General features: G+C 43.2%; 45 protein-coding genes and 1 tRNA gene (2 of these 46 cut by a window edge). 16 read left to right on the top strand and 30 right to left on the bottom strand.

Annotated features, from left to right (window positions below):
- Both ABD960_RS07300 and ABD960_RS07295 read right to left on the bottom strand, forming a co-directional pair.
- Positions 1-1,120, bottom strand: partial view of a RagB/SusD family nutrient uptake outer membrane protein gene (locus ABD960_RS07300; RefSeq protein ID WP_345330336.1) — the 5' portion only. The gene continues 575 nt to the left of window position 1, outside the view; only the first 1,120 of its 1,695 coding nucleotides appear in the window; it begins with the start codon at positions 1,118-1,120; its stop codon lies beyond the left edge, outside the window.
- Positions 1,121-1,164: 44 nt separating this feature from the next.
- The gene (locus ABD960_RS07295; RefSeq protein ID WP_345330334.1) at positions 1,165-4,152 is read right to left on the bottom strand and encodes a SusC/RagA family TonB-linked outer membrane protein; all 2,988 of its coding nucleotides are present in this window, start codon (positions 4,150-4,152) and stop codon (positions 1,165-1,167) included.
- Between the two features lie 403 nt (positions 4,153-4,555).
- Between ABD960_RS07295 and ABD960_RS07290 the strand changes: the two genes are divergently transcribed.
- Positions 4,556-6,136 carry a DUF6377 domain-containing protein gene (locus ABD960_RS07290; protein WP_345330332.1) on the top strand — a complete coding sequence of 527 codons (1,581 nt, stop codon included), beginning with the start codon at positions 4,556-4,558 and terminating at the stop codon, positions 6,134-6,136.
- A gap of 24 nt (positions 6,137-6,160) precedes the next feature.
- On the opposite strand, the gene ABD960_RS07285 is transcribed toward ABD960_RS07290, so the two are convergent.
- The 4 genes from ABD960_RS07285 to ABD960_RS07270 form a co-directional block, all read right to left on the bottom strand.
- The gene (locus tag ABD960_RS07285) at positions 6,161-9,199 is read right to left on the bottom strand and encodes a beta-L-arabinofuranosidase domain-containing protein (RefSeq protein ID WP_345330330.1); all 3,039 of its coding nucleotides are present in this window, start codon (positions 9,197-9,199) and stop codon (positions 6,161-6,163) included.
- A 154-nt stretch (positions 9,200-9,353) separates the two neighbouring features.
- Positions 9,354-11,645 carry a family 78 glycoside hydrolase catalytic domain gene (locus tag ABD960_RS07280; protein ID WP_345330329.1) on the bottom strand — a complete coding sequence of 764 codons (2,292 nt, stop codon included), beginning with the start codon at positions 11,643-11,645 and terminating at the stop codon, positions 9,354-9,356.
- 3 nt (positions 11,646-11,648) lie between these two features.
- Complete coding sequence (locus ABD960_RS07275; protein ID WP_345330327.1) at positions 11,649-11,963, bottom strand: glycoside hydrolase family 78 protein; 315 nt, start codon at positions 11,961-11,963, stop codon at positions 11,649-11,651.
- Positions 11,964-12,204: 241 nt separating this feature from the next.
- Positions 12,205-13,074 (bottom strand): AraC family transcriptional regulator, encoded by an 870-nt coding sequence (locus ABD960_RS07270; RefSeq protein ID WP_345330324.1) that lies wholly within the window; start codon positions 13,072-13,074, stop codon positions 12,205-12,207.
- A gap of 121 nt (positions 13,075-13,195) precedes the next feature.
- Between ABD960_RS07270 and ABD960_RS07265 the strand changes: the two genes are divergently transcribed.
- The 10 genes from ABD960_RS07265 to ABD960_RS07220 all read left to right on the top strand — a co-directional run bounded on the left by ABD960_RS07265 (position 13,196) and on the right by ABD960_RS07220 (position 22,325).
- The gene (locus ABD960_RS07265; protein ID WP_345330322.1) at positions 13,196-16,117 is read left to right on the top strand and encodes a PVC-type heme-binding CxxCH protein; all 2,922 of its coding nucleotides are present in this window, start codon (positions 13,196-13,198) and stop codon (positions 16,115-16,117) included.
- Between the two features lie 19 nt (positions 16,118-16,136).
- On the top strand, positions 16,137-16,997 hold the full coding sequence (locus ABD960_RS07260) for a sugar phosphate isomerase/epimerase family protein (protein WP_345330320.1): 861 nt from the start codon (positions 16,137-16,139) through the stop codon (positions 16,995-16,997).
- 1 nt (position 16,998) lies between these two features.
- Positions 16,999-18,111, top strand: coding sequence for a Gfo/Idh/MocA family protein (locus ABD960_RS07255; protein WP_345330318.1), 1,113 nt, complete (start codon positions 16,999-17,001; stop codon positions 18,109-18,111).
- 342 nt (positions 18,112-18,453) lie between these two features.
- On the top strand, positions 18,454-18,666 hold the full coding sequence (locus ABD960_RS07250) for a hypothetical protein (RefSeq protein WP_345330316.1): 213 nt from the start codon (positions 18,454-18,456) through the stop codon (positions 18,664-18,666).
- Between the two features lie 48 nt (positions 18,667-18,714).
- Positions 18,715-19,380, top strand: a complete 666-nt coding sequence (locus tag ABD960_RS07245; RefSeq protein WP_345330314.1) for a peroxiredoxin-like family protein — start codon at positions 18,715-18,717, stop codon at positions 19,378-19,380.
- An 80-nt stretch (positions 19,381-19,460) separates the two neighbouring features.
- On the top strand, positions 19,461-20,069 hold the full coding sequence (locus ABD960_RS07240) for a sigma-70 family RNA polymerase sigma factor (protein WP_345330312.1): 609 nt from the start codon (positions 19,461-19,463) through the stop codon (positions 20,067-20,069).
- A gap of 1 nt (position 20,070) precedes the next feature.
- Complete coding sequence (locus ABD960_RS07235) at positions 20,071-20,361, top strand: zf-HC2 domain-containing protein (protein ID WP_345330310.1); 291 nt, start codon at positions 20,071-20,073, stop codon at positions 20,359-20,361.
- Between the two features lie 18 nt (positions 20,362-20,379).
- Positions 20,380-21,069, top strand: coding sequence for a cytochrome b/b6 domain-containing protein (locus tag ABD960_RS07230; RefSeq protein ID WP_345330308.1), 690 nt, complete (start codon positions 20,380-20,382; stop codon positions 21,067-21,069).
- Positions 21,050-21,829: a molybdopterin-dependent oxidoreductase gene (locus ABD960_RS07225; RefSeq protein ID WP_345330306.1), complete on the top strand. Its 780-nt coding sequence runs from the start codon at positions 21,050-21,052 to the stop codon at positions 21,827-21,829. Before ABD960_RS07230 ends, ABD960_RS07225 begins: the two co-directional genes overlap by 20 nt.
- Positions 21,830-21,896: 67 nt before the next feature.
- A complete protein-coding gene (locus tag ABD960_RS07220; protein WP_345330304.1) occupies positions 21,897-22,325 on the top strand; it encodes a DUF417 family protein in 429 nt (142 codons plus the stop codon).
- Positions 22,326-22,447: 122 nt separating this feature from the next.
- On the opposite strand, the gene ABD960_RS07215 is transcribed toward ABD960_RS07220, so the two are convergent.
- The 16 genes from ABD960_RS07215 to ABD960_RS07140 form a co-directional block, all read right to left on the bottom strand.
- Positions 22,448-22,810, bottom strand: a complete 363-nt coding sequence (locus tag ABD960_RS07215) for a hypothetical protein (protein WP_345330302.1) — start codon at positions 22,808-22,810, stop codon at positions 22,448-22,450.
- Between the two features lie 15 nt (positions 22,811-22,825).
- Positions 22,826-23,866, bottom strand: coding sequence for a hypothetical protein (locus tag ABD960_RS07210; protein ID WP_345330300.1), 1,041 nt, complete (start codon positions 23,864-23,866; stop codon positions 22,826-22,828).
- A 19-nt stretch (positions 23,867-23,885) separates the two neighbouring features.
- Positions 23,886-25,850 (bottom strand): polysaccharide biosynthesis protein, encoded by a 1,965-nt coding sequence (locus ABD960_RS07205; RefSeq protein WP_345330298.1) that lies wholly within the window; start codon positions 25,848-25,850, stop codon positions 23,886-23,888.
- 174 nt (positions 25,851-26,024) lie between these two features.
- The gene (locus ABD960_RS07200) at positions 26,025-26,984 is read right to left on the bottom strand and encodes an MraY family glycosyltransferase (RefSeq protein ID WP_345330296.1); all 960 of its coding nucleotides are present in this window, start codon (positions 26,982-26,984) and stop codon (positions 26,025-26,027) included.
- Positions 26,981-27,913: an NAD-dependent epimerase/dehydratase family protein gene (locus tag ABD960_RS07195; RefSeq protein WP_345330294.1), complete on the bottom strand. Its 933-nt coding sequence runs from the start codon at positions 27,911-27,913 to the stop codon at positions 26,981-26,983. Before ABD960_RS07195 ends, ABD960_RS07200 begins: the two co-directional genes overlap by 4 nt.
- Entirely contained in the window at positions 27,910-28,653 is a 744-nt protein-coding gene (locus ABD960_RS07190; RefSeq protein WP_345330292.1) for a glycosyltransferase family 2 protein, read from the bottom strand. The genes ABD960_RS07195 and ABD960_RS07190 overlap by 4 nt, the downstream gene beginning before the upstream one ends.
- Positions 28,654-28,711: 58 nt before the next feature.
- Positions 28,712-29,827: a right-handed parallel beta-helix repeat-containing protein gene (locus ABD960_RS07185; RefSeq protein WP_345330290.1), complete on the bottom strand. Its 1,116-nt coding sequence runs from the start codon at positions 29,825-29,827 to the stop codon at positions 28,712-28,714.
- Complete coding sequence (locus ABD960_RS07180) at positions 29,817-30,338, bottom strand: acyltransferase (protein WP_345330287.1); 522 nt, start codon at positions 30,336-30,338, stop codon at positions 29,817-29,819. Before ABD960_RS07180 ends, ABD960_RS07185 begins: the two co-directional genes overlap by 11 nt.
- Entirely contained in the window at positions 30,335-31,477 is a 1,143-nt protein-coding gene (locus tag ABD960_RS07175; protein ID WP_345330285.1) for a glycosyltransferase, read from the bottom strand. The genes ABD960_RS07180 and ABD960_RS07175 overlap by 4 nt, the downstream gene beginning before the upstream one ends.
- Positions 31,467-32,903 carry a hypothetical protein gene (locus tag ABD960_RS07170; RefSeq protein ID WP_345330283.1) on the bottom strand — a complete coding sequence of 479 codons (1,437 nt, stop codon included), beginning with the start codon at positions 32,901-32,903 and terminating at the stop codon, positions 31,467-31,469. The genes ABD960_RS07175 and ABD960_RS07170 overlap by 11 nt, the downstream gene beginning before the upstream one ends.
- 28 nt (positions 32,904-32,931) lie before the next feature.
- Positions 32,932-33,507 carry an acyltransferase gene (locus tag ABD960_RS07165; RefSeq protein ID WP_345330281.1) on the bottom strand — a complete coding sequence of 192 codons (576 nt, stop codon included), beginning with the start codon at positions 33,505-33,507 and terminating at the stop codon, positions 32,932-32,934.
- Positions 33,501-34,769: a lipopolysaccharide biosynthesis protein gene (locus ABD960_RS07160; protein ID WP_345330279.1), complete on the bottom strand. Its 1,269-nt coding sequence runs from the start codon at positions 34,767-34,769 to the stop codon at positions 33,501-33,503. The genes ABD960_RS07165 and ABD960_RS07160 overlap by 7 nt, the downstream gene beginning before the upstream one ends.
- Before the next feature lie 11 nt (positions 34,770-34,780).
- Positions 34,781-35,782, bottom strand: coding sequence for an SDR family oxidoreductase (locus ABD960_RS07155; RefSeq protein WP_345330277.1), 1,002 nt, complete (start codon positions 35,780-35,782; stop codon positions 34,781-34,783).
- A 4-nt stretch (positions 35,783-35,786) separates the two neighbouring features.
- A complete protein-coding gene (locus ABD960_RS07150; protein WP_345330275.1) occupies positions 35,787-37,088 on the bottom strand; it encodes a nucleotide sugar dehydrogenase in 1,302 nt (433 codons plus the stop codon).
- Between the two features lie 88 nt (positions 37,089-37,176).
- Positions 37,177-39,537 carry a GumC family protein gene (locus tag ABD960_RS07145; RefSeq protein WP_345330273.1) on the bottom strand — a complete coding sequence of 787 codons (2,361 nt, stop codon included), beginning with the start codon at positions 39,535-39,537 and terminating at the stop codon, positions 37,177-37,179.
- A 14-nt stretch (positions 39,538-39,551) separates the two neighbouring features.
- Positions 39,552-40,310, bottom strand: coding sequence for a polysaccharide biosynthesis/export family protein (locus ABD960_RS07140; protein WP_345330271.1), 759 nt, complete (start codon positions 40,308-40,310; stop codon positions 39,552-39,554).
- Positions 40,311-40,631: 321 nt separating this feature from the next.
- On the opposite strand from ABD960_RS07140, the gene ABD960_RS07135 reads away from it, so the two are divergent.
- Positions 40,632-42,002, top strand: a complete 1,371-nt coding sequence (locus ABD960_RS07135) for a S41 family peptidase (protein ID WP_345330269.1) — start codon at positions 40,632-40,634, stop codon at positions 42,000-42,002.
- A 3-nt stretch (positions 42,003-42,005) separates the two neighbouring features.
- Here ABD960_RS07135 and ABD960_RS07130 read toward each other — a convergent pair whose 3' ends face one another.
- The 5 genes from ABD960_RS07130 to ABD960_RS07110 form a co-directional block, all read right to left on the bottom strand.
- Positions 42,006-42,824: a hypothetical protein gene (locus tag ABD960_RS07130; protein WP_345330267.1), complete on the bottom strand. Its 819-nt coding sequence runs from the start codon at positions 42,822-42,824 to the stop codon at positions 42,006-42,008.
- Positions 42,825-42,927: 103 nt separating this feature from the next.
- Complete coding sequence (locus ABD960_RS07125; RefSeq protein WP_345330265.1) at positions 42,928-44,316, bottom strand: hypothetical protein; 1,389 nt, start codon at positions 44,314-44,316, stop codon at positions 42,928-42,930.
- Between the two features lie 52 nt (positions 44,317-44,368).
- Positions 44,369-47,416, bottom strand: a complete 3,048-nt coding sequence (locus ABD960_RS07120) for a TonB-dependent receptor domain-containing protein (RefSeq protein ID WP_345330263.1) — start codon at positions 47,414-47,416, stop codon at positions 44,369-44,371.
- Positions 47,417-48,140: 724 nt separating this feature from the next.
- Complete coding sequence (locus ABD960_RS07115) at positions 48,141-49,442, bottom strand: PepSY-associated TM helix domain-containing protein (RefSeq protein ID WP_345330261.1); 1,302 nt, start codon at positions 49,440-49,442, stop codon at positions 48,141-48,143.
- A gap of 29 nt (positions 49,443-49,471) precedes the next feature.
- Positions 49,472-51,967, bottom strand: a complete 2,496-nt coding sequence (locus ABD960_RS07110; protein ID WP_345330259.1) for a TonB-dependent siderophore receptor — start codon at positions 51,965-51,967, stop codon at positions 49,472-49,474.
- Positions 51,968-52,313: 346 nt separating this feature from the next.
- On the opposite strand from ABD960_RS07110, the gene ABD960_RS07105 reads away from it, so the two are divergent.
- The 4 genes from ABD960_RS07105 to ABD960_RS07090 all read left to right on the top strand — a co-directional run bounded on the left by ABD960_RS07105 (position 52,314) and on the right by ABD960_RS07090 (position 54,992).
- Positions 52,314-53,273: a manganese catalase family protein gene (locus ABD960_RS07105; RefSeq protein ID WP_345330257.1), complete on the top strand. Its 960-nt coding sequence runs from the start codon at positions 52,314-52,316 to the stop codon at positions 53,271-53,273.
- Between the two features lie 115 nt (positions 53,274-53,388).
- A complete protein-coding gene (locus tag ABD960_RS07100) occupies positions 53,389-54,240 on the top strand; it encodes an endo alpha-1,4 polygalactosaminidase (RefSeq protein WP_345330255.1) in 852 nt (283 codons plus the stop codon).
- Between the two features lie 193 nt (positions 54,241-54,433).
- Positions 54,434-54,509: transfer RNA gene (locus ABD960_RS07095), tRNA-Gly, on the top strand.
- Positions 54,510-54,653: 144 nt separating this feature from the next.
- A complete protein-coding gene (locus ABD960_RS07090; protein ID WP_345330253.1) occupies positions 54,654-54,992 on the top strand; it encodes a hypothetical protein in 339 nt (112 codons plus the stop codon).
- A 94-nt stretch (positions 54,993-55,086) separates the two neighbouring features.
- Here the strand turns inward: ABD960_RS07090 and ABD960_RS07085 are convergent, their stop codons facing one another.
- The 3 genes in view from ABD960_RS07085 to ABD960_RS07075 are tightly spaced (at most 25 nt apart) and all read right to left on the bottom strand, a layout consistent with a single transcriptional unit that may run on beyond the window.
- Complete coding sequence (locus tag ABD960_RS07085; RefSeq protein ID WP_345330251.1) at positions 55,087-56,304, bottom strand: DUF4998 domain-containing protein; 1,218 nt, start codon at positions 56,302-56,304, stop codon at positions 55,087-55,089.
- A gap of 19 nt (positions 56,305-56,323) precedes the next feature.
- The gene (locus ABD960_RS07080) at positions 56,324-57,529 is read right to left on the bottom strand and encodes a DUF4959 domain-containing protein (RefSeq protein ID WP_345330249.1); all 1,206 of its coding nucleotides are present in this window, start codon (positions 57,527-57,529) and stop codon (positions 56,324-56,326) included.
- 25 nt (positions 57,530-57,554) lie between these two features.
- Positions 57,555-57,671, bottom strand: the final stretch of a protein-coding gene (locus ABD960_RS07075) for a RagB/SusD family nutrient uptake outer membrane protein (protein WP_345330247.1). 1,902 nt of this gene lie beyond the right edge of the window; only the last 117 of its 2,019 coding nucleotides appear in the window; the start codon falls outside the window, past its right edge — the gene reads right to left on this strand; its stop codon occupies positions 57,555-57,557.

The following is a 57,671-nucleotide window of genomic DNA, read 5'->3' as shown; positions in this document are numbered from 1 at the left end:
TAACTGTACGGGTAAAAGGCAAATAACCATATAAAAACATACCTTCACGTTTGCTGTCTCCCAAATTTTTATACTTTTTTAGCCGCACATCGTCAGGATATTTTTGAAATTTTATAAATGGTTTGCCTAATTTATGCGTGTACTCAACACTGTCAACATCGCGCCCCGGCTGCAGCGCAAACCGCGGGTTGGCCTGTCCAAAATCGGTAAACCCAAAATACAGCGATGCATCGTAGGTAACTCCCCACCAAAACATGCCGCCATCGTATTGCCAATGTGTACGGGCCAAAGTACCCGGGAAGCCATATATTACCTCTGAATTAAGTGACGTATTGGTATAATCAAAAGGCGCGTCCCAACGAGTATCTAACTGATAACTGCCGTATTTGCCGGAAATTATATCCCTGCAGACAGCTTCGCATTCTGCAAACTTATCAACTCCGATGTAAACGCTGGCATTCAGATACAACCTCATTAATAAAGCTGCTGCGCCCGCTTTGGTCCACCTACCGATGCCTCTTGCTCCTAAATCGCCCCTGGTAGGTAAGTTTGGTATAGATTCAAGCAGCTCCTTTTCAATAAAATTAAAAGTTTCCTGTGGTGTTGCCTGCGGAAGCGTTTCGGTGCTATTCTTAACATCAACAACCAAAGGTATGTTGCGGTAAAAATCAAACGCTCTTAAGTTGAACCACGCTCTTAGGGTACGCAGTTCTGCTTTAAAATCTGCTAATTCTTCAGGCGTAACACTTAATTTAGCCGGATCTGTAATGCCCTCTAAGTCTTGTAGCGAATTTGTGGATAGTACAACACCCTGAAACAAGTTATTCCAAACCCCGTCAGCAAAGCCGTCTTGAAATGTCCAGGTATGATAATGCATGCGCTGATAATAACCGCCATCCTGCCAATCGCCTTGCCGGTTATAAGTACCTATTTCATCGGTACTATTTTCAATAACTGCGTAATAATCATTTCCTTGTATACTCCAGTAGCCATGTTCAAATGGTCGCAAAAAATCTCTTATCACGTCGTCTCTACGAGTTAGGAAACCATCAGCGTTTACCTTGTCATAAACTGTTTCGTCAAGATTTGTACACCCCCCCGTTACTAGCGCTCCTAACATCAGGCTTGTTATATAAAGTTTGTATTTTTTCATGTTTATAATTGTTAAAAAGTTGCCTGTAAACCTAAAATCACCTGCAATGTGGCCGGGTAATAATTTAGTGATGTATTTACCCCTGGCGTAAGCCCATTAATTTGTACCAAATCCGGGTCGCCGCCAGTATAACTAGTGAATGTCTTCAGGTTACGGCCTGCAGCGTAAAAACGTACTGATTTTAAATATTTAGTTCTTAATGGCTGGGTATAACCCATAGCGACATTGTCTATCTTAACAAAGGATCCTGGTTCTAAAAAATAATCAGAAGCTCTATACTGCGTTGTCGGACTGGTTAATTTTGAATATTTACTACTTGGATCATAGGCTGACTTCAGCACGTTAGCATCGGTTTGGCTTGCCGCCGTACCTAAATAAAATGCCGGGGTATTAAATATTTTATAACCAAAAGCGCCACGTAAAAATACGTTCAAGTCAAACCGTTTATAACGGAAAGCATGATTCATGGATGCGGTAAACTTAGGCAAACCATTACCAACATATTGCTTATCATCTTCAGCTGCCTGGTTAGCAGGAATTATAGTTCCATCCTTTTTATAAACAAGTAATGCGCCCTGTTCATTTACACCCGCTGATTTCCATGTGTAAAACTCACCTATGGTGCGGCCTTCCTCTAAACGCTGTATTGGACCCGGCGAGCCAGGTGCCGGTAAACCGGCAACAGGCTGGAAGGTTCCGCCTTTATACAAGCTATTTGAAAATGAAATAAACTTATTTCTATTATAAGCGATCGCTAATGATGTATTATAACTAAAATCAGTTTGTTTAATAATGGCGCCATTCAATGTTGCCTCAATACCATAGTTCTTCATGGTACCCACATTAGCAAAAGTAGTTGATTGGAAATTAGAGGGTAGAGGCACATCATAACCGCCTAAGAGGTCAACATTTCTTCTTATATAATAGTCAATCGATCCGCTTAGCCTATTTTTAAGTATTGAAAAATCGACACCTGCGTTAAAGTTCATCGCCTTTTCCCATTTTAAATCGCGGTTTACATTTTGCGAAGGACCGTAAACTTGATATTGTGTGCCGTTAAAAGGGAAATAACCAGCGCTGCCGTATAAGATCAGTGAGATGTAATTACCAAAGTCCTGGTTACCGGTTATACCGTAATCAGCACGTATCTTCAGTTCATCTACCCAAGGCAAAGCGTCCTTAAAGAAGCCTTCCTCCGATATTCTCCAGGCACCTGATACCGCAGGGAAGTTACCCCACTTGTTGTTTGCTCCAAATTTTGACGAACCCTCATGCCTCAAGCTGGCTGTCAAAATGTAGCGGTTATCAAAATCATAATTTACCCTGCCAAAGAATGCGATTAGTGTAGAACCATTTTGTGTTGAGCCTACGGCTGATTGCCCCTGCCCTGCTGCGCCACCGTTATATAAGCCCGAGCCCAGATTATTCCATAAAAACACATCGAACGGAAAATCATAGTTTTGCGCGTAAAACTGCTTGTAGTTGTACAATGTATAACCGTAACCACCCAAAGCTTTTATATGATGTTTATTAAAATCGAGCGAGTAATTACCTGTCCACTCCACGTTTTTCTGGTCATTTTCCTGTTGCTCCTGCGATGCAAAATTGGTTTGATTTACACGACCAGAGTGCACAATACTTGATAATGTTGATGGCCTGAAATTCATATTTCTTGCCGAGCGGCTAATCTGAGAAATGGTAATCATGGTACTCAGATTTTTTAGGATATTGAACTTTAACGAGCCGTTAATATCCATCTCCTTAATATCTGCGTCGGACTTGATCATTTTACCATTCTCAACAGGGTTATTTGAGAAGAAACCGGTGTTGATGTAATTGTATCTGCCCGTCGTATCAAAAATCGGGTAGGTTGGGTTCAGGGTTAATGCGTTATTGAAGTTGCCCTGGTCAGCATTACTTACGTTCATGTAACGCGGCGCTACGCTCAGCGTGGCAACAAATGTGTTATCTTCAGTAGCATGGCTGATGTTAATACGCGCACCATACTCTTTTTTATGTGCACGCAAGTCGATACCATCAGCATTTCGATAATCGGCTGAAGCGAAATAGCTGGTGCGTGAACTACCGCCTGATAACTGCACCGTATGCTTTTGGCTGAATGCCGGCGAGTTGGTAACCTCATCAAGCCAATTGGTGCGGGCACCGTAATCCTGGCCTTGATTGCCTTTTACCCGCTTCTCCACAAATTCTTCAGGCGAAAGGTTTTCCAGGCGATTGGTTACATAATCAAAGCTGGCATAACCATCGTAAAATAAGCGCGATTGTGAGCTGCCTTTCTTTGTAGTGATGATGATTACACCATTGCCACCACGCGTACCGTATATGGCCGCAGCTGCGCCGCCTTTCAGCACGTCAATACTTTCAATGTCGTTTTGATTGATATTGTCAATATTGCCACCCGGCACGCCGTTGATTACATACAGCGGACCCAAGCCAGCGCTGCGTGATGATGCACCACGTAACTGTACGTTTGGTGATGAATTTGGGTCGCCGCTGGCGGTATTGGTGATGGTTAAACCCGCAACTTTGCCTTGTAATGACATGAGGGGGTTGTTGGCTGAAACAGGTAACAGATCTTTACCCGAAACGTGGGTTATAGCGCTCGATACTTCTTTCTTATCCAGCGTGCCGTAACCTACGCTTACTACTACCACTTCTTCAAGCGTACTGTTTGATTGAGAAAGTGTAGTATTGATAGTTGTTGCCCCCGTCAGATCAACCTTTTTTGATTGGTAACCAATAAAGCTGAAAGTAAGGCTTTGGGCTGTTTCGGGCACATTCAGTTTGTAATTACCCTCAACATCAGATGTGGTGCCTACGGTTGTACCGGTTGCTGAAATGCTTACACCAGGCAATGGTGAGCCGCTGGTTGCATCGGTTACCTTTCCGCTAATTACCTTGTTTTGGGCAAAGGCGGACGAACCGACGATGAGCATCAAAAAGCAGACGCCCAGAAATCGTAAAAGTTTTCCTCGCATAAATAGTGTTTTAAAATTGGTTTACTGGCTGGCTAACACCGCTGCAGTCGGCATTAACTGATGGTTGATGTATTGGAGTAGTGCGCCCCTTACGTCACGACAAATTAAGTGAGTTATACAGGCGGTTTGTATAGCGGCAATAAGCCCTAACTATAAAATCCAGATTTTCAAAATTACAATAAATTAATAATCAATATTTTAAGCTGGAGTAAATAGTAAAAAATCTAACTCTTCTAGACATAAAAGTCTTTGCAGAAAGGTAAAACGATTTTACTTTGACGTTGATAAAAGCACTTTAACTGAAAATTAATTTGTGACAAAAATCATATATAGTATATCGCTCGCTTTTATAGATTTGAATTATCCAGTTATGACTAAATTCCGATATCATTTATTAATTCTGTTGGTACTACTGACTGCCAACGGTGCTGCCCAACACGTAAACGCAGATAGTATGCTAACCGTACTAAAAAAAGAACTTGCGCGAAAATGCCTTTACGATACCAAAAAAGAAAAAATGATTGAGCGCCTGAAATCGCAATTTCAGAACAAGCAAAATCATAGTCCTGCTGTCCGCTATAATTTATGTAATCGAATTTTTGATTGTTACCGTGCTTATAAGTTTGACTCGGCATTTGTATATGCGAACAAGATGATCGACATTGCCCGTCAATCAAACAACCAGGATAACGAAATAAAGAGCCAGATTTTGCTAGGAACGATTTTACTCAATTCCGGGCTTTATAAAGAGGCATTTGATGTGGTAGAAAAACTTGATCCGGAAAAATTATCCGTTCCCTTGAGATCTGATTATTTAATACTCCGCGGCAGGCTTTATTCAGGTATTGCCGAATATAATAATGATGGTTATTTTACCAGGAGGTATCAAATACAATCAAAACAGGATTTGAACCATGCTGAAATAACGGTAGCTTCCACAGAATTTGAACAAACCCTAACAGATGCTTATCTACCTGATTTAAAACGCGATAAAAAACTCACACCACAATTTTACTACAGATATTTAACAGGCCACAAGTTAAGCGAGCACGGTATTGCTATGTCCTCAACACGTTTAAGTTTTGCCTACCATGGCGATAACAAGGTTTTCTTTTTATCGCTTGCCGCTATAAATGATATACGATCAGCTACAAAGGAGACCTTGGCTATATTTTTACTTGGGAAGGAGTTGTATCGGCAAAACCGCACAAATGAGGCGTATTTATTTATGCAGGAGGCTGTAAAGAACGCAAAGTTTTACGGTGCGCGTAACCGCGAAGTGCAGATAGAATCGTTACTGCCCGCTATTGCCAATAAACTGCTTGCTGAAAAACAATATGAGAGAGATCGCTTTGTGATTGTGTTATTGGTGATTTTGATAATCGCACTGGTTTTATTTTTCACACTAGTGGTGTACCGTAAGCAATTACTGCGCATTAAAGCAAATGAGAAAACGATAATCGATCAAAATATCGAACTTAAAAAAGTAAACGAAAAGCTATGGGAATCATCGCGCATAAAGGAAGAACTTATTGGATTGTTTTTAAAGACCTGCTCTACTTACATTGATACACTGGATAGAGCCAAGCGTAAAATTTTGCATAGCGTTAAGCTTGGGAAGTTTAACGATATAAAGCCGCTTTTGGATGATGTACAAATTGATCGTGAAAAGGAAGCTCTTTATGAAACGCTTGATAACGCATTCTTAAAAATATTCCCCAATTTTATAAGTTCGTTTAACTTATTGCTGAGTCCGGAGGATCAGATATGGCCTAAAGGCGGCGAAGGATTAAACCCCACCCTGCGCATATTTGCATTGATGAGGCTGGGCATACACGAATTGCCAACAGTTGCTAAAATTTTAGGTTATAGCGAAAGTACTATTTATACCTACAAAATACGTGTTAAAGCCAAGGCCCTGATACAAGGGACTGATTTTGAAAAAAGCATTATGGAAATTAAGTTTATTGACGTATCGGGCTGAGATGACTAATTTATGATGAGCGAATTAATTCTTCAGTTGCACATCAAGATAAACGGAGTGCCGGCCATACGAATCGTAAAAAGGTTTAAATAACACATCATCTATAGTAAACGCTAACTGCTTGGGGTCGCCTTTAATTGACTTGCCTAAATCATCCGCGGATAATGTAACCCTGCGCCAATCTTTCCGGGCAATGGGCTCCTGCGCAGCAAGCAATATAGGGCCGTAAAATAAGCTGGCTATATTTTGCTGGTCCATCACAGGGTCCAGGTGAAATTGAAACGGCATTTTAAGTTCTATAACATCACCGTTTTTCCAGTTGCCGGCTAACTTTAAATAACTTCCGGGCATGGCTGTTAAATTTTGTTCTTTTCCGTTGATTTTTACAAAAAAGCCTTTTGTAGCCCAACCCGGAACACGAACATAGATGTCAAATTTTCCGCTGCCTTTAACCGTCAAACGCGTTTCATCTTTTTTCGGAAAGCTTGTTTCCTGCTCTATGATGACTTTACGCTCCGGCCAACTTAGGGTTGATGGCACGTAAAGGTTGACATACAGCGCCTTGTCATCCTTGCTTTTAAAGTATATCGTGTTTTGAAGCTTGGTACTGCTTTCAAGCGCGGTACCGTTACAGCAGGTAAAGCCGCTCATATCGCCATTACTGAATTGCTTAACCGAACCAGGGCGCAGCGGCACGTGGTACGTATTTGCCGGACTATTCTCAGCCACCGAGGCCAAAATGTGATTATACAAAGCGCGCTCATAATAATCCATGTACTCTGCCTGCTGATCGTACCGGAACAAATCGCTGGTCAGTTTCAACATATTGTAAGTAGCGCAGGTCTCGTTTTGCCCCCCCGCCGAAAAACCGTTCCGATACAAGGTGCCGGGCTGTGCGATAAAGCATTCGGCATTGGCCGGGTTGCGGGCACCCGCCACACCGCCAATACTGTACATATAATCATCTACAGCTTTATGCCAAAAGTTGTCGGCTATCCTGTAATACTCCGGATTGCCAGATGCGCGGTAGGTTTCAATACTGCCTATTATTTGCGGTATGTGCTGGTTGGCATGCAACCCGCGGAACAGGTCGACATTTTTGGCCAGCCCGCTTGCGTGTTGCTTATCACCAAAAAATACCCTGATGTTATCAAAAAGCTGTGCAGTTTTTAAATAATCGGCATTGCCTGTAACACGGTATAAGCGCGCCATTACCTCGTTCATGCCGCCAAACTCACCGGCGATATATGTATTCCACATTTTGATCAGGGTGTCTTGCGGTAACTTGCTTAGACGTGTATGTACCCAGTTGCCCATGCCCGTTGCTATAGTGAGCGCCTTTTTATTGCCACTTACCTCATAAACATCTAAAAGGCCGGCCATAATTTTGTGCAGGGTATAATATGGTGCCCAAACCTGGTTTTTCTGCCCGCCGTACTTAGCGCCATGCTCCAGCATAATAAACTGATCGGGAGGGTAAGCGCTGATAAAGCCCGTGCCCCAGTTCCAATAATCCTTACGCAAACCCTCGGTTGTCAAGTCCGAATCATAGGCTGATTTTCCGGCGCCGTAAGGTACTGCTGCCGGGTCAGCAACATGCGTTCCCCCTGCCTTTGAGGGCTTACCCGATAGTTGCGATAAACTGTAAAGCACGTTTACCATATAATCCATTTTTGTGGCAAAACGACTTTGCAGCGCTTTATCATAACCGGTACCGGCATAAGCTTGCGCAATGGCTGTTAAATAATGGCCGGTGGCGTGCCCGCGCAGCTTGGTATCCTGGCTGTCCCAAACACCTAATGGTTTTGCCCCTGCCGGTTGTTTTTGTCCAAAAGCTTCGCGAAACATATATAGAAACGAATTTGGATCAGTCTCTGCTAGTGTCCTTACAAACTTGTCTCGGTTTTCGGTGAATTTGGTCGTATGCCCGTATGCATCATTCTTAAGCGAAACCTGGCTTAGTTTAAATGTTTCAAGCTTTAATAAAGGCGCGGCGGCTTTCGCTGCTTCTTTTACAATTACCTCAGCCTCCGGCTCAAAAGCGGTACCCGGCACTCGCCCTTTTACGATATATGTACCCGGCTTTTGTACTTCATTATTATTGGCAGGGACAGGCCAAAGCACACGTACCCTCGGCCCTTTTAACCCGTTTTTATAAACACCGTCAATATAAGCCGGTAAACGCGGCAGCGAGCCTACTTCGGTTTCAATCTTAACACTGTTTACTTTATTTAAATAAGCATTATACAACTGTGCACCGGTTTGAGCGAAATCCGGCATATCATTCTCTACTTCAGATGAAACATTTACGGAGCCATTACTTTTTACACCGCTATAAATTCGGGTAATTTGCTTCATGCTGAGTGGCACCCGGTAAATACGATAATCGTGCAGCAGGGCATTTATCGAACTGCTGCCCGGCGACAACGATCTGCCGATATAAAGCGTTCTTTTAGCTTGCTGATTGCCGAAAACCGATTCAAGATATTCAGGTACGTTACGACTTTCACCTACCGGCTTTCCATCGGCATAAGTGGATATTATTTGTGAAGGGATATCAACTACCACAACCAGGTGAACCCATTTGTCTTTTTGAATAGCCGGAGAGGAAGTTCCGGTTTTGCCATTGCCTGACGTGATAAAGGCAGTGAACCCTTTTTGAGTGATTGTGCCTGCCGGAGCTGCGAAAAAATGATTACCGGCAGTTTTACCAAAATCAAAAAGATATTGCCCCGGCTCATCTGAGCGAAGGTATACCCAACCGGTTATACTAATGGATTCCAAATCGGTTAAGGCTTCCGGCGGCAGGGAAACAAAGGATTGGTTACCAGACAACGAAAGTACTTTACCAAAACGGGTATCATCAACAAACTCTGCCTTGCCCTGTAGCTTGCCATGCAGGTTATTGCGCGACCAATCTTTAACGTCGCCATTAAAAACATAGCGCGCTATCATATCTGTTTCACCTAAACCATCCAGTATCTGGTCGCCATTTTGCGCGCACGCGGTGCCAATATTAAAAACGTAAGTGATAACGAGCAATATGCCTGATAATAATCTCATAAAATATAAAATGCGGATATAGCCAAAGTAAGTCAGAAAATCGTAATCAAAGCAATCACAATTTAACCTATACCCCCAATTTATTACCCGTATTTATTGAACGCCGGAAGTGTAGTTATGAAATCGGCAAAAGAACCCGGTGATACGCAAAAAATCACTCAACTCTGAATTGATAAACGCCGGGCTTAATACGAACGATATATTGCCCGTTCACAAAACTCGTATTTACTATTCTGCCATCTTTATTCTTCAAAATTCCCCTATTTCTGGGTACCACCAAAGTCGCCGATGTATTTGCGGGGATTTCCATTAACAGATGCAAAGTTCCTATTTTATCCTTTCGCCATTCGCTCCTTATCCTGCCGTACAAACTATTGTAGGCGGATTTACAGTAGTTAAGTTCTGCTAAGGGCTTAGGGGCGATAATAAAATGCTGATAACCATCAGGCCCTGGCTTTATACCTCCTAAAGCGGTATAAAACCATTGTACCACGCTGCCAAACATTGGGTGACACCTGGAACCTACACCATCCCAGCTTTCCCATAAGGTACTGTTTTTATTATCCAACAAATATCCAAACCCTACGCCGTTTTGCTGGCTCATTAGCTTATATGCCACATCATCACGATTGAATTGCGATAGTACTTTTAGCAACAACGGCGTAGCCAATATCCCTGTATCAAAATGGTAGTTGATTTTTTTGAGATGACTTAACACCGAATTAAAAACTTCCTCCTTTAACTCAGTTGGCACTAAACCGAAAGCCAAAGCGAAAACGTTAGCGCCCTGCCTGCCCTGCCAGTAAGTTTTTTCGGCTGGGTTATAATAGGCTTTGTTAAAGTTTGCTTTGATCTTTACGGCGAGGCGCTCAAATTGAACACGATCTGCATTATTGCCCAGCAATGCGGCAATTGTGGCCATTATAGTGGTAACATGGTAAAAGTAAGCCGTATTTACCAAGGGTTCAGGGAGTTCAATCTGCGTTGGCGTACACCAGTCGCCCAGGCACCAGCCATTAGGCTCTTCCCGCACAATAAGTCCGCGGTCGTTTGTACGTGTGTTTAAATACGCTATCCATTGTTTCATACCCGGGTAATGCTGCTTCAACAGCTGATTATCGCCATAATATTGATAGTATAGCCATGGCATAATTACATAAGCCGAACCCCACGCGGGCCCGCCACCACCACCACCGAAGGGCGCGCTGTGAGTAACAAAACCGGTTTTATGGTTGCGGGCATCATCCATATCGTTAAACCATTTTTTGTAGAATTGCGGCAGATGGAATGACAGCATTGCACTTTCTATAGCTACCTGGCCATCGCCGGTGTAACCCAGGCGCTCCCGGTGCGGGCAATCGCTGCTGATACTGCCGTGCATGTTTGCCAGCTGGGTTTTTATATAAGCCTTATTAATTTGATTAAACAACGGATTGGAACACTCAAAACTGCCATTTGGCTCCACTGCAGTATGTACATCTTTTATCCTGATGCTTTGAACGTTAAGGACAACATCTTTACTTATTACCTCTATAAACCGGAACGCATGCCACGTAAATCGCGGTTCCCAGTTTTCCGTTATTCCACCTTTTAAAGTATAAGTATCCCATTGCCCGTAGTCCTCTCCTTCTTCACTGATGTACCTTATCTTAATAACATTACCCGCTTTACCCTTTACGTTGATATTTGCCCAGCCGGCAACTGTTTCATCCAGATGATAACGGTAAACAGAATCATTCACCTTACCCTCGAATGTTGGTGTTAATACGCGGGTTACTTTATCAAACGGAGCGGTTTGCGCATGCAATGCGCCTGAGGGCGGGGTAACCAACTTCGCAGATTTCCAACCAGCGTCATTATATGCCGGTTTGTTCCATTCGTCTAATAACAGGCGGGCATCATACTGCTCGCCGCTAAAAATACCATCCTTTACTAACGGACCTGTTGTTGTTTTCCAGGTACCGTCAGACACTACCATTTGTTTGGTACCGTCTGTGTAAACTATCTCTAATTGAAATATCAGTTTTGGCAGATCATACCACATTTTTCCTTCAACTGTACGGTCGCACTGGTTGTACCAGCCGTTACCAAGTAAGACACCTATCGTATTATCTTGCTGATTTATTCCATCGCTTACATCAAAACTATTATACAAAACCCGCTGCGTTGATTGATCATCATAAGGATACAGCAATTTGATCAGCGGCCGCTTATCATAATTGGTAACTGCCGGTGCCAAAACCTGATCGCCAATTTTTTTACCGTTTATATATAGTTCATAAAAACCCAAGCCACTTATATATACGGTAGCCTTTTTTACTGGTTTGTTAACTTTAATATCCTTACGGAAATACGGGGCCGGGTAAGTTGTGGGCGAATCAGGCGTTGGGTCAGCCATTGCACCTATCCATTTGGCCTGCCAGTCAGCGGGTTGTAACAAACCCATTTGCTAGCAGGCAGTTTCGCTCCAGGCGGACGGGAGGCCTTTTTCATCCCAAACCATAACCTTCCAGTATACCTTTTGCCTCGAGTTTACAACTCTGCCATTATAAATTACCTCCGTAGAGTTTGAAGATGGCACCTTACCGCTATCCCAAAGATTGCCTTTGCTTTGAGCGAGCGAGGCAGCATTATCCGACACAATTACGCGATAGGCCGTTTGTGTCTTCCCTCTCTCTGAGGAAATCATCTGCCAGCTTAAAACCGGTTTTGTTGATTCTATAGTCGACGGGTTGATCAGTTGATCGCACTTAAGTGTTTTCAACTTTAACAGTTGGTTACCGGCGGGCTTTGTTGTGCTGTTAGATTGCGCCGTTGCGATCAGAGGCAATATCCAAGCCAGAATAATTAAAAAGCATAGTTTCAAATAACGTATCATAAAGGCATTAGGATAAAGCGCGGGTTGTAAACCATCAACTTATACAGAATTAAATAATTGGTTTAGTAAAATATACATCCTTATCACCACCTGCAACCCTAACTGTCCTCAAACCCAAAAGGCATGTCTAAATATTCATAAATTCCTTTTTGTACTCAGAAGGTTTTTTCTGCATCTGATCTTTAAAAAGCTTATTGAAATTAGATAAGGTTTTAAAACCTGAACGTTCGGCTATTTCGGCCACCGGCAGGTCAGTTTCGGTTAACAACTGGCAGGCGTGTTTAACACGTAACTCGGTAACAAATTGCGAAAAGCCCTTATTGCTCACCCTGGCAAAATAACGACTGAAGGAGGTCGGCGTCATACACAGCAGATCAGCCAGCTCATTCTGATGAATTTTTTTGCGGTAATTTCTGAGGATATATTCATAAACCTTTCCCATCCGGTCAGCCTCCGCTTTATGAATAGGTTCGTTATACGCCACGTACGAGATGGTTTTGTAATCCTTTGTATTAGCCAGCATTTCTATAATCTGCAAAAGACAAATAAATGCCGACAATCCCTTCAGCTCAAGCAATTCATGCATCCGGCTAATAACCTCATCCCTTGCCCGCCCGAAAAAAATAAGGCCTTTGGCCGAGCGTTCGAAGAGTTTATTAAACTGTAGTAATTCATTTTTGCTCATGATGTGCTCGCCGAGCAAATTTTCCTGCAGATAAATAACAATACCCCTCACTTTAAGCCCGCTGTTTTTATCAAAGTAAGCCTCGTCACTACGCCATAAATGCGGCAGGTTACTACCAGTAAGGATAAGTTCATTTGGAACAAAGCTCTGGATGCTGTCACCTATAAAACGGGTACCGGTGCCCTCTAATGGTACAAACAGCTGGTATTCGAAGTGTGAGTGCCATACCGGATCAAAATACTTATCGTCCAAGTATTCTATCATAAATATCTGCGAATCGGGTATGGATGATTTATGTACGGCTGGCTTCATGAGCAATTATTGACTAATAAGAAGATCAAATTAGCGAAATGAAGACAAAATTCAGTCAGAAATTGATAAAAAAGAAAAAGAGCTGATCGCCATATTTGTTCAACCAGTTTATAATAAATCCATGAGAAGATACCATACACTCATAGTGCTTGCTTTGGCAGCATTGCTTGGTTTTAGCGCTACCTTAAGCAAAACACCTTCGGCGCGCCGGCTCGAAATACTGATGCTGGGGCACAAATCAGAACATCATCAATCTGAAAAACTCACCGAGATTTTACAGCAGGCTTTTTTCAAGGATGGTATCAACATCAGTTATACTACTGATCCGGATGATCTGAATGAGCAAACCCTTTCAAAATACGACGGCCTGATGATCTATGCCAACTACGATACCATTTCGGCAACGCAGGAAAAAGCGTTACTGGACTTTGTAAAAAACGGCAAAGGTTTTATCCCTATTCATTGCGCTTCATGGTGCTTTCGTAACTCAGCCGAGTATGTTAAGATGGTGGGCGGCCAGTTCAGCACCCACAAAACCGACACCTTTAGCACAGTGATTGTAGATAAAAAACATGAGATATTGAAAGGCTTTACACCGTTTAAAACCTTTGATGAAACCTACGTTCACAGTAAAATTAATAAAGACGTCCATGTACTTACCGAAAGAGTGGAAGGCTCGCATCATGAGCCCTACACCTGGACAAACCAGTATGGCAAAGGGCGCGTATTTTATACCGCTTACGGCCACGACGAACAAACCTGGAGAAACCCCGGATTTTTGAAATTGCTGGAGAACGGACTCATTTGGGCAGTAGGTAAAAAAGCCGAAAAAGAACTCGCGAAACTTCCGAAGCCTAAGCCTGAATATACAGCGGCAGACATTCCCAATTACGAGAAACGTGACCCTGCGCCAAAGTTACAGGCGCCTTTGAGCGCTGCGGAGTCGCAACTGTTAACGCAAGTACCGGTGGACTTTAAAGTGGAACTTTTTGCTTCAGAACCTGATATTGAAAAGCCCATAGCTATGGCCTGGGACGAAAAGGGCCGCTTATGGATAGTGGAAACCATTGATTACCCGAACACGGTACGCGAGAATAAAACCGAAGGCCGCGACAGGATTAAGATATGTGAAGACACTGATGGAGATGGAAAAGCAGACAAGTTCACCGTTTTTGCGGATAAGCTGAACATTCCGACCAGTATTACATTTGCGCGCGGCGGCGTGATCGTTGCGCAGGCTCCTGATTTCTTATTTCTGAAGGATACTAATGGCGATGATAAGGCGGACACCCGCGAAAAACTGATTACCGGCTGGGGCACCTTTGATACGCATGCCGGGCCATCCAACCTTAAATATGGGTTTGACAACCATATATGGGGAACGGTTGGCTATGCCGGTTTTGAAGGAACCGTAGGCGGCAAACAATTTGATTTTAACCAATCGGTATACAGATTTACGCCGGATGGTAAAAACCTGGAGCACCTTGGCACGGCAAGCAATAATACCTGGGGACTGGGCTTTTCTGAAAACAACGATGTGTTTGTTTCTACCGCGAATAACTCGCATAGTGATTACCTGGGCATACTACTACCCTATCTAAACCGTATAGGTGCACCGCAAATGGAATCTGTGCGTAAGATAGATGGACATTATAACATGCACGTAGTAACTAAAAACCTGCGGCAAGTAGACGTTTTTAATGGTTTTACCGCCGCGGCAGGGCATAGCCTGTACACCGCGCGCAATTTTCCGGAGAAATACTGGAACCGCATTGCCTTTGTAAACGAACCTACCGGTCGCGTAATACACCAGGCTATATTGCAGCCCGACGGTTCAGGATTCAAAGAAGAGGATGGCTGGAACCTGTTAGCCAGCGCCGACGAATGGATGGGGCCTGTACAATCTGATGTTGGACCGGATGGCGCCGTATGGGTGAGTGATTGGTATAACTTTATCATCCAGCACAACCCCACCCCCAAAGGCTTTGAAAATGGCAAGGGCAATGCGTATGTAAACCCGCTTCGCGACCATACCCGCGGGCGTATCTATCGTATTGTTTATAAGCAAGCGAAGCCTTCAGCAATTACCAGCCTTGATAAAAACAATCCTGCGCAATTGCTAAATGCCCTGCAAAGCGATAACCTTTTCTGGCGGATGACCGCGCAGCACCTGATAGTTGAGGGTGGCTATAAACAATTAGCGCCGCAATTGTTCAAACTGGTTCAAAACACAAGTGTCGACCAGACCGGACTTAACGCTCCTGCGATACACGCGCTTTGGACGTTACATGGCCTTGGCCTGCTGAATGGATCAGACAAGGAGACTTTGGTTATTGCCGAAGCTGCCCTACGCCACCCTTCTGCCGGTGTACGTAAAGCAGCTATACAGGTGTTGCCCGCTAAAACTCTAACTGCGTCAATATTGCAGGAAAAAAAGCTTAACACCCGTTTGGCCGGTATTCTTAAAATTGCCGATATGCCGGCCTCAGCGGCGATGGGTAACGCATTGCTGGCCGCCCAGAAATTACCGGAGAATGCCAACGATTACTGGATTACCCGGGCGCTGAAAGTAGCCATTGCCACCCATGTAAAAGGAGCATTGGCGGCGATAAAGGCGGAAAACGAGGCCAACGAAACCCGCCGCGAACTGGCAAACAAGCCAGCCGACAAGACAATTAAGATTGAGGTGGTGAAAAATGCCATGAAATACGACGTTAAGCAATTTGAAGCAAAAGCAGGCAGTATTTTGGAAATTGAGTTTAAAAACCCTGATTTTATGCAGCACAACCTCCTTATCCTGCAAAAAGGAACAATGGAAAAGGTTGGCACTGCTGCCGATAAGCTTGCTCAAGACCCGAATGGTATAACGCAAAACTATGTACCTAAAATACCTGAAGTGCTTTTTGCTACAAAGCTTATTGATCCGCAGGGCAGCGTAAAACTGAAGTTTCGCGTGCCTGATGAACCCGGCGACTATCCGTTTATATGTTCTTTCCCGGGGCATTGGCGGATTATGAACGGTGTGATGAAAGTAACCAAGTAATTTACCTGATAACCCATAAATGCCATTACCTGTAAAATTCGGCGTAAGCACGTGGCTGTTTACCTCGCCGTTTCAAACATCGTCCGCTACAGAATTATTCCGTAAAATAGCCTCCATGGGATTTAACAAGGTGGAGATCGCCGTGGAAGACCCGGAGCTGGTAGACGGGCCGCTTGTGAAAGTAGCTTTAGCAGAACATCAGCTTGAAGCAATAGTTTGCGGCGCATTCGGCCCCGGCCGCGATTTAACACATGAAGACCCTGAAGTGCACAAAAACTGCTTCAACTACATTGAACAGTGCCTTGACCTCTGCGCCCTTTGGGACACAAAATTCTTTGCCGGGCCAATGTACTCGGCAGTTGGAAAGGCCCGCATGTTGCCGCCCGAACAACGTAAAAAGGAATGGCAACTCGCCGTAAAAAACTTGCGGCAGGTGTGCATTATGGCGGCAGACCGCGGTTTGGAAATAGCGATTGAGCCTTTGAACCGCTTTGAGTCAGATCTGGTCAACACAGCTTCGGATGCTGTCAGGATGGTGAACGATATTGATCATCCCGCTGCGAAAATACTGCTCGATGGGTTCCACATGAATATTGAAGAAGCCAGCATTGAGCATGCCATCAAATTAGCTGGCGACAAACTGATACACCTGCAGGTAGCCGAAAACTATCGGGGCACACCCGGCACCGGGCAAGTGAATTGGGATGCCTATCGCAAAGGACTTAAAGCCATAGGCTACCGGGGGACAATCTCGATAGAAAGCTTTACCCCCGATAATAAGGAACTGGCGCAAGCGGTTTGCATTTGGCATCCGCTGGCCGAAAGCCAGGATAAATTTGCACAAGAAGGACTCACATTTTTAAAACAATGGGCACAATAAAATGAAAAACAAGCAGATAAACGTAGCAATCGTCGGACTAGGTTTCGGCGCAGAATTTATACCAATCTATCAACGTCACCCGGACGCTAATATGTACGCCATTTGCCAGCGCGATCATACCAAGCTGCACCAGGTGGGTGATGCTCTCAGTATCGAAAAGCGTTACACAGATTACGATGAACTATTGCGCGACCCCGAAATTGACGCCGTGCATATCAATACACCGATACAAAATCACGCGGAACAATCCATTAAAGCCCTTCGGGCAGGTAAGCATGTAGCTTGTACGGTGCCCATGGCCACTACGGTAGAAGAATGCCGGCAGATTGTTGAAGCGGTTAACCAAACAGGTTTAACCTACATGATGATGGAAACGGTTATATATAGCCGTGAATTTCTGTTTGTGAAAGAATTATATGAAAACGGAGAGCTGGGTAAACTGCAATTCCTGCGCGCTTCGCACCAGCAGGAAATGGCGGGATGGCCGGGTTATTGGGAAGGATTGCCCCCTATGCACTACGCTACGCATTGCGTGGGGCCGGTACTGGCGCTGGCAAAAGCGGATGCTGAATATGTGTCCTGCTTCGGCTCCGGCCGTATCGACGAAAACCTGATCAGCAAGTATGGATCACCTTTCGCTATAGAAAGCTGCCACATTAAATTTAGAGATTCGGATCTATGCGCCGAAGTTACACGTTCACTTTTTAATACGGCAAGGCAGTACCGCGAAAGCTTTGATGTGTACGGCTCCAAGAAAAGCTTTGAGTGGACATTGATAGAGCATGAGCCTTCGGTAATACATACCGGGGAAGTACCCAAAAAAGTTACCATTCCGGATTTTGCACACCTGCTTCCGCAAGAAATACAGGGCTTTACTACCGGCGGCGTTTATGATGCCGACGATAACCAGCACCTGTCATTTTTACAAGGCTCCGGTCACGGCGGCTCGCACCCGCATCTGGTACACGAGTTTATATTTGCATTGGTGAACCAACGCCAGCCGTTCCCTAACGCACGCCAGTCAGCTAATATAACCTGTGTCGGCATCCTGGCGCACGAATCCGCCATGAATGGCGGTGAAAAAATAAATTTGCCTGAATTTACTTTAAGCTAAAAATAGTTGGTCCATTGTTTTATAATAGTTAAAGCCGGCTTACAAGTAAATTTAAAAAATCGGAGCTATGTAACCAACACTTGACAACAAGTTAGGAGCATTTTTTTCGATGAAGCAGGATATCTTATTATCGTCTATTTAACTTAATTTGCCCTTCATGTTCAGTCCTGTTTACTTTAAAGCAACACTGTGAGCGCTTTATAAAAATAAGCAAAGCGCTTTTTTATAACATCAATGGACACCCGCTTAGATTGCTATTAAATCAATTGCGATAAAAAAATTGATATAAGTTTGTAAGGTCAGCAGCCGCAACCCGACCAAGCATATAAAAAGCAACATCAAATGAGAACACTCCTTTCAAAAGCCTTGGGTATCGCAGCGGCTGCGATATTATTTTTGTCTGTCAGCGGTCAAGCTCAGGACAAAATGAGTAAAATGAAAAAAGACACATCCAAAATGTCTAAAATGGATCATAAAAAAGACCATGGTAAAATGGACAAGATGAAGAAGACCGGCAAGATGGATAAGATGAAGAAGGATACGAGTAAAATGTAATTAACTAAACCCGGCGGGTAATTCCCGCCGGGCTTTAACGCATGAAAAATGAAATTAGGCATCGTTAAAATATTAACCATTATTGCTTTCAGCGGAACTTTGTTCGTTGCAGCCGTTCCGCTGAAAGCGGCTGCTTTAACTACCAATGTTAGCGATACGCTTAAAACGCAGCTCTATCCTGAAAAAGCGACGGACATAAGCCCTTTGCTGATTGGCGAGCGTATTCCTGTGATTAGCTTACCTGCCGCCAATGGCCAGGTGTATGATCTGAACGCAGCTGTGGCTCAAAAACCAACCATCCTAATATTTTATCGTGGCGGCTGGTGCCCGTTTTGTAACAGGGAGCTGGCAGGCATACAGGGTATACAGGCCGATTTAGTCAGGATGGGCTATCAGATTATCGCGATCAGCACCGATAGCCCTGAAAACCTCAGCAAGTCTGCCGATAAAGAGAAACTGAGCTATACTTTGCTGTCAGACGCTGGCCTTGCTGTTGCCAAAAAGATGGGGCTGGCCTTTAAAGCGCCGGCTGCTTACAGTAAAACGCTGGAGACCGGATCGGGCGGTAAAAATGTCGACAAATTGTTACCGGTGCCGTCAGTATTCATACTCGACAAAAAAGGCGTTATTCAATTCGAATACATCAACCCGGATTACCGGCAACGGATTAGCCCGGAACTTTTAATGGCAGTTGCCGGGATGTTGATCAGATAGATAAAATGATTTTTTTATCTATCTTTTGTAAGGTATTGCTATATCGCCCCGACTAACTCGAAAACAGCAAGCCTTGGCTAATGACGCAAAGTTTAACGAATCATAATACAACTGATCAGAGTGGCAAGAAACTGCTTGAGCCACGGTTTTGGGTAGAACGGCATGCCGATTTTTTGTATAGCTATGCTTTTGCGCGACTGAATGATGATGAGCAATGCCGTGACCTAGTGCAGGATACATTTTTGGCCGCCCTGCAAAAAACAGCTAGCTTTCGTGGAGATAGTAGCGAACGCACCTGGCTGACCGCTATCTTGAAATATAAAGTGATCGACATATACAGAAAACGATCCGGCGCCTTCCATTTAAAGGAGACGGATGGTATAGCAGCGAATGACGAGGAAGAATTTTTTGAACCGGATGATAACCATTGGAAACGCGAGCATTGGCCCGCGCTTTTCGGCGTTGAGGACAAAGACCCTCTGCATAACAAAGAGTTTATGCGCATACTGCAACAATGCCTGCAACGCCTGCCGCCTTTGTGGATGTCGGTATTTCGCTTAAAGCACCTGGATGATGAGGGCACAGAGATGATCTGTGAGCAACTGAGAATAAGCTCGGCTAACTTTTGGGTGATCATCCATCGCGCTAAAGTAAACCTGAGATCATGTTTACAAAAAAATTGGATATGATATGAAAACGCAATTCAGATCAGAACTGGTGCGTATTGCCTACAATTGCCGTAAGGCTACCTTCCTGATCGAGAAGAAACAGGAAACTGCGCTTAGCGGCCGCGAAAAGCTAGAGTTAAAGTTTCATCTGGCCGGTTGTTCCATCTGTCGGATATATCAGCAGCAAAGCATATTGATCAATAATATGATGCACAGGTTATTTAAAGACATTCCCGTGGAGATCAGGTTAGACGGCGACTTTAAAACAAGTTTACAGCAAAAGATCAACGAGCGTTTAATCAGCGATAATTGATCGCCGGATACTAACACCATGAAGGTAATCAAAGAGAAACATTCGCTGGCTATGCGCTGGGCCCATTGGGTAAATTTCCCGCTGTTGGGTATCATGATCTGGAGTGGCTTGCTGATTTATTGGGCCAACGATGTATATAACATCACGCTTTTTGGCCATCAGTTCGTAAGGCTTTTTCCGGAATGGTTTTACAATCAGCTGCACATACCGCACCGGCTTTCTGAAGGCATGGCCTTTCATTTCCTTTTTATGTGGTTCTTTACGCTTAATGGGGTATTCTATATCATTTATACTTTAGGCTCCGGAGAATGGAGACAACTTTGGCCAAGCAAGCGTTCATTCAAAGAAGCCTGGTTAGTTCTTTTGCATGATTTACACTTGCGTAAAACAGCGCCACCTCAAGGCAAGTATAATGCAGCGCAGCGTATCGCTTATTCGGCCATTATCCTGATGGGTGCAGGTTCGGTACTTACCGGGCTTGCCATTTATAAGCCGGTACAACTTAACTGGCTGGTTTGGGCAATGGGTGGCTACCACCTGGCCAGGATCTGGCATTTTGTGCTTACCCTTGGTTATGTATTGTTTTTTATCATACACGTTATACAGGTCATACTCGCGGGGTGGAACAATTTCCGGTCCGTTGTTTCAGGTTTCGAGGTGTTGGATGAGCCTGCTAACCCCGTAGTACATGAAAAAGAGAAGAATTAAACAGCCGCTAACCACCGAGCAAAAGATCAAACGTCGAAACTTTCTGTCTTTCGGTATCTTCGGCGCTTTTGGCGCAGCCGCTTATGGTGGCTGGCAGTGGCTCTACCATTCGCCCGAGGAGAAGCCAGGCGTTACCGCGGGCACCCGTGTTCCATTACGACGGGCGTTAAACAAAACAGAGCTTTTTTTCAGGCGACTGGCCTTTAATGAAAATCACCTGGTAAAAACCTACCCGGTGGAGCGGGCAGCAAAAACTGTCAGGCACAATTCGGATATCGGTTCAGAAGGTGACATCAATATCGATCAATGGCGGTTGAAAATCATCCGGAAAGACAAAGGCGTCATACAGATTACGCTAAAAGAGATACTCGCTTTACCAAAAACGGAGCTGGTGTTTGACTTTAAATGTGTGGAAGGCTGGGATCAGATACAGCATTGGGGTGGCGTTCGCTTTACAGAGCTGATTAAACACCTTGGTTTACAAGACGAAGCCAAACTTGCTTATGTTGGTATGATGACGCCTGACGGGCAATACTATGTCGGGTTGGATATGCCAAGCGCCCTACACCCGCAAACTATCCTGGCTTATGAAATGAATGGCAAGCCATTGCCCGCGCAACATGGTAAGCCATTACGCCTTATCATCCCGGTTAAATACGGCATCAAGAACCTGAAGCGCATGGGCACCATCACCTTTAGTGACCAACGACCGCCCGACTATTGGGCCGAACAAGGTTACGATTACTACTCAGGTTTGTGATGATTACAAAATATGATCAACTTGCTGTAAGTTTTTAGTGTTTTATCCGACCAAGAGATAAAACAACATGATAAATTTTACCAAAGCTGGCTATATGCTTGGCGTCATCGCAACAATCATCATTCTTTTATGGATTGGTCTTTTCAAATTTACCCCCGGCGAGGCCATGGCCATAAAAGGCTATGTATCCAACAGCTTTTTAATGAGTTGGCTGTACCGGGTTACTTCTGTACAAGGTGCTTCCAATATCATCGGCACTTACGAGATCGTGACCGCTATTTTTCTGATTGCCTCTTTTTGGAGTAATAAAGCAGCACTCATTGGTGGCTACCTAACGGCCTCTATTTTTATTGGTACATTGAGCTTTCTGCTCACAACCCCGGGTATCTGGAAATTAAGCGACGGGATATGGACCACAGATTTTTTTGTTTTGAAGGATATGGCTTTCCTGGGTATCGGACTGATGGTGATAGGAAAATATGAAAAAATCAGTTAACAACTTTGATAGGGTATTACATACATTTTTAATTGCCGACATTTGAAATAATAAATTTCAACTATCAAAAACACTTTTAGCTATTACATTATTCAAATTAAAATGTGCTTTTTAAAACCTCATCAAGTGTTATAAGCAGCATGTATACCTGTTTTTAGTTCATCAAAGCGTTCGTCATTTGTTTGGATCTCACGTTTCAATTCCTTTAGTCGCTTACCTATGTGATCAAGGCGCAAATAATCGTAAATAGATTCGTATTGAATTATAATTGAGGCTAATATCTTAAGATTGACATTATATTCCGCATACAACTGCTCAAGTTCTTTACGGGCGCTTTCAGCCTTAAGCAGAGCTTGTTTTAAATCGGATGTGGACTCATTTAAATCCTGTTCAGGCTCCAGCATCAATTTTTCTGTAAGCAATTTATCCAATTGGTTAAACGCCTTCAGCAAATTCTCATGTTTACTTTTACTTATACCTCGCATCTGTTTAGTATAGTATTACTGACTGCTTAAGGTATATACCGGTATAGCAACGGTTAACCCCAACAAACCCTTATCTGAGAAATTTGTACGATTGGGATTCAATTTTCCGCCCACGTCAGTCACTTCATAATTTAAGCTTAGGTTTGCCAGTGTGCGCCGCTCATTGTTTTTTGTCATCCGTACAGGTACGTTAATACCAAAACCCAGGTCGGTTGACTTTAAGGCTTCAGTAAGACGTGTTTTACCATAAAAATTAAGCCCGAACGCAAGTCCGTTGCCGTTATTGATTAAAAGGGTAAGATTGTAGTTCAGGTTAGCTGAGTTAGCCACAACAAAGTCGCCTTTTTTTGCCGAGGTTTCTTCGCTGGTCACTTCAAGTTCCTGGGTACTCGCATCATTGCTTATCTTGTTATATGATTTTAACCTTACTGTTGGCAACGCCATATAATTATTATCATTTTGCCTGTACTCAAACCCCGCATTGCCTGACAGGTTAAGCCATGATAACGAATTTTTAAAAGGTGACAGGTAAAAGCCTAAATTCACTTGTCCGAATATATTATGGTAGTTCCTGCGCGATATCTCACGTTCGATATCGGTTGAATTATCGTCGCGATAAAGCAGGTAGCTTGAAAAGTTATATCCGCCACGCACGTTTAACCATGTCCAAGCCCTTTGTTGCTGTTCAGTTTTTGTTGAAGCTAAGGATATGCTATTATCGCGTGATAAAAAAAGTGTATATGACAGGGCTCCAACAGCATCTGTTGCCCACTTACCGCGCTCAAAAAGCGGCACAAAATCGTTATTTGATGAAACTCCAGCATCAACAAAAAACGCCGAGATCGCATCACGATATAAGGGTAATACGCCTTTTATGGTTGGCCTTTTTGAAAAATCAACCAGCAGGCCCGCCTGGGGCGCGGTGCTTTTGAGTGAGAAAACGTTCGCCGTGAGCTTCTCAAAATCGGCATTTTTTGATAATGAATCAACCTGCTGTGCATTTGTGGCAACTGATGACAATAAAACGCCTGTCAGGATAAAATAAAAAAGTTTCATTGAGTATTTTGTCTAAGAGTTAGTTGAAATTAATATCTGCCTTATCATCAAGTTTTTGGTAAGCAGAGTTGTTACTTAAATATTCAGGAACGATGGCTTTCATCTTTTTAACTATAGCCATATCATCCTCTTTTTGCGCCAGGCTTATCAGTTCCTCTACATCATCCACCACATCCTTATAATCATACATGCGCACGCGGGCTATCTTTATTTTTTCGTGATGCGTGGGTTGGGTCATTTCTTCCTTGTTCAACAGTTCCTCATAGAGCTTTTCTCCCGGCCTTAGGCCTGTATAGTTTATCTGGATATCGGTACCGGGTGTAAAGCCTGCCAGTTTTATCATTTTATTTGCCATATCGGCAATGCGCACCGGTTCGCCCATATCAAAAACGAAAATTTCACCTCCCTTATCAGTTGCCCCGGCCTCAAGCACCAGCTGCACCGCTTCGGGTATAGTCATAAAATAGCGGGTTATGTCCGGATGGGTAACCGTAACCGGCCCCCCTTTTTTTATTTGCGCCTTAAAAAGCGGAATTACCGAGCCATTTGATCCGAGAACATTACCAAAGCGGGTAGTTATAAACCGTGTGTTTGCCGTAGATGTAGCGTTTGAACGGTAATCATCAACCAGCGAAAGGTGCTCATAACTATGCGTTATAGCATCGTTAAGCGATTGTATGTATATTTCGGCTATGCGTTTTGAAGCACCCATAATATTGGTTGGGTTAACCGCCTTATCAGTCGAAATCATTACAAACTTATCCGCATCAAAATATACAGCTAGATCAGCTATGTTTTTGGTGCCGACAATGTTAGTAATAACAGCTTCTGCAGCGTTACCTTCCATCATAGGCACGTGCTTGTAAGCCGCGGCATGGAAAATAATTTCGGGGCGCACTTCTTTAAACACCGTCCGCATGCGTTTAAAATTTCGCACGTCTGCAATAAAAAAATGCATCACTGCTTGCGGATGCTTTGCCATGAGTTCTATCTGCACTTCGTGCAACGGAGATTCGGCCTGATCACATAAGGCAACCATTGCCGGTTCGTAACCCAGTACCTGCCGTACAATTTCAGATCCGATTGAGCCCGCGGCGCCCGTAATAAGCACGCGTTTACCCCTAAGTTCCGCACTGATCTTTGTGGTGTCTATCACTATTGGTTCGCGCGACAGCAAATCTTCTATCTTGAGATCCTTTATTTGCCTGGTAAAACCTTCGGTTTCAAGCCATTCGTCAGACGGCGGGACTTTAGATAGCTTTACGCCTGCCTGCAGGCAGGTATCAATAAGCAGCTGGCGGGTATTGTCATCCAATTTTGAATCGGCAATTATTACCTTTTTGATATTATATCTTTTTTGTACTTCACCAAGTACTGATAGCGGATATACCCTGCGCTGCTCTATATATTTATTAATTTTATGGCTGTTTACATCAATAAATCCGGCAACATAAAAATTACCCGAACGCGCGCCTTCAAGTGCCTGCTTTAACAGGATGGACTGGTGATTGGTGCCATATATAAGTACCGATTTTTTATTGGCCGATGAATTAAATTTGATATAAAAGTACACACTGCGTACGGCGCTGCGTAAAAGCACCATGGCTGAACTTTGTACCGAAAAAGTGAATAGCAGTAGTATAGCTACATCAGCCGGATTGATGTGTTTAGCAAAAAAACAAAGGCATATAACGCCAAACAATATATTACATATAAATACCGCTGTGAATATGCGCATCATATCCTGCGAGTTAGTAAACCGGATGAGACCGGTATGTATTTGCATGGCTAAATGCAGTGCCATTGCCGCGGCTACATAAAGGCTGAAAAACAACCAAAAATGCGATGTAAATAAATGATTATAATTAGCCGGATGCTTTGTAAGTAAATAAGCCGCAGAAAATGAACCGGCAGCTATAAGCAGGTCAATAAAAAGTATTATCCAGCGAGGTACTGTTTTCGCTTTTTTTAAAAGACCTAACATCTCATTTTAATTAGGGAATGTGACAACAGATTATTGAAATCTATGCCAAGTTAGTTCCGTAATAATAAGAGATAATTAACTGGCTATTAATAATAATACATAATAATAAGGCTGTAGTTTATAAATAATATTCAGTATAAACTCTATTAAATGCGTATGTTAATTTAATGTATTTCATGATTGTGATACTGTAGATAACGTACGGTAGCGGCGTTCAAAATGAATATAAACAGCTGCGCAAATACTTAAAAGCAACAGTGCATAAATACCCATTGAAAAATTGGTTAGCAATAAAAAGCCGTTAATAGTTAATTGCGCAAGCGTGTAGCATATTGCTACCACGCGGTGCGGGTATCCGGCGTGGTTAACCAAAAGCTGGTATAAATGCAGCCGGTGGGGCTGCGCAAGGTTTTGCTTTAACTTTATACGCTTTATGATGGTAAACAGCACGTCGGAACCATAAATACTGAAAACGAACAGATACTTTAAATTATGCGAGTGTATGATCAGCATAACAGATAAAGCGCCCAGCCAGAAAGCTATACCAATACTGCCTACATCACCGGCAAAACATAAAGCCCTTTGCCGAAAGTTAAAAAACAAGAAGATTATACAGGCTATAAGCGGGCATACCAGCAAGGGATCATCCGCAAAGCGGATAACAAAGCTATTTATATACCAAAAGGTAAGCAAAGTAATTACGGAGTAAGTAGCAGTAATACCGTTTATTCCGTCCATAAAGTTAAATGCGTTAATTCCGCTTATCATAAAAACGCAGGCTAAGGCTACGCCCCACAACGGCCATTGTAAATGTACCTGCAACGCATAAACAGCCATTAGTACAGAAAGCAAATGAACCGCTAACCGTAAAAAAGCCGGTAGCGGCCTTACATCATCAGCAAAGCTGATTGCACTGATCAGCGTTAGGGCAATTAATAACACAAGATCAACATCCTGAAAAAGTAAACCGCAAAAAATGATTGATAATGGGAATATTATACCGCCACCCCTAACCGTTACTTCGGTATGTGAACTACGATGGTTGGGTACATCAACTATATTAAAACGCTTTGCTATTTTAAAGTAAGTAAGCAAAGCAAGCACCAGCAAAAGTGTTATGATCAGGTAATTCATTTATGCAGATTTTGTGCTGTATAATAAATACCCTCGCGCGCGTTAACCGGCATATTATGGATACCCGCCGCCTGTTTAAATTTATGGTTGCTTACTACGTAGCTGCCGGTAAGCTTTTGCAGGTTTTCTGTATTAAACGGCAGGCGCAGCTTATCACCCGCTTTTGCTAAGGTTTTGATAAAAGATTTGGGTAAATTCCATTTAACCGGATTAATGTGGCTTGCCTTGCCCAAGATGTCAATAATATCGTTAGTGGAGAGCGGCTCATCGTCGGCAATATTATATACGCCACCTGGGATATTGGTGGTTATTAGTAAAGTTTTTATAGCGAACAGCAGGTTGCTTACTGATAAGAGTGAGCGTTTATTATCAAAAGCGGTTAACGGGTAAGGCATCCGTTTTTTTACAATCGAATACAAGCGGTTCAGGTTTCCCTTGTTGCCGGGGCCATGTATCATGCAGGGCCTTAAAATAAACACACGCTTTTCGGCCGGTAATTGCTGGTTCATTAGGTATTCCTCAGCAAGCAACTTTGACTGGCCATAAGCCGTTGCAGGTGCAGGCGTTGCATTCTCATATAACACACCGGCAACGCTGTCGGCTACCGCTTTAACGCTGCTCAGGTATATAAAATCAGTTGCATTAGATTTTAAAAAGTATTTAAATACATTGATGGTTAATTGCGTATTTATCTCAAAGTAAGCATTCGGGTCAACCGTTTGCTTCAAATCATGCGCCTTGCCGGCCAGGTGAATTAGGGCGTTATAGTTTTTTACCTGCGGCAATTGTTCATAGGTATATTGCGTAATGGCCAGTCCGCTTTGTAATTCCCGGCCGACACCCATAACATTGAAACCTTCCTGTTTTAAATAAGGTACCAGGTTTTTACCTACAAACCCGGTGTAACCGGTAACTATTACACTACTCATCTCGCGTATTTTTTCAGGCCGTTAATAACATAATTTACCATCAGGTAAGCAGAATAAATAAAATTGAGCTTTTCTACATCGCGGTATACCTTCCATACGTAAAGCATAGCTTTATACTTATTGCGCGAAACTGAATTTTTGCGGATGCGGTAAATAGCCAGCGGCTGCTGTATGCCATAAGCGTTTTCATGTTTTTTTAATATAGACAGCCATAAACCATAGTCCTGCCGCTTGGGTATGTCGGGCATGTAATATTTACCCGTTACGCTGATATTGATCACCGCCGTCAGGCATGATATAGGGCAGGTTTTAAGCAGGCTATGGTAGCTTACTTTATTGGGCACTATAAAATCATCATACAGCGGATTAAGCCCTTCATCAAGCCTTTTATATGATGAGAATACAAACGCATGGTTGTGCATTAACATAAAATTTAACGACACCGCTAAAAATTCAGGCAGCCAAAGGTCATCACCATCTAAAAAAGCCAGGTATGTGCCTGCAGCTATATTGATGCCGCGGTTGCGTGAGCGCGCCGGGCCCATATTTTGGGTGTTTTGCAACAGTTTTACACGGCTATCAGCCATGGCCACGGCGGTAATTACGGCCACAGTATCGTCTGTTGAACAATCATCAATAATTATCATTTCCCAATCCGTATAGGTTTGGGCTTGTACCGATTTGATGGTTTGCTCAATATATGGCGCACAATTGTAGGCCGCAGTAATTATTGATACCATCAGGCCAATACTTTAAAGCAAGTAAAACTCAACATAAACTTCTCTGATATTTAGTTTGTCAGTCAAAATCAATATCCGGCTGTGATTTTAATAATAACCTGACCTTATCATTATCAACCGTTTTTACATTTTTAAATTTGACCTTTGTACCGTAACTGCGTACCGGCAGGCGTATTGGCCCTTCTGTATTGTTTAGCCATTGCGAGTTAGCCACCTCAATTTTTCCGGTTAATACAGCGTTACCGGGCTTGCCAATAACGGCCATGCCATGCCCCGAGTATTCATCGGTATGATGATTGATATTGATTGCTGTTTGCCCCTGCTTACGCCCGGCAAGCTTTTGCAACGATATCACGATACCATATTTAGGGTTATTCCAGGTAATTACGTTACTGATGCTTATACTGTCGATTACATCGTCCTGAAAATTCGGTTCAACATCAATGCCGCTCATGGGCATTTGTCCTTTGGCGTTAGCTACAACGCCATCATTAATCAATACATTTTTGGCCGATGTGATAGAGATACCATTGCGCCTGTTGTTATCAATTGTGGCGTTAATAATGTATATACTTCGCGATGGTTGCTTAGCCATTTGGCCTACATATAGCCCATCGCCCCAGCATTTAGATATTTTTGGGCCTATAATCCTGACGTTTTCAGACGCACGTATGGCTATGCCCATACCCCATTGCCCGCTGTTGCCTAAGTGCTGTTCCTTATCACCATAAATAACCGGATTATACACCGTAACGTTATGTACCTTATGTATGCGTAGTATTTCATAAGCAGGCAAAGCGCTTGGCTTTAGGTAAAGGGATGAATGGCTGTTAAAAATAAGCACCTGCCCGTTGTTGATGGTAAGCCCGCTATCATTTACCATTACCGGGAAATCAGGCATCATTACTATTGAATGCGCATTGAGTGCAGCCTGTATACTTGTGGTGTAATCCACACTGCCATCTTTTACAAAATCTGAAGGCAGCATGTTAGTAACGTCAAAAGCCTGCTTTTTTGCCAATTCCAACTCAACTAAAATAGTTGCCGGTAATTTGCCGGGTAAGTATTTAGCAGGTATATTTCGGTAGGAATATTGGGTTTGCGACCGGCTGTGACATGCGAATGCCAGCACGGCGAAAATTACAAGTAAATATTTACTGATGTTATTCGGCATGATCTCTCAACTTTTTAATACATACGGCCGGTACGCCCGCATAGAGGCTATCGGTTTGGGTAAAAACCTTTGTAAGCACCGCGCCCGCCGCCAACACAGAGCGTTCGGGCAATACACTGCCTGCCGTTACCGAGCAGTTGGCGGCTATCCAAGTACCGCTTTTAATATTAACGTGCTGCGGTATATGCGCACCGTACCGGTATGATGATTTTAAAAACGTGTGATTGCCGCCTGATATGCAGGTACCCGGACCGATCAACACCTCGTCGCCGATCTCAATATCGGTACCTATAATAGTGGCGCGAGGCGCAAAGTATACGTTATGCCCAATACTTAACCCTGAAAGCGGATTAAGTATCACTGTGGACGCTACCTGGAAGTTGCGGCCGCAACGCTTCATCATCATTGAATATAAAAAACCGCGGAGGCGCATAAATACAGGAATATCGGGCAGCCATGCGGTAACTGTACGCACAAACCAGCTGTATAAAACCGAAAGCTTTCTTTTCACTGAAATATGGTTTTTATGAAATTAGCGGTAGTATAGTTTTTAGCTTTGTTAAATGCGGCAAGCCTTATCGCCATGGTTCTTTTTTTATCGCTTGCAATAGCCAGTATCTTGTCGGCAAAGTCCTGCGGATTGCCGGCTTTGGCAAATATGATATCTTGCCCATCCTTAAATACCGCAGGTAGCGAGCCGACGGGGGTTGATAGTACGTTGATCCCATTAGCCATAGCTTCCAGCACTACCCGCGGCGAACCTTCGCTGAGACTGGCGAAACAAAAAACATCATGCGTACGGTAAAAGTGGTTAAGCTGATCGCGATCATTGATATGCCCCTTAAAGTTAACGTTGTTTTTAAGCCCAAGCTCGTTTGCCAAAGCTTTTAACTCCTGCTCAAATTCGCCCGAACCGACTATGGTAAAAACTGCATGCTGATGTTTTTTTAAAATTATGGCGAATGAGCGGATAAGGGTTTCCACCCCTTTTGCCCTGCGCAGATAGCCGGCGTAAAGCAGTTTTAAATTTCCGGCATCAATCACATCGTCATCACGGAATGAAAAATCTGTATCGTTTAGTGTGGATGAAATTACGGCGGTAGCCCGGATGCCCTGTTTTTGCAGTTTTTGCTGAATATGATGCCCATTGGTAAATACCTTAGCCCTTTTGCAGGCCCTTAAGTATATATAATGCTCGGGCCTGAACAAGTTGATAAGCACTTGCTTTTTAAACCTGCTAAAGTTTGGGTTACCGAGCGTGGCATCTATAGGATCGCCTACAAAATGAACGATGATATCCTTAAAGTAATATTGAGACAGCCAGCCAAAGGGTGATGGATAGCGCACATAAACCTTATCATATTGCTTACTTAATTTAGCATAAGCGGCAATATATGCTCCCAAATTTTTGATTGCTGATAAGTAAGTAGCGGAGTAAGGCAGTTCATGCACCTTTATACCCGGCAGCCTTATCGGAGTTAAGTTACTTTCGTCTGATGTGAGTTGCAGCACCGGCGAAAGCAGACAAACCTCAGGATAATATTTTACTATTTCCGTTAAATAGATATAGTGAGTTGCACTGATGTGATAAACGTCTGCAACCTTTTCGAGCGCCCAGGCTTGTATTAACAGTTTAGTGCTATTGCCCATCTCTTACTGCTGTAGGTTTAATAATGTATTTACTGGATACCAAACTCAGCATAACGATTACCAGCAGCATACGCTTCATGAAAAAGAAAATGGTATTATCCAGATCGGCACTGAATAAAAAGATGACGAACAATATCCACAAAGGCACTATAAAGTTCCGTACATCCGCAGGGCTGAGCGAATACACCCATTTATCTAACTTCGCTATAAAAAAAGCCAGCGGCAGGTAAATCAAAAAGGCGGTATAATAGCCAAAGTTAAGGATGTACTCCCCAAGCAGGCCAAATATACGGGTGGTGTAAAAACCCATGGCCTGGCCATTATGCCCGTAAAGCAACTCAGTAGCTGCCGTTTTTTTAGTAGTAAGCTGGTCTTTATCAATTATAGCGCCCGGTAAAAAATGCATTAACCCGCCTAAATAGGTTTCACCCATTTTGGGTTCATATTTGTTATCCTGATATTTATAAATGAGATAGGGCTGTATATCACCGCGGGCAAAATCGGTAAGCAGCATTTCCATCATGTTAAAATTGTATTTATCTTCGGATGCATCAAGCGTCCCTGCGCTGTATTGTGTAACAGCCTCGGCCCCGCCCTGCTTGTAAAATTTGTATACGTACATAAAACACCCCAGGAAAAGCAGCCCGACCACCATCTCTTTAACCTGAAACCTCCTGATAAAAAAATGGATAAGCATACCGGCATGCAGCAGGGTTAAGATAGTGTTGCTGCGGCTGCCTCTTAAGCCACCAAAAAACATGCACGTAATAAATAATATCAGCAGAAATGAAAAAATAATAACCGGCCTGCGCCACACCTCATTACGTACTGCTTTGATGTAAAATAAAAACATAAGCGCAATGGGGAAAAACTCTGAAATGATGAACAGCAGACCGAAACCGGCAAACCCCTCGCCATCACCCCTTGACTCATAGGTTTCAATAAAGCCCGTTATACCGCCAAGCCGCGAATAGATAAATAACTGGAAAATAAAACTTATGCCTGCTATAACATATACGTAGTTTAACTTAATGCTTTGTAAAAGCAAATAAACCCGGTTATACGGTTTGGAGGTTTGATAAAACAATTGATAACATAAGGTGAAAAGCCCCAGGCCAAGCGCGTTTAAAACACCAATTATCAATACATACGGCTCCCAGTTTTCAGGCAATACCAGCGAATTATTGAATATGAGCCAAAAGTTTATCGCAAAATGTGTAAGCGGTGCCAGGTAACAGCCAAAAAACAACGTACAATAAAAGTAAAATACCAGCGGCAGCCGTAATCCGTTTAAACGGCATATGTAAAAGATGCGTATTATTTGATATAATGATAGTATACCACAGGCTGAAACTGGTAAAATATACCAGCCAACAGGTATATTGAATACCAGGAAAAACAGCATGTTGATAGCAAGTATCAACACAGTTGTTATGATTAATTTATTTACTAAACTATTCATACGCCGACACTTGTTGTTCTACCCCAGCGTGTTGAGGATAAACCTGCTTGTAATATTTAATCGGGTTGCCCACGTATATACCATTTGCGGCAAGGCTTTTGGTTACCACTCCACCTGCACCTATTATCACATTATCGTTAACGGTAACGCCACCTAAAACACGCACGCCGCAACCCAGCCACACGTTCGAGTTAATTTTGAGTGGCCTCTTTTGTACGGGGTTCAACCTTATGGCGAGGTCATGATTATCCCAGGTGTGGCTGCTGCTTAATAATGAGCAATGATGGGCTATTGAAACATCACTGCCTATGATGATACCGCCATAACCTTCAATGTAACAACTGTCGTGTATACTAACATTTGAACCGATAACTATACTGTTCCAATTCTTAAACGTTACGTTGGTGCCGACAATGATTTTGGTGCCTGCCGACGCGCACAAACTTTTAACGATACAATACCTGATACCGATAAATATTTTTTGTGAAAACGGCCGTATGGCATCGTAAATAAACACCAGCAAACCCCGCGGCAAAACTGAGCATATGGCAATTGCAAACTTCAGCATACCTCTAACCTGGTTGTTAATTGGTTATGTATCGCTTTTTGCCGGGACTTTAGCCTGAAAAGCATAGTGCTTATCAGCATAATACACAATAGTATATTCATCAGCAGGTAAACCATGCCCGCGCCGTTTAATCCATAATATGGAATAATTAACCACCCAAGCACAAGGCTTAGTATAGTTAGTATGCTGTAAACAGGCAGTTGTATACTAAACATCTTCATGGCATTAATGCCGTTGTTTAATACAAATGCTATGAATGAAAATATGGAGCCGCAAAATATCAGGCTCAGCAACATATTGTTGCCGATGAAATCGCGATTGAATAATATGGGAAACAGCCAGTTTGCTATAGGTAACAGGGAAAACTGTAACAGGCCGAGCACCGTCACCATCAGACCTTCTTTTTTTAGTATTGACAAAAATCCGCTTAGGTTATCTTCATCATAATGCCGGGCAAGCCGGGGCAGGCTGTTTTGTACGACGGATTGCACAAAGATGCGGCTGAATATCACCAGCGCTGAGTAGCCGGAATACAAGCCCAACTCAAAACTATTGCGAAATTTTTCGAGAATAAAACGCGGTATGTTGGGCAAGAGGTACAAAAGCAATAATGACAGGCCTGTGAGTATACCCGTGCCTGCCAGCTTTTTAAGCATGGGTTTATTTATATCAAAGCTGATACTGATACCTAAATTACCAAGCAGCCTGAAATCAATCAGCATGGTAATTAAGTAGGCGATGGGTAACGAAATAAGACCTACCTGAAACGACGGTAATGCACGGAACAACAGCAGATTGAGTGCAATAGCAAGTACAGCGCGCAGCAGTAGCATTTTACCATATACCTCATTTTTGCTTCGCTTGTGAAATTCGGCATGTATCATGTCGCTTATCATTTCAAACACCTTAAACAAACCGCCGAATACAAAAACCAGCAGTATATGCTTATAAAACAAAACGCCTATTAAACATACAGTGATAAAGAATAAAACCGCACCCAATAAGCGCAGCTGAAAGAAAAGATTAAACCCATAACTGTTTGCCTGGTCGGCCACATGAATATTTCTGATTTGCAAGGAGAAGAAGGCGTATAAAGGCAGTATCCAGGCCAATGCCAGCGAGTAGGAGCCCATTTGCGCTGTGCCGTATAATTTTGAAATAAGCATTAGCACCACCCACTGGCTTGCCGCACTGGCCAGGTTACCTAAAAATGCCCAGTAGTAGTTTTTTGAAATACCTTTTTGAAATACCTTTTTTAACATAAGGTTAAGGGTTAAACCGGGTGATGAACGTCATACTGCATCTTATACCATTGGTATGTAATATTCAACCCTTGCTGTACAGGCACCTCCGGAATGTAGCCCAAAATATCTGCCGCTTTTTGTATAGATGCCAGGCTATGCCTAACATCCCCGCTCCGCTCATCACCGTAAACAGCTGTGGTGTTTATCCCGGCACAATCGGTTATATATCGCCATAGTTCATTTAAGGTGGTACGGCTGCCGCAGGCTATGTTAAATACCTCGTGTCCACTTATTTCATCTTTAAAAAGGGCTTTTATGTTGGCTTGTATTACATTATCAACAAAGGTAAAATCGCGGCTTGTTAAGCCATCGCCGTTTATCTTAGGCGATTGGTTAGTTAACGCGGCTTTCATAAAAAGCGGTATTACAGCCGCGTATGGCCCGGCAGGGTTTTGCCCCGGCCCAAAAACGTTAAAGTACCTAAGGCCAATAGTATTAAACCCATAAACTTTTGCAAACACACCGGCATACAACTCATTTACATACTTGGTTACCGCATAGGGTGAAAGCGGCTTCCCGATATGCTCTTCTACTTTTGGTAACTCCTTACTGTCGCCATAAGTGCTTGAGCTTGCGGCATACACCATGCGCTTTACGCCTGCTTCTTTAGCCGCTGTAAGTATGTTTAAAAAACCGGTAATGTTTACATCGTTTGTTGTTGCCGGATCGGTAATGGAACGGGGGACTGAACCTAACGCGGCCTCGTGCAATACATAGTCAATTCCTTGCATTGCTCGCTCGCAGGTATCAGCATCTCTGATGTCGCCTTTCAGCAACTCAAATGAAGCATTTTGTACAAACGGCGCTACATTGGCTTTTGAACCGGTTGAAAAGTTATCCAGTACGCGTACTTTGCCTGCCCCGTGAGCCAGCAGGTAAGCTGCCAGGTGGCTACCAATAAACCCCGCGCCCCCTGTTACTAAAAACGAGCAGTTGCTTATTGAACCGGTGTGATATTTTTTCAGTTGCATAGCGTTACAATCTTGCATCGGCCAATTCTTTAGGCAATACTGATTTTACATCATATATCACTTTATGGCCATAACATAACCTTTCAATATCTATAGCTTTGAATTCATCGTGCGCAACTGCAAGTATCACCACATCAAAAATGGTGGTATCGTCCAGCTCATTTACGCATTCAAGCCCAAATTCATGTTTAACTTCCTGGCAATTAGCCAGCGGATCGTAAATGGTGATGTTGCCGTCAAATTCCTGCAGGGTATGTACAATATCAACAACCCTGGTGTTACGCACATCAGGGCAATTTTCCTTAAAAGTTATACCCATTATTAAAATGTTGGCGTTTTTCACGGGTATGTCCTTTTTAACCATCAGCTTAATCACCTCATGAGCTATATATTCCCCCATGCCATCATTAAGCTTACGGCCTGCCAGTATTATTTCGGGATGATACCCTACCTCCTGTGCCTTTTGCGACAGGTAATACGGATCTACCCCGATACAATGCCCGCCAACCAGCCCCGGACTGAATTTCAGGAAGTTCCATTTGGTTGAAGCCGCGTCAAGTACATCGCGTGTATCGATACCTATTTTGCAGAATATCTTTGCCAGCTCGTTTACAAAAGCAATGTTTATGTCGCGCTGGGCATTCTCAATAACCTTTGCAGCCTCAGCAACTTTTATAGATGCCGCCTTGTAAGTGCCCGCGGTGATGATAGACCGGTACAATGTATCTATCACTTCAGCAGCTTCGGGCGTAGAGCCCGATGTTACCTTTCTAATGCGGGTAACTGTATGCTCTTTGTCGCCGGGGTTGATCCGTTCCGGCGAATAGCCAACAAAAAAATCGGTATTAAAGGTCATGCCCGATATCCTTTCGAGAACCGGCACGCATTCATCTTCGGTAACGCCGGGGTATACGGTTGATTCGTAAATAACTATATTACCCGGCTTTAATGCATTGGCCACTACTTTGCTCGCTTTATATAGCGGTGTAAGGTCCGGCCGGTTATGTTTATCCACGGGGGTGGGTACGGTTACGATATATACATCGGCATCATTTAAATCAGCCGGATTACCGCTTATTGACAGACCGTTTTTTTCACTATTTGCTTCCAATACAGCCGTTAAATCAGCGTTAGAAACTTCGCGGGTTTTATCAAAGCCCGAACGCAGATCACGTACACGATCGGCATTGATATCAAAGCCTGTAACCTTATATTTCCTGGCAAATTCAACAGCAAGCGGTAAGCCAACGTAACCTAAACCAATTACGGCGATACGCGGATCAATAGTATTAATTGTGAGGGACATGGGTGATAGTGATAATAGTTATCGTAAGTAAAGTAATGCAACCAATGTTGTATATATGTGAAAAACAGTTTAACTTTTAACGCATGTATCAAAGCCGCGCAACTAATCTTTTCCACCATGATGCCGGCTGCTTATCATCTATGGTATAGCCATAGCTGTACCGGTAACCATAATCGCCATAACCCTGCATATTCTCTTTACGCCCGTCATTCAAAACCAGCATCATATTCCGCAATTCTTTCCTCGTGCGTATCTCCTGGATTATTTTTACCTGCTCCTTAAGCGTATAGTTGTAACGTATCAGATAAAGTGTCCGGTCTGCAAACATCGACAGATTGTAAGCGTCCGCAATCAATCCTACCGGGGGTGAATCAATAATAACATGATCGAACTGTCGCTTAAGTTGTTCAAACAGCGTAACCATTTTATCGCTCAATATCAGTTCCGAGGGATTTGGTGGTACATCGCCACATCCAATTACATAGAGGTTACTTATTTCGGGTACCTGAATAATTAAATCATCAAGCTGATATTTATCTGACACCAGGTAATTAGTTATCCCCAACTTTGCCGATAGGCCCATGTCATTGATAAGCTTGGGTTTACGCAAATCAAACTCCATTAGCAAAACCTTTTTACCGGCAAGGGCAAGCGTAGCGCCCATGTTTATGCTAAAAAATGTTTTGCCTTCGCCACTCATGGTTGAAGTTACCAGCAATACCTTATTTTGATCTTCTGTAGCCGATAGCTGGAGTTTGCTTCGCAGCAGCCTGAACATTTCTGAAAATACTGTACGGCTGTTCTTCTCTACCAAAACCTTGTTATGCGATAGTATGTGGATGATCTCGCCAAGCACAGGCACCTCAGCATCTTTAATATCATCAATAGTGGTAACCTTATCATTTAACACGTTACGTATGGCCATTACAATAACCGGCAGTACCAAACCGGCTATTAATGCCAACAACAAAATAAGCGAACGTTGCGGCTTAACCGGCAGATCATCCACATCGGCCCGGTCAATAATGGTAAAGTTTGACACTGCCGCCGCTTTTGACAATGTGGCTTCTTCGCGTTTTTGAAGCAGGTACTGGTAAAGATTTTCCTTTATATTTTGCTGCCTTTTTATTTCAAGCAGTTCGCGCTCAATTGATGGTACATTTTTTTTAAGCGACTCGAATTTTACATTCTTTGTAGCCAAGGCATTACGGGAAATAATCAGGCCCCTTTTGATGTTTTTAATATTCTCAAGTATGTTGCCCCGCAGTGCGTTCAACTGGTCGGTTATATTAATTACAACCGGACTCGTTTCATAATTTGAAGAAAGTATGCGCTTGCGCTGCAACTGTAATTGGTTATAACTGTCTATCAGTTGAACCAGCGTAGCATCGTGTATACTTAACGAACTGGGTACAAGGTCAAACTGCGGCCCCTGTTTGGCAATGTAATTTTGTACAGACTGCAGTATGCTGATCTGTATTTCATAATCGCTCAGCTTTTTTTCATAGTCGCCGGTGTTTTGCAGGTACTGCTGCGATTCTGAACTAATATCCGTTACATCGTTCTTCTTTTTATAATTCTCTACATCTTTTTCAACCCCTGAGAGCTCTCTAACCAGGTATATCAGCCGGCCATCAATAAAGCTGATTGTTTTTGCGGCAATTTCATTCTTGTTTTCAATACCCTCGATGTTATATAGCTGTACCAGTTTATTAAGCACATCAATCCCTTTTTGGGGCACCGATGTATTAAGGCTCAGTTTAAGTACATTGCCGTTTTTATTAACAGGAGTTATGGTAAGTTCACGCAAATAATCAGCAACCAGCTTCTTACTGTTATTTAACTGCACTATAACGCTTTCATTTAAAGTGGGTATTGCTTTACCTGACGGAATTGCCGTAAACACGCCATAGTTGTTACTGATTTCGCGGCCGAACGGGTATGTTTTTTTTGTGCTTCCATCATCCCAGGTGTACCGTGTAGCCGAAACCGGGGTTATGATTACACTTTTACCGCCAGATAGTGAATCGAGCTTTTTTACAATGAGCCGCACCGGTAATGAACGGCCATATACTTCCGTTTTTTTGATCTTGCCTTCTTTATAGTAAGTTGCGGTTAAATTAAGTTCACGCAGTACGCGCAGCATAAGTGTTTTGCCCTTAAGTACCTCTATCTCATCATCAATATTTTTACCGCCATTAAAAATCTCGAGATCACTGAACATATCACCAACCTGCGACATATCGGCTCCCTTATCATTGCTTTTTAAAAGGATGGTGCTATTAACCCGGTACTGAGTTGTTGCATACCGCAGGTAAAAAAATGCCAGTATAACACACAACATTACGGATAGTATAAACCATCCCCCGTTGCGACGGTATTTTATAAAAACATCCTTTAGTTTAACCGGCTGTAGTGGTTGAAGCTGAAATGGATTAGGTTGCGACATGTAGGTGCTTCGTGTTAAAATAGCCTTGAAATAATAACCGTAATAACTGTAGCTGCCGCTACAATGATGGATAATGTTTTGGTATCGGTGCGCGCCTGCTTCTCCTTCATTTTATCAGGCTTAACATACACCACATCGTTTTGCTGCAGGTAAAATGCCGGCGACTGCAAGGCATTGCCGCTGTTTAAATTAATGTGCGTTATTTTCCGGTTTCCCTTCTCTTCATGCATCACCCAAACATCCTCGCGCCTGCCATACATGGTCATATCCCCGGCTAAACCAAGCGCCTCCAATATATTTAGCTTATTGTTGGTTACGTTGAATACGCCCGGTTTATTTACCTCGCCTATAACGGTTACCTTGAAATTCAGAAATCGTACATTAACTATCGGATTTTTCACAAGCGTACCCACTGCCGTTGTTATCTTTCCTACGGCCTCCTCCGGCGTTAGCCCCTCCAGCTTTATTTTACCTACCGATGGAAAATTGATGCTGCCGGTTTTATCAACCAGATAACCTTCAATATTTTGCGCCGTTAGGCCTGTATTTCCTTGCAACGGATTGCTGGCAGCTACCGGCAAAATACCCTTATTAAATAAATTGCTTGTTTCGGGATCAACGTTGTTAATGGTGATGCTTAAGATGTCACCATGTTGAATCCGGGGTTCGCTCATATTAGTTATTGCTGCGCTGTAGGCTGCGGTATCAGCAATATCGCTAAGGTAAACCAGGTTCCGCTTAGCGCTGCATGACGACAGGAGCCATATCGCCATACACGAAAATATTACAGCGGCACTATTTCTAAAAAATAGAGTGCGTAGTTTAAATAAGGGGTTGTACATTTTTATCACGCTTAACAAACACAGTATACCCGTGTTAGTTAAGCGTAAAACTATCAGGGCAATATTAGATAAATATTACCGGCATGTTTTTATAATATATTAAATACCATTCTTAAGTAACTGATTATTAGCAAAACCGATAGTTATGTTATCAATGTGTTAAAGAGATATTATTTTATACAAACACGGATATTATTAAGGTATTACTATGCCTGTGTTAGGTATTTTTGATGTAATAGCCCCGACATATTTATGGCACTACATACTTACGTTAAAAAAGCATACATATTTACGTTTTTTACAGGTGCGCTTGCATTAAACAGCTGCAAAAAAAATGATACCGTTGAGCCATTTACCGGGCCGGTAACAAATGCCGAAATTAATACCTGGGTAATGGATAGCCTTAAACGCTATTATTACTGGGCCGACAACTTGCCCGGCAGTGTTAAACCAGACCAGGAACCGGTACCCTTTTTTAGCAGTGTTATAAACACGGCCGACAGGTTTTCTTTCATTACTTCTGCCGCCTCGTCATCGTTAAAGGCCACCAGCCGTTCAAAATATGGTTTTGACTATGTTGTTTTTACAGAGCCCAAAAGCAAACAGGTTATAGGCCTGGTAACACTTGTGCTTAATGCATCACCGGCGCAAACGGCGGGCTTACGCCGGGGGCGATATTTTACCCAAATTAACGGCACAACCCTTACTTCGGCCAACGCCGTTAACCTGCAAGCTGATCTGTTAAAAAACACCTCAGTACAGCTGATGCAAGCCAGCATTGAAAACGGCGTGATAAAAGAAACAGGCACGGCCAACGTACTTGAGGGCCGTACACTTGAAGAAAGCTCAGTTTATAAGGTATTTGATAATAACGGCAAAAAAACGGCATACTTGTTTTTCACCATATTCAATAACGCCGACCGCAATGCCTATATATCCGTTTTCTCGGGGTTCAAGGCAGCAGGCGTAACCGACCTGATTTTGGACATGCGGTATAACGCCGGTGGTGAAGTAGCCGCAGCAGCCGCGTTGTGCAGTATGATAGCTCCCAATATTAATCAAACCATGCCTTTTATTGAATATCGCGGAAACAAAAATGCTGCTGTGCGCAAAGAGGGTTTTGCCACTGCGGCGCAAGCCGAGGGCGGGCCTGCATTTTCAAATCTCTATCAGCAAAATCTAAGTCTTAAAAGGTTGTTTGTGTTAACAACCGGGGCAACTGCTTCAGCCGCGGAGTTGGTGATCAATAACTTAAAGCCATATATCAATGTAATACAAATAGGCCAAACAACCCTCGGAAAAGATGAGGCCTCAATCACCATCAGCGATAAACGAACGCCGAAAAGGATCAACTGGACTATGTACCCAATTGTTTATAAGCTTTACAACGCCTTAGGTGCCGGAAACTACTCCGGCGGCATCACACCCGCCGAGACGGTTAACGAGTGGGATAATTTGCCTTTACAGCCATTTGGCAACGAGTTTGACCCTATTTTGAAACACACCCTCGCGTTGATAAACGGCTCCGAAGCCTTAAGCATCACGTCAAGGCAAACAAAAAATGCCGAATTATATAATTCAGCATCTGATTACGCCGCAAAGGCAGCGTTAAATGTTAAGTAATTACTATTCCTGAGGAAACGCGTTAGCGCGATCAGTTATGCTGTAAATTATCCGGTTCGGGTTCTCGGTAACAAGCCTTATATCGTTTATCGTTAACAGCGAGGTATAATCGGGTTGAAAAGGGAATGTCTCAAAAGGAGTAACCGTAACCCCGTTAGGATAATTAATAGCGTTATCAGTACCAGCCATACGCACATAAAATATATAATCTAAAAAATTATCGGCGGTAGTTGGTCCATTAATCTCCACATAGGGGCTAAATTCATCCCGCTTAACATTTTTTATAACCTGCGCTTCGGGCTTGATCAGGGTATTGCCTTCACTATCAGCGTAACGCTCGTATATCGCTATATCAACTGCCCCGCGGTAATTTGAGGCTATTGACCGGAAGTTTATCCGCAGCCCCATTTTACCAGCCATCGGCTTTTTTAAAACGGGGTTATACTCGATGGTTTTCCCGTCAAAAAAAACGTTTAAGGTTGTATCCCGGTACTTATCTTTAAAATTGATCTGGCTGCCCTGGTAAGGTGTGCTTCCATCTTTTTTATACATCACAATACGGCTCAGCGTTTGCGTACTATCAAACGGTACCACGAATGCATTGGCAGAAATATCTTCAAACAAGTAACCGGCCGCTATGCTTTTCGGCCCGATTCTTATCTGTATGCTATCAAGGCTAAAGCCGTTTACAATCAGCTTCGGAAAGCGGGTGCCGGAGGCTATACCGGGTCGGTAAACTTCTTTTTTACAGGCAACAGCTATACTTGCCAACACGGCAAAAAAAACAACGCGGTTAATTATGGGTAATATTTTAATTTGCATACCAAAACGGTTATGGTGAATATGAAAAAATCTGCGCTTTAAATATTAAAGCGCAGATTCGTCAAACAAACAGGGTAAATTATGTAATTACGATGTTTGCAGATCAATAGTAGTATTTCATCCAGGTAGTGTTACCCCAGAACGGACGGCTTTGTGTATTGAAAGCGCCCCAGCCGCCTGCAGTTGCAGGTGATGCGCTGGTGTTGATTGGGTTAACCTGAACGTTGCTGTTGTTAAGGAAAGGTTGAGTTAACCTTGCATATGAGTTGCCATTTGCAGCCCAAACATTTCTTTTATTACCGTTTGCATCAGCTTTATTATTTAAGCTGGTTGGGCTAATTGAAGTTTGGAATGCGGTAAGCACGTTGTTTTTAACAACAGACACGTTGTTGGTAACAAAATCCTGAGTAGTGGCATCAAAAACTAAACCTTGTGGATAGCCAAGGATGATAGAGTTTTCAAAATCAATTTCAGAACCTCTTCTGATACGTGCAGCATACAGGTAACCCGGAGCAGACCAGCTGTTTAAAGCAGGAGCACCAATAATGGTAAAGTTTTTAAGCTTAGGGTGTGTTTTTGGAGTGATAGCGTAGTTAGCATCTTCAGCAGGTGCGTTATTGTCTGACTCGATACCGTTTGAATCGCTGTTACCGCTGCTTGCGCTGTGTGTAGCATAAGCGTCAGCAATAGCTAAACCGTACTGAATAGTACCGGTATAACCGTTGTCAAAGTCAAAGTTATCATCGTCAGGAGCGATTGATACCAGGTAAGTTGCGTTTACAGTACCACCGAAAAACTCGAAAGAGTCATCTTTGCCGTAAGCTACTTCAATATGATCTAAAGTAGTACCGCTGCCTACGCCACCTAAAGTTAAACCGTTAACTTCGTTATTAGCTGAAAGAATGTAACCGCCGAACTCGATACGTACATATTTAAGCGTACCTGATGAGTGGTTAGCAACGCTGCCGCCAAAACGGTTATCAAAAGGTTCAATAGCATCTAAACCTTCAATAGTTTTATTAGCTACGTTACATGGAGCCTGACCTAAAAGGATAACTCCACCAAAATCGCCAGGAGCAGCAGTAGTAAAGGTATTGCCATCAAGCAATTTACCACTGGTAAAAATAATTGGCGCTGACGCTGTACCAACAGCCTGAACTGTAGCATGACGGCAAATTACCAGGGTACCTGGTTTGTTATTTGCATCAACTTCACCAATAATTACTGTACCGGCTTCAATGGTCATTGTAGCATTGTCAACAGCTACGATACCTTTTAAAACATAAACGGTGTCATTGCTAAGTGAAAGGTTTGTGCTGTAGTTACCTTGTAATGTTTTTTTAGGTAAATTGCTTTGAACATAATCAACAGCGTTTGTTTTTACCGGACCAAAAGTATCAGCGGCAGCTTCAGTAGCCGGTGCCGATTCTTTTTTACAGCTGCTGAAAGCAAGGGTTGCCGCAGCTGCGCTAAGCATTAAAAACTTTTTCATTTTTTTTCTGAATTGATAGTTAGTTTGTTGATATAGTTTTGTTTGTTTGATGCTAAAAAGTGTAATTAAATGATAGGGTGAACGTGCGCCCGTATTTGCGCGAAAAAGTGATTACATCATCTTTTTCATAACCATCAGTATAACCCGGCTTTAACCGGTTGCCGGCTTCGGCGTTATTAGGATCAATCGGCTCGTAGCTGGCCATACCGTTATAGTAAAAATTACGGTTGTTAAACAGGTTGCCGAAGTTGAACCTGATTTTGCCTTTGTTTTTAAGCACATTGGCATTTAACTGTACATCAACCTGATCATACGGGGCTTCATACTCATTAAGCGCAAGGTTGTCTGTAAGCAAATAGAATTTTCGGCCTGAATGATTATGTACAATGTTGAATCCAAATATCTTACCGCTATACTCCACGCCGGTATTGAGCAAAAAAGGCGTTTGCCCGTATAACGGCCTGTCCCTTTCATCAGGTTGAGATACAAGCCTGTAAACGTTTGGGTTAGCCGGGTCAACCAGTTCAGGGCGGGGTGGCAAAGCTCCCCGTACTTTAGAGCGAAGAAGGGTGGCGTTACTAAATACGGTTACCTGATCAAGCAGCGGCAAATCACTGTTGATAAAGCCTAAGCGCTTGCGCACTTCTAACTCAAGGCCGTAGCTTTTTGCCCAAAACCCGTTATTGTATACATACAAATCCTGACCGCCGCGTTTAGTTAGCTCAAGCGGCCTGTCAAGGTATTTGTAAAAAATACCTGCGGATAATATTTCGCCAAGGCCAGGGTACCATTCTCCGCGTAAGTCATAACTGTCAGTTTTGGTGCTGATTACCAAGTTACCCGTTACGTCGCCCTGTAGCACCGGATCGTACCTTGTGGCAAACGAGCGCTCGTTAAATTCAGGTCGAACCATACTTTGTGAATAAGCCGCTTTTACTTTGAACTGGTCGGTTACACTATAGGTAAGGTTGGCCGAAGGTAAAATTTGCCATGGCTTGTCAATATCATCCTCATTAGCAACAAGCACAATGTTCGGGCTTGATATTAGTGCGTTCAGGCTGCTTATTGCATCTCCGATAAGCTGGAGTTTAAAATACTCTACCCTTAAGCCGCCAACAAAGCGAAGTTTTTCCCACAAAGTTTGGTCAACCATGGCGTAACCGGCGTGAAACTGCGATGTACCATCGTAGCTGTTCAATCCGATAGGGTTTACCTCATAAGCCAGCTTATTTGGCGCAAAGTTTTCGGGCGTATGTACATCTTCGATCACGAAATTCGGATCAAGTTCAAAACCATTATTACTTGCCGGCCTCAGGTAAGCGGTTATAAAATTGTTTACCTGCTTTTTATTGAAACCGATATAACCTAATTTCACGGTCCCTGTAAACTCCGGCGCCGTTGAAATTGGCCTTGAAACAGAGGCGGTCCAGTTATAATCCGTTTCCTTCACATCAAAAGCCTGCCTTGATAAAGGGAAAACGTTTATGGCATCCGCATCAACAAAATCATGAAAATAATTACCATATAACTGATTATTGTTTACTATTTGCCTGCGCAGCATATCCTTACGGCTGCGGTTTAACGCGGTACGGCTCACGTCCCAATTCAGTTTATATAGACCGGCCTGATGTTCGCCCTGTATTTTATTTTGAAGCAGGCCCAAAAAGTCGGGCTCGGTAACAATACGCATGGTTGATGGAGCATATTGAGCGCCCAACAATACGCCGCCGCTCTCATTATCATACCCTGAAATAATGGTAGTAGGATTTGAAAATATGCGGCTGTAGCTGTTGCGTATACTTATCTGATGCTTTTTACTGCGATAGCCCATGTTTAAAACACCGCCGTAAGTAGTGTTAAAATTATAGATTTTGCCAAAGCCGGTAGGATTGCCGTCAAACAGATTGTTTATCGCCTGAGGCGAAAAAAGAAAAATACTGCGCTGGTTAACTACATCGACTATGCTTTGAGTATTACGATAGTTGAGTGTTGCAATAAAGCCAATGCGCTCGCCGTCTTTTTTCAGGTTATAATTTTGCCCTATACCAAAGGTATAATTCTGGTTAGGCTGCGTTTTGTATTTGTATAAACCCCAGTTATTAGTGAATTGCCTTGCATATTGAAAGTCGGCTTCGGTAAAGCCCCTCGGGTCGTCAGCGCCTGCTCCGGTGGCTCCATCGGTAACTCTAAAACTGGGCACCATTTTACGCGTGCCGTCATCATAGCCCAAATAATCATACTTACCGCGCTTGGCTGATATAAAATCCTTCCCGGTTGACTGATCGTTGAAACCTGTACCGATGCTGAAGCTTACAAAATTTTTGGTTGGTATGTCACGTGTATTTACCTGTACCATACCGCCCGCAAAACCAACCGGCAGATCGGGCGTTATGGTTTTGTGTACAACTATACCTTCAATTACCTCGGCAGGCAATAAATCAAACGAAAAGTTACGCTGCGTATAATCAGTGCTCGGCAGTGGTGTACCATCCAATGTGGCCACGTTGTAACGTTCAGATATGCCACGAACAATTACATATTTATTATCAAAAGTAGCTAAACCGCTTATTCGTTTTAATGATTGCCCCACGTTGGCGTCGGGCGTTTTGGCAATCTGCTCGGCCGATATACCGTTTGTTATGTTGCTGGCATTTTTTTGCCTGGTATATAACCCTTCGGTAGATGACTTGCGATAGGTTGATGACACAACAACCTCCTTAAGCTGTGCCGTTTGCTGTTGTAACGATACGTTTAGCGCCGTTACCTCACCGCTTTTTACAACAACATCCGTAATACGTTTGGTTTGGTACGATATAAAACTTATATCGATAATATAGGTACCCGCTTTTACAGCCAGCGAAAAACTGCCATCAATGCCGGTTTGCGTGCCGATAGTTTGGCCGGCAACACGAACGGTTGCTCCGGGTATACCTTCGCCCTTTTCATCAACTACCTTACCGGCTATTCGACCTGTATTTTGGAAAAAAACAGACTTTGAAAAGGCACCAAAAGTAATGAATTGAAAAGCCAGTAAAAAGGCAAGAAAAAGGAAGCCTTTGTACATTTTATTCGGGAAAAACGAAGGGTAAAAACACGCCATATACCAGGATTGTACTTGTATTATTATGTGATAACTTTAAAGTATTTTTTTTCTCTAAATAAGAATATTATTACCTGTTAGAGACATCACAAAATAATTGAGAGCAAGTGTCCCGATCATCAATAGCTTGTTAACATTTTATTATCCATCAAGTATTTACAATGCAAAACATACTTTGATATAAATATTAAATTATGTCATTGTTAAAAAATAATATTTTACTTTAAAGCAATCGCAATTACATTATTTTGATGTTCGAAGGAGGATTACGAAGAACCGATGTTAAACACCTTTCTGAAACTTTAGAAGCATAAAAGAACATGATTATTTGCCTGAACGACATTCACAAAACTATCTATCGAAATCTATCACTAATAAATTGCTTGCCTATCCATAAAGTATATTGCAATCCGTATAATCTTGGTTGTTTTTACCACCGCGAACCATCAATAACCTTGTAGCAGAATTACAAACAAACCACCCTTTAAACAGCATACACACAAAACCAAAAAGCCGTCAAAATCGTTGATTTTGACGGCTTTACTTTAAGCGTACTCCACTGGCCCGGCCATATTTGAAATGCTATCGACAATAACGTTGAAGAAGGCAATTCAAAACGCCTGATGAGGATTCATCAATCGCCAGTTTATGTTAAATTCTTAAGGCACTACAACGCTAATGATAAGTCAAAGCAAATTATCCTATTCTTTAACAACTATATTTGCTATAATACAGCCTGTTTTTGAGTGAGATTTATTTTTTTGATTGATCGGATTTTGGTAGTTCCAATAGTTTCGGCACGATAATTACTTTTATTCAAATCCGGCTTCTTCTTAAATTTTCGACCATACCATACCAAAAAGCCGGTTACCGGCAGGCTTGCCCCTATCAACGCTGCCAAAAAAGCTAACACCTTACCCGGAAAACCAAGTATACTACCCACATGAATATCATAATTCATTTTACGCAGTTTTTGCCCGACTGATGCCTGGTTATAAGGCACGGAATAAGGGTCGGTACGTTTAATTTCTTTTAACGTATGCTGATCAAACGTGTAGCCCTGGCTATTATAAAACTGCCCTTTGTTCGGATACACGGTAATATAAACAGCAGCCTTGGCATTAGCGGTATCAGGATAGCTGTAGTAGAAACCCATGGATTTGGGGTGCTTGGCGATCACCTTGTTCCAGGCTATATTCATCACCTTGTCAGGAGCGAAACCTTTACCTTTTTGCAGCGAGTCCGACTCCAGCCTTCTGAACTCAGGTAGTGTTTCGCCGCCGGTTGTTACCCAGTATAAGCTTTCGCTGTACCATTTAATACCGTAAACCATGCCTGTAAGCGCAATGGCAGCTAAAAACAGCAGCGAATAAAAGCCCAGCACGTTATGCAGGTCGAGGTTTACACGTTTAAATGATGCACCCCATTTTATGGTAAAACTTTTTTCGCGGGTTGATTTATTCCATTTTTTAGGATACCACCATACCAATCCTGTAATAAGCAGTATAACAAATACCAGGGTACCATAATTTACAATAGGCCGCCCAATTTCTGATGGCAGCCATAAAAAGCGGTGCCCGTTTAAAATTGTCCTGAAAAAGTCGGCTTCACCGGCTTTATGTTCTTCTTTCGAGATGACCCTGCCGGTGTAAGGGTTAATCTTTAACAGCGTGTAAGCACCCCTGCGATCAGCCGCTTTAGCATTGGCCGGGCGCAGGGTAAGGTTAATGGCACGGCCCTGCTGGTAGTTAGCGTACGAGGCCACCTTACCTGGATTTTGCTTAGTAGCTATTGCCGCTAATTGCGAAGGTTTAAGCACCGGTTTATTCTGCCATTCAATATTGGTTTCGGGCTCAAGCAGGGCTGTTATTTCCTCGTTAAAAACCCAAATGCAGCCGGTTAAGCAAACGATCAGCACAATCACACCTGAAATAAGGCCAAGCCATAAATGCAGCCAGTTGTTGATCCGCTTAAAGCGCGAATTTTTTTGTTTGGCTTTTACTGATGCTTTATTTGTTGATGTCATTATACTGATGTTGTACTTTATCTATATTATTATTTAAACCTGTAAGTGATGCTCAATCTGCCGGTTCTTGGCACTTCGTATATGTAAGTGTAGTACGATACCGACGTTGCTGTTTCAGTAGCCAGCTTGGTGTATGAGCCTTGTGTAAGCATACGGCGATCGAACAGGTTGTTTATTAAGCCTGATACCGTGATTCGGCCTTTCTCGTAGGATACGCCTGCATCAAAACGGTAGTAGTTAGGCAGTTTTAACGGTACAGATGTTGAACCTGAATTTCTGTCCAACTGTATTTGGTAACCACCGTTTATACCAAACCCTTTTAAAATTGAGCCTTGTTTACGGAAACGGTATGACAGCCATCCGTTGGTGATGTGTTTTGCTGAATTAGGAACAGGATTGCCTACAAGCGCTGCGTTGTTATCTTTTTTAACCGTTGCGTCAGTATAAGCGTAGTTCAATACCAGGTTCAGGTTCTGAACAATTTCACCGGTTATATCGAGTTCGATACCTTTTGATTCAATTTGGCCTAATTGTACCTGCGCATTAGGGTTAGCCGCTATATGGGCAGGGTCTAAGTCAGCGGTAAGCACGTTCTTTTTTGTGATTCGGTAAGCGGCAACAGTGGTATTCCAACGGCCTTTGAACCAATCTTTTTTCAAGCCAACTTCAATGTTGTTACCCCTGATCGGTTTAAACGCTTCGCCAAAAAAGTCCTGACCTGCCACCGGAAGGAAGCTCTGATCGTACAAGGTATATGCGCTAAAATCATTAGTTATTGAATAGCTTAAACCGGCACGCGGACTAAATACATCGTTAGATATTTGAGTTTTGTTGGTTTTACCAACAGTCACCGCATGGGTAAAGCGGCCTGCAAGGGTAAGGCGCAGCTTTTCATCCAGCATGCGTATCTCATCCTGCAGGTAAGCACCTGTATAAGTTAAATTTGTTGCATAGGTGTTTGATCCTGAGCGTGTTTGTATACTGCGTGAGCGATCAAAAAATGGTATGTTGGCAAATGGTATACCGTAAGTTGGGTTATATATGTTAAAGGTAGCATTACCTGCCAGTTGAAGGTCAGGCTGTTGAACGCTGCTAAAATCGCCCCAGGTTTTAAGATTACCCATATCAACACCGGTTAATATGCGGTGGATTACCGGTCCGGCTACAATATCGCCCATAATGCTTAACTGTGCATTCTTGTTGATAGCCAGCTCCTCGCTTATGTTCAGATACCTGCGCATATCACCATTAGGCGCTATGGTTGATGGCCATGGCGTGCCACCTTCCAGGCCATACCTTACATAGGCCACCTGTCCGTTCAGCTTCCATTTGCTGTTTAGCCTGTGGTTTAAATAAAAGGTAACGTTATGGTCGTTCAGTTTATTCGGGTCAAGTGCCGGGTCGCCAATAAAAAAGCTCGGGTCGGTATCGCCAAAACCTTTTGGCGAAAAGCCGTAAGTACCTAAAGCCTGAGCTTCTACATGCTGCGTGGTATATTCGGCCGTGATCAGCGTATTGCTGTCAACCTGGTAGCTAATTACCGGTGCAATGATGTACTTGTCGGTATAGTTATATTTATTGTAGCTGCCTTTGGTTTGAGCCGCCAGGTTTAAACGGAACAGTAATTTACCATCTTTCGATAATTTGCCATCCAGGTCAATGGCTGCACGGCCAAGGTTGTAACCTCCACCACTCAGGGTTACCGAACTACGGTTTTGGCCGGTTGGCTTTTTAGTTACCACGTTGTAAATACCGCCCGGTTCGCCATTGGCCATCATAAAGCCCGAAGGGCCTTTAACAAATTCAATACGATCAATAGTAGCGGCATCATCAGCTAAAGGGCCCCAAGGCATTTTTTGGTTCATGCCGTTACGGAATGCCGGGATGTTTGTACCGCGCATAAAAATGTTAGCATACTGCGCATCCCAGTGGCCGGTACGGGTAGCACCGCTCACGTTGCGGGTTACACCATCAACAATATCAAAGGTTAACTGGTCGGCAAGCAGCTGGCTATTGATTACCTGTATGTTTTGTGGTATCTCGATCAACGGAGATTGTAATCTTAAGGATGGCGATACCTTGTCATTTTTAAACCTGTTTTTGCGGGTATTGATCTGTACCTCATCTAACTGTGCAAGGTTTTCCTGTAATGAAAAATCAACGATGATAGTGCCCTTGGTTACCTGAACTTGTTTTTCTTTAGTAACCAAACCCACGCCTGATACGATGAGTGTATACTCGCCAACAGGTACGCGTTTAAGCTGGTACTCACCATCCTCGTTGGTAATGCTACCGTATTTGGTACCTTTTAATGATACGGTAACGGCCATGGCTACATTACCATCAGCAGTAGTTACACGACCGCGAACTGAACCATGTTGTTCTTCGTCGGCTTTTGAGTTTAGATGTAAAGTTTTTTCATAGGCTTTAAAAACAGGTCCCGATACTACATTTCTCGGGGCGGCGTTTACAATGAACGCGTTGGAACAGAGCGCTCCTAAAAGCAAAATTTTTTTAACTTGCATTACTTTTAATCCACATTAAAGGTGAGCCGGATCTTCCGGTTAGCCACACGGGTCCGAAACCGTGTGGCATTTTTTTGCAAAGCTATATTTATTTAGAATAAATACAAATAACGAAGCAATATAAATTAGGTCTAAAGACTGTGAGTCGTATCAGTTGTTATTTAATTAACAATTGGCTATTTCTCCGCAGCTTTTCATATCGTTCCGGCTATCCTTTCGATAGGAGCTTTGCTTTACTTTCCATTTGTAAATTTTTTGATTTCAATCTATTTGATAAACTTTAAAACTAATTATTTAAAATTTAGTTAATATTTTAAGTTATAAATTACTCAAATATCAACTATCTATGTTTTACCACATCCAAAAATTAATCAATCCGATCGTTATGGACGAACCGGATCCGGCGGCAGCAAATGCCTTACAGGAAGGCCTGGGCGGGCAATTTGGCGAAATGCGCACCATGATGCAGTTCCTGTTTCAAAGTTTTAACTTCCGCGGCGATGGTATACCCTACCTCGACCTGATACAGGGCATCGGTATTGAGGAGATAAGCCACGTTGAACTGATCACCAAAACAATTTCACAATTGCTGGACGGTTCCCCACGCTACAACGGCGATAAATTTGATACGCCGGGCAAAGGCGGCGAACCTACGCTCGATGTAGGCAAACATGCCAAAAACCCGCATCACTTTATTGTTGGCGCACAAGGCGCCCTGCCTGTTGATGCGGCCGGCAACCCCTGGAGCGGATCATACGTGCACAACCACGGTAACCTTGTGCTGGATTTGATGGATAACCTGGTACTTGAAGCGACCGGCCGGATCCAGAAATCACGGATATACCAGATGTCGTCCAACAAAACGCTCAGGGCTACTATTTCCTTTCTGATTGTAAGGGATGAGGCTCACCAAATGGCTTTTGCCAAAGCACTGGAGACTTTAGGCGTTGACTGGGCCAAGGCACTGCCGATACCTAAGTTTGATTCGTCGCAATATCCGGAAGTAAAAAAACTACTGGATGCAGGTATACACCGCGAGCAGTATCATTTCCGCCTTGATTCATCAGAGATGGAGAAAATTTTCAGCGGCAGCGCGCCTGCTAATGATGGCACTGAGCTGATTACTAAGAAAGAGCCGGATGAATCATACCCGATACCTGTGGCGCCTGAGCGGCCTGAAGAATTTGCCCCGGGACTTGACCCTGAATTACAGGGCCTGGCTGATGCGCTGAGTGAATTTAAAGAGAAAACCGTAAAAGATATGGAATCAAAGGCTGGGCCTAACCCACGAGCTAAAAAAAAGTAACCTTATAAAGGGCAGCAAAATAAGCTGCCCTTTTGTATTTCGCCGGTTTGGTAAAATTAACAACGCGATATACAATAAAACAGGTTTGCACGTTTAAGCATTCACAATCATACAAATGCTTAATCAAAACTTTATCGTATTGGCTTCGATACTTATCCTGGCCACATCCTGCAAAAAAAATTCAACGGAAAACAACACGTCTGATACCATTGATCCATCAGATTTACCCGGCGGCAAAACCACCTGGTGGCAACCATCTGCAGGTGTAACTTTTGATTGGCAACTTGATGATGTAAGCGCTTCAGATTCTTTTAGTGGAAGTGTAGTTGATGTGGATGCCTTTACCACATCGGCAGAAACCGTAGCGGGGTTGCACGCGCAAGGCAAAAAGGTTGTGGCTTATCTATCTGTAGGTACTTTTGAGGACGACCGGCCGGATGGCGCACTCCTGCCTAAAGAGGTGATCGGTAAAACGTACGACGAGTGGCCGCATGAAAAATGGATTGACATCAGGCAGATTGAAAAGCTTAAACCGTGGCTTAACTCCAGGTTTAACATGATCTTGAAAAAAGGTTTTGATGCAGTGGAACCTGATAATCTTGATAGCTACTCTAATAACACGGGTTTCAACCTCAGCGTTGCTGATACCCGGAAATATCTGGACTACCTGATAACCCTGGCACACACAAACGGTTTAGGCATTGGCCAAAAAAACGTGCCTGAACTAACCGGAGAATTTGCCGCAAAGTTTGACTGGATACTTACCGAAGATGCCTTTAAACAAGGCTGGCAAAACGATGTTAAGCCATACATCCAACAGAAAAAGCCTGTATTTGCAGTTGAGTATACTGATGAAACACTGGAGAACACATTTAACAACCAATACTGCCCGGTAGCAAATTCATTAGGTTATACCTTGATACTTAAAAAGCGCGATTTAGATGCCTGGGTACACAAGTGCCCTTAAAAATTGCTGCAGTTTATTATCAAAACGCTGATGGATGTGCAACTGACAAAAACGATATTTTTTGGGCTATAAATCAACTTATTATAATATCATCAGCTATATATTAAAAAATTGATTTTATAAATAAGCCGGAATTTATACCTTTGCAGGCATAAAGCCTTGATAAATATCAGGGCTTTATTATTAAGACAACGCGAAAGTAGCTCAGTTGGTAGAGCACGACCTTGCCAAGGTCGGGGTCGCGAGTTCGAATCTCGTCTTTCGCTCCAAACAAATATCCCTTCCTGTAATCAGCGAAGGGATTTTTATTTCTAACCCCAACAGCAGCAACTATTCTTACGCAGAAAATATTACTTCCATATTTTTACGCAGATTTAGTAGTAATCCCGATAATTCGATTTAAAATTGCAACGATGGAAGAATACTTCAACTCGTTCAGCGATTGGCTCACCGCTCTTGGTGACGAGTATGACGTTGACCCGTTAACACTCGGCATCCTGTATTTCATCAGCAAACCAACATTTATAGGCAGTTTGGTATGGACAGCCAACCGCGCACGCCGGAAAGCATCCGTACTGGTGCCCATACTCATTTCGGCAATTGCTTTCAGCATACCTTATGTTTACATCATTTTAGTGGGGCGTAATATCCCTAAATGGGTTTATGTTTTTATAGCGCTGATGTTTGTTTACGGCACTTATACCATCCGCAAAAAGTTAACGGAGAAAAAAGCAACTACCGGCACGGAATGATTTAACAACTGATAAAAGGATTAAAAACAAAAGAGCTGCCCCGCGTTAAGCCGGGCAGCTCTTTTTATAATAAGGCGCAGGTATATCAATTATACTACAAAGGCGCTTGTTTTAGCCTTACCGCGCTTATGCGCCAAAAAGTACCATCGCAGCAGCCCTTGTTTTGCAACGTGCCTACAAAACCCATTGATACGGTTTTGGTTGACGTAAGCTTAAAGCTGATTTTGTGGGTACCTGTGGTACTTGTTTTAGCATAGCTGATAGCTGACGATAGGTTTTCAATATCCGGAATGATCGACCCTTCGGCAGCAACTGTGTAGAAGTTACCGTTTTGCGTACAATCAGGTATATCCATCTCGAAGGTATAATTACCGGCAGGCAATTCAGCCGTCTGGTAAATTTTACCATTGGTGATGGTTACCATGTTATCTGACGACCAACCCGCTTCCATAGCCAGTTGAGGGCCGCCGAACCAAAAGTCGACACCACCAAACTTGGTACCCGCACCGTTAGTGAAATTAAGCACCGCCGCATTGGTTTTCCAATATCTAGGTATCGCCCACCTGTCGCTATTCAGTACAGTTTCAAACGGGATTTTGGTATTACGTAAATACTCCTTTGTAACTTTCACCTCTACCGGCTCGGTGTAAAAAGTATCAATACTGGTAGGTTGTGGCTTAAACAGTGTACGGTAAGTAAATGTTGATGCGCTTGCGTCAAGGTCTCCTATTATGGTTCGATCCTGCGCTATTGGCGTAAGTATGGTTTTTGTACCGGTTTTTGAAAGGTATGTAATCTCGGTAGCAATTGGCCCGGCCGAGAGATCAATCGGTAACCAGTCGATTTTAGTGGTATCAACCAAAGTGGCAGCAGCGCTCACCACACGGTTATTTAAACCGTTTTGATAACGAGGGCCATACACCTGCCCTACCGCGTTAACCGCTACCGACTGGTTTCCGGCAGCGTCATACGTGTAGATAACAAAGTTTTTGATCCCCTCTTCCATCGGGAAAGTACGAACGAACTCGCGTGGCTCGGTTTGCATATCCACATCATATACAACGGAGTCCTTACCGCCGTTCCACAAAATCTTCACCTTAGTCAGCTTTGGATCAGCCTTAAGCATGGCTTTAAGCCTGATGCGCTGGTTGCCCGACAGAAACTTAACCGAATCTAACTTACCGGTGTAAATGATTTCGCCACCCTCTTTATATTTCTTAAACTCATCCCACTTTGAGCACGAGAATGTAAGCGTACCAACCGCGGCAACAGCCAATAACGCTTTTATTTTATTTTGAAATTTATGTTTCATAAACATTGATCGTTAAAAGTTAAAGCGTTGAACCATAAACCTCAAGCTCGTTTATACTTTGCGCGGTACCACCGGCCCAGTTTTCGAGGCAGCGGATGCGTATGTAGCGAACTTTAGGCGCATTCAGGTCAACCTCCCAGCTAAAGCCGGCAGCCGCAGTAGCCTGGTCTTCGGCATTATCGGTACCATATGGTAAGCCTGACGGCTTTTTAACCTCATAGCTGCCCATCAACGTCCAGCTGCCATCAAGCGCGCCATTCAGGGATGGATTGGTTGAGCCATAAATTTCAAACCGGCGCATGGTTGACAGGTAATAGAACCTGGTACCCTCAGGGAATGGCCTTATCCAGATGCGGCTTATTTTAGCTTCCACACCGGTGTCAAATGTAATTATGTGCGGGTTTGTACCGCCGGTTACCTGCGCGGTAAAACTGGTATACGGCCAGCCTAAATTACCATCCCAAGCGTACTCCAGCCGGGCGCCGTTGGTTACCTGTGGCGCATCGCCCGGCAATACAAAACCCCGGAATTTTGAGGGATCAAGTTTAGCCTCATAAATGGGTTTAACGTTTACCATCAGCGTGTCTGAATTATTGCCCCATTTATCTTTCACATAAACTGCGTATTCATGCGTGGTAGTATCCAATCCGCGTATCTTGGAGACGATGTCGTCCGTACGGGTATAGATACTTTTGAAGTTATCCACCTCAAACTGGTTGAAGGCGTTACGTTTCATTACTATAATTGCCACGTTATCGCGCGTAGGGTTTGAAGCTGTAAGGTTATAGCCGCCGAAAGCGTTGATTACCGAAATGGTTTTAAACACTTTTTTAAACGGTGCCTCAAGCGGTCTTACTTTTACTACCACCGGCTGCGAAAGTACTTCGCTGCGGCTAACCGAATACAAGCTGATATCGTGCTCCAAAGTATCGGCAAAACCCTCTACAGTAAGTGTGTCCTTGTAGTATGATGACTTGGTCTCGGCCATTGCACCGGCAGAGTTTTTGTAAACCGCTTTTACGTATAACAAATTTTTATCATTAGGCAATTTATAAGTAATGCGGGCTTTGCCGGCGAGGTTTTCTACCGTTACATTGCTTACTACCTGCGGCACCGAGCCGTCGCCGCCGGCAGGTGTTTTATAGTCCATATCCTCTTTACATGATGACAGCCATAACAGCGTCGCCATAACGGGGATATACCTGATCAATTTCATTAATTTCATATTACAACTGTTTTAAAGTTTATAATTACCATCCCGGATTTTCAACAAGCTTTGGATTGCGCCTGGTTTCGTAGTTACCTATCGGCCAAAAATAATCGCGCGGAGCGATGAAAGTTTGGTTGAAAATGGTACGCTCAATATT

This window comes from Mucilaginibacter defluvii (assembly GCF_039543225.1).
Taxonomy (GTDB): Bacteria; Bacteroidota; Bacteroidia; order Sphingobacteriales; family Sphingobacteriaceae; genus Mucilaginibacter; species Mucilaginibacter defluvii.
Note: the sequence above shows the minus strand (reverse complement) of the source record. Positions and strands in the feature narration are given on the sequence as shown.

Excerpts from the sequence above, each read along its gene's own strand:
- ABD960_RS07295 (WP_345330334.1), bottom strand. The coding sequence starts at position 4,152 with ATGCGAGGAAAACTTTTACGATTTCTGGGCGTCTGCTTTTTGATGCTC.
- ABD960_RS07285 (WP_345330330.1), bottom strand. The coding sequence starts at position 9,199 with ATGAGATTATTATCAGGCATATTGCTCGTTATCACTTACGTTTTTAAT.
- ABD960_RS07280 (WP_345330329.1), bottom strand. The coding sequence starts at position 11,645 with ATGGGTTTGTTACAACCCGCTGACTGGCAGGCCAAATGGATAGGTGCA.
- ABD960_RS07270 (WP_345330324.1), bottom strand. The coding sequence starts at position 13,074 with ATGAAGCCAGCCGTACATAAATCATCCATACCCGATTCGCAGATATTT.
- ABD960_RS07265 (WP_345330322.1), top strand. The coding sequence starts at position 13,196 with ATGAGAAGATACCATACACTCATAGTGCTTGCTTTGGCAGCATTGCTT.
- ABD960_RS07260 (WP_345330320.1), top strand. The coding sequence starts at position 16,137 with ATGCCATTACCTGTAAAATTCGGCGTAAGCACGTGGCTGTTTACCTCG.
- ABD960_RS07255 (WP_345330318.1), top strand. The coding sequence starts at position 16,999 with ATGAAAAACAAGCAGATAAACGTAGCAATCGTCGGACTAGGTTTCGGC.
- ABD960_RS07250 (WP_345330316.1), top strand. The coding sequence starts at position 18,454 with ATGAGAACACTCCTTTCAAAAGCCTTGGGTATCGCAGCGGCTGCGATA.
- ABD960_RS07245 (WP_345330314.1), top strand. The coding sequence starts at position 18,715 with ATGAAATTAGGCATCGTTAAAATATTAACCATTATTGCTTTCAGCGGA.
- ABD960_RS07240 (WP_345330312.1), top strand. The coding sequence starts at position 19,461 with ATGACGCAAAGTTTAACGAATCATAATACAACTGATCAGAGTGGCAAG.
- ABD960_RS07235 (WP_345330310.1), top strand. The coding sequence starts at position 20,071 with ATGAAAACGCAATTCAGATCAGAACTGGTGCGTATTGCCTACAATTGC.
- ABD960_RS07230 (WP_345330308.1), top strand. The coding sequence starts at position 20,380 with ATGAAGGTAATCAAAGAGAAACATTCGCTGGCTATGCGCTGGGCCCAT.
- ABD960_RS07225 (WP_345330306.1), top strand. The coding sequence starts at position 21,050 with ATGAAAAAGAGAAGAATTAAACAGCCGCTAACCACCGAGCAAAAGATC.
- ABD960_RS07220 (WP_345330304.1), top strand. The coding sequence starts at position 21,897 with ATGATAAATTTTACCAAAGCTGGCTATATGCTTGGCGTCATCGCAACA.
- ABD960_RS07215 (WP_345330302.1), bottom strand. The coding sequence starts at position 22,810 with ATGCGAGGTATAAGTAAAAGTAAACATGAGAATTTGCTGAAGGCGTTT.
- ABD960_RS07210 (WP_345330300.1), bottom strand. The coding sequence starts at position 23,866 with ATGAAACTTTTTTATTTTATCCTGACAGGCGTTTTATTGTCATCAGTT.
- ABD960_RS07205 (WP_345330298.1), bottom strand. The coding sequence starts at position 25,850 with ATGTTAGGTCTTTTAAAAAAAGCGAAAACAGTACCTCGCTGGATAATA.
- ABD960_RS07200 (WP_345330296.1), bottom strand. The coding sequence starts at position 26,984 with ATGAATTACCTGATCATAACACTTTTGCTGGTGCTTGCTTTGCTTACT.
- ABD960_RS07195 (WP_345330294.1), bottom strand. The coding sequence starts at position 27,913 with ATGAGTAGTGTAATAGTTACCGGTTACACCGGGTTTGTAGGTAAAAAC.
- ABD960_RS07190 (WP_345330292.1), bottom strand. The coding sequence starts at position 28,653 with ATGGTATCAATAATTACTGCGGCCTACAATTGTGCGCCATATATTGAG.
- ABD960_RS07185 (WP_345330290.1), bottom strand. The coding sequence starts at position 29,827 with ATGCCGAATAACATCAGTAAATATTTACTTGTAATTTTCGCCGTGCTG.
- ABD960_RS07175 (WP_345330285.1), bottom strand. The coding sequence starts at position 31,477 with ATGGGCAATAGCACTAAACTGTTAATACAAGCCTGGGCGCTCGAAAAG.
- ABD960_RS07165 (WP_345330281.1), bottom strand. The coding sequence starts at position 33,507 with ATGCTGAAGTTTGCAATTGCCATATGCTCAGTTTTGCCGCGGGGTTTG.
- ABD960_RS07160 (WP_345330279.1), bottom strand. The coding sequence starts at position 34,769 with ATGTTAAAAAAGGTATTTCAAAAAGGTATTTCAAAAAACTACTACTGG.
- ABD960_RS07155 (WP_345330277.1), bottom strand. The coding sequence starts at position 35,782 with ATGCAACTGAAAAAATATCACACCGGTTCAATAAGCAACTGCTCGTTT.
- ABD960_RS07150 (WP_345330275.1), bottom strand. The coding sequence starts at position 37,088 with ATGTCCCTCACAATTAATACTATTGATCCGCGTATCGCCGTAATTGGT.
- ABD960_RS07145 (WP_345330273.1), bottom strand. The coding sequence starts at position 39,537 with ATGTCGCAACCTAATCCATTTCAGCTTCAACCACTACAGCCGGTTAAA.
- ABD960_RS07140 (WP_345330271.1), bottom strand. The coding sequence starts at position 40,310 with ATGGCGATATGGCTCCTGTCGTCATGCAGCGCTAAGCGGAACCTGGTT.
- ABD960_RS07135 (WP_345330269.1), top strand. The coding sequence starts at position 40,632 with ATGGCACTACATACTTACGTTAAAAAAGCATACATATTTACGTTTTTT.
- ABD960_RS07130 (WP_345330267.1), bottom strand. The coding sequence starts at position 42,824 with ATGCAAATTAAAATATTACCCATAATTAACCGCGTTGTTTTTTTTGCC.
- ABD960_RS07125 (WP_345330265.1), bottom strand. The coding sequence starts at position 44,316 with ATGAAAAAGTTTTTAATGCTTAGCGCAGCTGCGGCAACCCTTGCTTTC.
- ABD960_RS07120 (WP_345330263.1), bottom strand. The coding sequence starts at position 47,416 with ATGGCGTGTTTTTACCCTTCGTTTTTCCCGAATAAAATGTACAAAGGC.
- ABD960_RS07115 (WP_345330261.1), bottom strand. The coding sequence starts at position 49,442 with ATGACATCAACAAATAAAGCATCAGTAAAAGCCAAACAAAAAAATTCG.
- ABD960_RS07110 (WP_345330259.1), bottom strand. The coding sequence starts at position 51,967 with ATGCAAGTTAAAAAAATTTTGCTTTTAGGAGCGCTCTGTTCCAACGCG.
- ABD960_RS07105 (WP_345330257.1), top strand. The coding sequence starts at position 52,314 with ATGTTTTACCACATCCAAAAATTAATCAATCCGATCGTTATGGACGAA.
- ABD960_RS07100 (WP_345330255.1), top strand. The coding sequence starts at position 53,389 with ATGCTTAATCAAAACTTTATCGTATTGGCTTCGATACTTATCCTGGCC.
- ABD960_RS07090 (WP_345330253.1), top strand. The coding sequence starts at position 54,654 with ATGGAAGAATACTTCAACTCGTTCAGCGATTGGCTCACCGCTCTTGGT.
- ABD960_RS07085 (WP_345330251.1), bottom strand. The coding sequence starts at position 56,304 with ATGAAACATAAATTTCAAAATAAAATAAAAGCGTTATTGGCTGTTGCC.
- ABD960_RS07080 (WP_345330249.1), bottom strand. The coding sequence starts at position 57,529 with ATGAAATTAATGAAATTGATCAGGTATATCCCCGTTATGGCGACGCTG.